Source organism: Dyella sp. (genome assembly GCF_035685885.1).
Taxonomy (GTDB): Bacteria; Pseudomonadota; Gammaproteobacteria; order Xanthomonadales; family Rhodanobacteraceae; genus Dyella.
Genome location: NZ_DASRZX010000050.1, coordinates 1 through 57,671, shown reverse-complemented (window position 1 = coordinate 57,671; position 57,671 = coordinate 1). Strand labels below are relative to the sequence as shown.

At 65.3% G+C, this 57,671-nt stretch carries 44 protein-coding genes and 2 pseudogenes (1 of these 46 running past the window's edge); 23 read left to right on the top strand and 23 right to left on the bottom strand.

The window, feature by feature from the left end; translation table 11 throughout:
- Positions 1 to 992 carry the 5' portion of an MFS transporter gene (locus VFG49_RS06420; RefSeq protein ID WP_324858688.1) on the bottom strand. The gene continues 331 nt to the left of window position 1, outside the view, so 992 of the gene's 1,323 nt are visible here — the first part of the coding sequence; the start codon lies at positions 990 to 992; the stop codon falls past the left edge of the window.
- A 457-nt stretch (positions 993 to 1,449) separates the two neighbouring features.
- Between VFG49_RS06420 and aqpZ the strand changes: the two genes are divergently transcribed.
- A complete protein-coding gene (aqpZ, locus tag VFG49_RS06415; RefSeq protein ID WP_324858687.1) occupies positions 1,450 to 2,151 on the top strand; it encodes an aquaporin Z in 702 nt (233 codons plus the stop codon).
- A gap of 83 nt (positions 2,152 to 2,234) precedes the next feature.
- On the opposite strand, the gene VFG49_RS06410 is transcribed toward aqpZ, so the two are convergent.
- Genes VFG49_RS06410 through ligA form a run of 3 tightly spaced genes read right to left on the bottom strand, consistent with a single transcriptional unit; the run spans position 2,235 to position 5,974 of the window.
- Positions 2,235 to 2,630 carry a VOC family protein gene (locus VFG49_RS06410; protein ID WP_324858686.1) on the bottom strand — a complete coding sequence of 132 codons (396 nt, stop codon included), beginning with the start codon at positions 2,628 to 2,630 and terminating at the stop codon, positions 2,235 to 2,237.
- Positions 2,631 to 3,587 (bottom strand): EF-P lysine aminoacylase EpmA, encoded by a 957-nt coding sequence (gene epmA, locus VFG49_RS06405; protein ID WP_324858685.1) that lies wholly within the window; start codon positions 3,585 to 3,587, stop codon positions 2,631 to 2,633.
- Complete coding sequence (ligA, locus tag VFG49_RS06400) at positions 3,584 to 5,974, bottom strand: NAD-dependent DNA ligase LigA (RefSeq protein ID WP_324858684.1); 2,391 nt, start codon at positions 5,972 to 5,974, stop codon at positions 3,584 to 3,586. Before ligA ends, epmA begins: the two co-directional genes overlap by 4 nt.
- A gap of 128 nt (positions 5,975 to 6,102) precedes the next feature.
- On the opposite strand from ligA, the gene VFG49_RS06395 reads away from it, so the two are divergent.
- Both VFG49_RS06395 and VFG49_RS06390 read left to right on the top strand, forming a co-directional pair.
- Positions 6,103 to 6,729, top strand: coding sequence for a phosphatase PAP2 family protein (locus VFG49_RS06395; RefSeq protein ID WP_324858683.1), 627 nt, complete (start codon positions 6,103 to 6,105; stop codon positions 6,727 to 6,729).
- A gap of 101 nt (positions 6,730 to 6,830) precedes the next feature.
- Complete coding sequence (locus VFG49_RS06390) at positions 6,831 to 7,442, top strand: phosphatase PAP2 family protein (RefSeq protein ID WP_324858682.1); 612 nt, start codon at positions 6,831 to 6,833, stop codon at positions 7,440 to 7,442.
- A 29-nt stretch (positions 7,443 to 7,471) separates the two neighbouring features.
- On the opposite strand, the gene rnk is transcribed toward VFG49_RS06390, so the two are convergent.
- Complete coding sequence (gene rnk / locus VFG49_RS06385; RefSeq protein ID WP_324858681.1) at positions 7,472 to 7,882, bottom strand: nucleoside diphosphate kinase regulator; 411 nt, start codon at positions 7,880 to 7,882, stop codon at positions 7,472 to 7,474.
- 228 nt (positions 7,883 to 8,110) lie between these two features.
- Here rnk and VFG49_RS06380 point away from each other — a divergent pair, with 228 nt between their 5' ends.
- Both VFG49_RS06380 and VFG49_RS06375 read left to right on the top strand, forming a co-directional pair.
- Positions 8,111 to 9,592, top strand: coding sequence for an MFS transporter (locus VFG49_RS06380; RefSeq protein ID WP_324858680.1), 1,482 nt, complete (start codon positions 8,111 to 8,113; stop codon positions 9,590 to 9,592).
- Positions 9,593 to 9,655: 63 nt separating this feature from the next.
- Positions 9,656 to 10,855 (top strand): cation:proton antiporter, encoded by a 1,200-nt coding sequence (locus VFG49_RS06375; protein WP_324858679.1) that lies wholly within the window; start codon positions 9,656 to 9,658, stop codon positions 10,853 to 10,855.
- A gap of 118 nt (positions 10,856 to 10,973) precedes the next feature.
- Here the strand turns inward: VFG49_RS06375 and VFG49_RS06370 are convergent, their stop codons facing one another.
- Both VFG49_RS06370 and fabV read right to left on the bottom strand, forming a co-directional pair.
- Positions 10,974 to 12,392 (bottom strand): deoxyribodipyrimidine photo-lyase, encoded by a 1,419-nt coding sequence (locus tag VFG49_RS06370; protein WP_324858678.1) that lies wholly within the window; start codon positions 12,390 to 12,392, stop codon positions 10,974 to 10,976.
- A gap of 90 nt (positions 12,393 to 12,482) precedes the next feature.
- Complete coding sequence (gene fabV, locus VFG49_RS06365; RefSeq protein ID WP_324858677.1) at positions 12,483 to 13,688, bottom strand: enoyl-ACP reductase FabV; 1,206 nt, start codon at positions 13,686 to 13,688, stop codon at positions 12,483 to 12,485.
- A 228-nt stretch (positions 13,689 to 13,916) separates the two neighbouring features.
- Here fabV and VFG49_RS06360 point away from each other — a divergent pair, with 228 nt between their 5' ends.
- The 4 genes from VFG49_RS06360 (at position 13,917) to VFG49_RS06345 (ending at position 17,396) form a co-directional block, all read left to right on the top strand.
- On the top strand, positions 13,917 to 15,209 hold the full coding sequence (locus VFG49_RS06360) for an OprO/OprP family phosphate-selective porin (protein WP_324858676.1): 1,293 nt from the start codon (positions 13,917 to 13,919) through the stop codon (positions 15,207 to 15,209).
- Positions 15,210 to 15,288: 79 nt separating this feature from the next.
- On the top strand, positions 15,289 to 15,555 hold the full coding sequence (locus VFG49_RS06355) for a hypothetical protein (RefSeq protein ID WP_324858675.1): 267 nt from the start codon (positions 15,289 to 15,291) through the stop codon (positions 15,553 to 15,555).
- A complete protein-coding gene (locus tag VFG49_RS06350; protein WP_324858674.1) occupies positions 15,552 to 15,809 on the top strand; it encodes a hypothetical protein in 258 nt (85 codons plus the stop codon). Before VFG49_RS06355 ends, VFG49_RS06350 begins: the two co-directional genes overlap by 4 nt.
- Positions 15,810 to 15,833: 24 nt before the next feature.
- Entirely contained in the window at positions 15,834 to 17,396 is a 1,563-nt protein-coding gene (locus VFG49_RS06345) for a PepSY-associated TM helix domain-containing protein (protein ID WP_324858673.1), read from the top strand.
- 12 nt (positions 17,397 to 17,408) lie between these two features.
- Here the strand turns inward: VFG49_RS06345 and VFG49_RS06340 are convergent, their stop codons facing one another.
- Complete coding sequence (locus VFG49_RS06340; RefSeq protein WP_324858672.1) at positions 17,409 to 17,717, bottom strand: DUF2384 domain-containing protein; 309 nt, start codon at positions 17,715 to 17,717, stop codon at positions 17,409 to 17,411.
- Positions 17,718 to 17,962: 245 nt separating this feature from the next.
- A complete protein-coding gene (locus VFG49_RS06335) occupies positions 17,963 to 19,396 on the bottom strand; it encodes a PLP-dependent aminotransferase family protein (RefSeq protein ID WP_324858671.1) in 1,434 nt (477 codons plus the stop codon).
- Positions 19,397 to 19,498: 102 nt separating this feature from the next.
- On the opposite strand from VFG49_RS06335, the gene VFG49_RS06330 reads away from it, so the two are divergent.
- Positions 19,499 to 19,936: a carboxymuconolactone decarboxylase family protein gene (locus tag VFG49_RS06330; protein ID WP_324858670.1), complete on the top strand. Its 438-nt coding sequence runs from the start codon at positions 19,499 to 19,501 to the stop codon at positions 19,934 to 19,936.
- An 11-nt stretch (positions 19,937 to 19,947) separates the two neighbouring features.
- On the top strand, positions 19,948 to 20,406 hold the full coding sequence (locus VFG49_RS06325; RefSeq protein ID WP_324858669.1) for a cupin domain-containing protein: 459 nt from the start codon (positions 19,948 to 19,950) through the stop codon (positions 20,404 to 20,406).
- A gap of 15 nt (positions 20,407 to 20,421) precedes the next feature.
- Here VFG49_RS06325 and VFG49_RS06320 read toward each other — a convergent pair whose 3' ends face one another.
- The 9 genes and pseudogenes from VFG49_RS06320 to VFG49_RS06285 all read right to left on the bottom strand — a co-directional run bounded on the left by VFG49_RS06320 (position 20,422) and on the right by VFG49_RS06285 (position 33,871).
- Complete coding sequence (locus VFG49_RS06320) at positions 20,422 to 21,564, bottom strand: hybrid sensor histidine kinase/response regulator (RefSeq protein ID WP_414649067.1); 1,143 nt, start codon at positions 21,562 to 21,564, stop codon at positions 20,422 to 20,424.
- Between the two features lie 44 nt (positions 21,565 to 21,608).
- Positions 21,609 to 21,993: pseudogene (locus VFG49_RS19230) on the bottom strand (response regulator); the annotation flags it as partial.
- A 15-nt stretch (positions 21,994 to 22,008) separates the two neighbouring features.
- Positions 22,009 to 22,578 carry a chemotaxis protein CheB gene (locus VFG49_RS06315; protein ID WP_324858667.1) on the bottom strand — a complete coding sequence of 190 codons (570 nt, stop codon included), beginning with the start codon at positions 22,576 to 22,578 and terminating at the stop codon, positions 22,009 to 22,011.
- Positions 22,575 to 23,399 carry a CheR family methyltransferase gene (locus VFG49_RS06310; RefSeq protein WP_324858666.1) on the bottom strand — a complete coding sequence of 275 codons (825 nt, stop codon included), beginning with the start codon at positions 23,397 to 23,399 and terminating at the stop codon, positions 22,575 to 22,577. The genes VFG49_RS06315 and VFG49_RS06310 overlap by 4 nt, the downstream gene beginning before the upstream one ends.
- Positions 23,400 to 23,412: 13 nt before the next feature.
- Complete coding sequence (locus VFG49_RS06305; RefSeq protein ID WP_324858665.1) at positions 23,413 to 26,847, bottom strand: response regulator; 3,435 nt, start codon at positions 26,845 to 26,847, stop codon at positions 23,413 to 23,415.
- Positions 26,848 to 27,262: 415 nt separating this feature from the next.
- Positions 27,263 to 29,797, bottom strand: a complete 2,535-nt coding sequence (locus VFG49_RS06300) for a TonB-dependent receptor (protein ID WP_414649066.1) — start codon at positions 29,795 to 29,797, stop codon at positions 27,263 to 27,265.
- Positions 29,798 to 29,836: 39 nt separating this feature from the next.
- Positions 29,837 to 31,873: a tetratricopeptide repeat-containing sulfotransferase family protein gene (locus VFG49_RS06295; RefSeq protein ID WP_324858664.1), complete on the bottom strand. Its 2,037-nt coding sequence runs from the start codon at positions 31,871 to 31,873 to the stop codon at positions 29,837 to 29,839.
- Entirely contained in the window at positions 31,870 to 33,072 is a 1,203-nt protein-coding gene (gene pcaF, locus VFG49_RS06290) for a 3-oxoadipyl-CoA thiolase (RefSeq protein ID WP_324858663.1), read from the bottom strand. The genes VFG49_RS06295 and pcaF overlap by 4 nt, the downstream gene beginning before the upstream one ends.
- Entirely contained in the window at positions 33,065 to 33,871 is an 807-nt protein-coding gene (locus VFG49_RS06285) for an IclR family transcriptional regulator domain-containing protein (protein ID WP_324858662.1), read from the bottom strand. Before VFG49_RS06285 ends, pcaF begins: the two co-directional genes overlap by 8 nt.
- A gap of 117 nt (positions 33,872 to 33,988) precedes the next feature.
- Here VFG49_RS06285 and VFG49_RS06280 point away from each other — a divergent pair, with 117 nt between their 5' ends.
- Genes VFG49_RS06280 through VFG49_RS06250 form a run of 7 tightly spaced genes read left to right on the top strand, consistent with a single transcriptional unit; the run spans position 33,989 to position 44,419 of the window.
- Positions 33,989 to 35,305: an aminotransferase class III-fold pyridoxal phosphate-dependent enzyme gene (locus tag VFG49_RS06280; RefSeq protein ID WP_324858661.1), complete on the top strand. Its 1,317-nt coding sequence runs from the start codon at positions 33,989 to 33,991 to the stop codon at positions 35,303 to 35,305.
- 9 nt (positions 35,306 to 35,314) lie between these two features.
- Positions 35,315 to 36,898: an aldehyde dehydrogenase family protein gene (locus VFG49_RS06275; protein ID WP_324858660.1), complete on the top strand. Its 1,584-nt coding sequence runs from the start codon at positions 35,315 to 35,317 to the stop codon at positions 36,896 to 36,898.
- A gap of 4 nt (positions 36,899 to 36,902) precedes the next feature.
- Entirely contained in the window at positions 36,903 to 37,748 is an 846-nt protein-coding gene (locus VFG49_RS06270) for a CoA transferase subunit A (protein ID WP_324858659.1), read from the top strand.
- Positions 37,745 to 38,530 carry a CoA-transferase subunit beta gene (locus tag VFG49_RS06265; protein ID WP_324858658.1) on the top strand — a complete coding sequence of 262 codons (786 nt, stop codon included), beginning with the start codon at positions 37,745 to 37,747 and terminating at the stop codon, positions 38,528 to 38,530. The genes VFG49_RS06270 and VFG49_RS06265 overlap by 4 nt, the downstream gene beginning before the upstream one ends.
- A gap of 20 nt (positions 38,531 to 38,550) precedes the next feature.
- Complete coding sequence (locus tag VFG49_RS06260) at positions 38,551 to 39,876, top strand: acetyl ornithine aminotransferase family protein (protein WP_324858657.1); 1,326 nt, start codon at positions 38,551 to 38,553, stop codon at positions 39,874 to 39,876.
- A 2-nt stretch (positions 39,877 to 39,878) separates the two neighbouring features.
- Positions 39,879 to 42,404 carry a CehA/McbA family metallohydrolase gene (locus VFG49_RS06255; protein WP_324858656.1) on the top strand — a complete coding sequence of 842 codons (2,526 nt, stop codon included), beginning with the start codon at positions 39,879 to 39,881 and terminating at the stop codon, positions 42,402 to 42,404.
- Complete coding sequence (locus VFG49_RS06250) at positions 42,401 to 44,419, top strand: S9 family peptidase (RefSeq protein WP_324858655.1); 2,019 nt, start codon at positions 42,401 to 42,403, stop codon at positions 44,417 to 44,419. Before VFG49_RS06255 ends, VFG49_RS06250 begins: the two co-directional genes overlap by 4 nt.
- Positions 44,420 to 44,430: 11 nt before the next feature.
- On the opposite strand, the gene VFG49_RS06245 is transcribed toward VFG49_RS06250, so the two are convergent.
- Positions 44,431 to 45,588: a P1 family peptidase gene (locus tag VFG49_RS06245; RefSeq protein WP_324858654.1), complete on the bottom strand. Its 1,158-nt coding sequence runs from the start codon at positions 45,586 to 45,588 to the stop codon at positions 44,431 to 44,433.
- 58 nt (positions 45,589 to 45,646) lie between these two features.
- Here VFG49_RS06245 and VFG49_RS06240 point away from each other — a divergent pair, with 58 nt between their 5' ends.
- The 4 genes from VFG49_RS06240 to VFG49_RS06225 are packed head-to-tail and all read left to right on the top strand — an operon-like array spanning position 45,647 to position 51,423.
- Positions 45,647 to 46,717 carry an aromatic ring-hydroxylating dioxygenase subunit alpha gene (locus VFG49_RS06240; RefSeq protein WP_324858653.1) on the top strand — a complete coding sequence of 357 codons (1,071 nt, stop codon included), beginning with the start codon at positions 45,647 to 45,649 and terminating at the stop codon, positions 46,715 to 46,717.
- The gene (locus VFG49_RS06235) at positions 46,714 to 48,012 is read left to right on the top strand and encodes an amidohydrolase family protein (protein ID WP_324858652.1); all 1,299 of its coding nucleotides are present in this window, start codon (positions 46,714 to 46,716) and stop codon (positions 48,010 to 48,012) included. Before VFG49_RS06240 ends, VFG49_RS06235 begins: the two co-directional genes overlap by 4 nt.
- Before the next feature lie 13 nt (positions 48,013 to 48,025).
- A complete protein-coding gene (locus tag VFG49_RS06230) occupies positions 48,026 to 49,339 on the top strand; it encodes an amino acid permease (RefSeq protein ID WP_324858651.1) in 1,314 nt (437 codons plus the stop codon).
- A gap of 5 nt (positions 49,340 to 49,344) precedes the next feature.
- Positions 49,345 to 51,423, top strand: a complete 2,079-nt coding sequence (locus tag VFG49_RS06225) for an FAD-dependent oxidoreductase (protein WP_324858650.1) — start codon at positions 49,345 to 49,347, stop codon at positions 51,421 to 51,423.
- 3 nt (positions 51,424 to 51,426) lie between these two features.
- Here the strand turns inward: VFG49_RS06225 and VFG49_RS06220 are convergent, their stop codons facing one another.
- Positions 51,427 to 52,296, bottom strand: coding sequence for a LysR substrate-binding domain-containing protein (locus VFG49_RS06220; RefSeq protein ID WP_324858649.1), 870 nt, complete (start codon positions 52,294 to 52,296; stop codon positions 51,427 to 51,429).
- A 186-nt stretch (positions 52,297 to 52,482) separates the two neighbouring features.
- Here VFG49_RS06220 and VFG49_RS06215 point away from each other — a divergent pair, with 186 nt between their 5' ends.
- Positions 52,483 to 53,427 (top strand): alpha/beta hydrolase, encoded by a 945-nt coding sequence (locus VFG49_RS06215; protein ID WP_324858648.1) that lies wholly within the window; start codon positions 52,483 to 52,485, stop codon positions 53,425 to 53,427.
- 45 nt (positions 53,428 to 53,472) lie between these two features.
- Here the strand turns inward: VFG49_RS06215 and VFG49_RS06210 are convergent, their stop codons facing one another.
- From VFG49_RS06210 to VFG49_RS06200, 3 genes and pseudogenes are all read right to left on the bottom strand, one after another.
- Positions 53,473 to 55,050: a phospholipase D family protein gene (locus VFG49_RS06210; protein ID WP_324858647.1), complete on the bottom strand. Its 1,578-nt coding sequence runs from the start codon at positions 55,048 to 55,050 to the stop codon at positions 53,473 to 53,475.
- Positions 55,051 to 55,206: 156 nt separating this feature from the next.
- Positions 55,207 to 56,223 carry a cell division protein ZipA gene (gene zipA / locus VFG49_RS06205; protein WP_324858646.1) on the bottom strand — a complete coding sequence of 339 codons (1,017 nt, stop codon included), beginning with the start codon at positions 56,221 to 56,223 and terminating at the stop codon, positions 55,207 to 55,209.
- 10 nt (positions 56,224 to 56,233) lie between these two features.
- A pseudogene (locus tag VFG49_RS06200) lies at positions 56,234 to 57,671 on the bottom strand (chromosome segregation protein SMC); the annotation flags it as partial.

Here is a 57,671-nt window from a genome sequence, read left to right as displayed (position 1 = left end):
GTGCCGGCGACCAGCGCCAAGGAACCCACCAGCAGCGCGCGCGGACCACCGATGCGGTCCGCCAGCCAGCCATAGGCCACGCAGCCCACGCCCAGGCAGAACGCTGCCAGGCTGTTGCCAAGGAATGCCACGTCCGCCGCGATGCCGAAGCCCTTTTGCACCAGCGTCGGCAGCATCAGGATCAGCACCAGGATGGCCGCCGTCAGCATCCAGGTAACCGCCATCGACAGCAGCACGCTGCTGCCGTGACCGGCAAGCACGGTGCGCAGGGGAAGTTCATCGCTCAAAGCCTTGCGCTCGCGCAGCTCGGCGAATACCGGCGTTTCGCTGAGCCAGCGGCGCAACCACACGGCAACGAAGCCGAACACGCCGCCCAGCAGGAATGGCGCGCGCCATCCCCAACGCAGCACGTCCTCTGCCGGCAGGTGGTGATTGATCCACGCGGCCGTCAACGAACCGATGAGGATGCCGACCGTGAGGCCCGAGGTCAGGCAGCCGCAGGCAAAGCCGACCCGTCCCGGCGGTGCGTGCTCGGCCACGAAGACCCACGCGCCGGGGACTTCCCCACCGATGGCCACGCCCTGCACCACGCGCATCAGCAGCAATAGCAGCGGCGCGAGCAGGCCCACTTGCGCATACACGGGCAGGAGGCCGATGGCGAGCGTCGGCAGCGCCATCAGGAACACGCTGAGCGTGAACACCCGCTTGCGACCCTGGCGGTCGCCAAAGTGCGCCATCACGATGCCACCCAACGGTCGCGCCAGGTAGCCGGCCGCGAAGATGCCGTAGACCTGCAACTGGGCGAGCCAGGGCGCGGTGTCGGGCGGAAAGAACAGGTGGCTCAGCGGCAGCGCGAAGAATACGAACACCACGAAGTCGTAGAACTCCAGGGCACCGCCCAGCGAAGCGAGCAGCAGCGTCCGGATATCGCCACCGGCCAGGGTTCGCCGGCCGGAAGCGATGGAAGAAGCGGTCGAGAGAACCTGCGCCATCGGTGATTCTGCACTCGTTGAGTAAGCGACGCGGCAGCATACACAAAGGGGGCCGCGATCCACTGGGTCGGGCTTCATCTAATCGCAATGTGGGGATTTGCTAGCCTATGGCCGCCCGGGACGGTACCGGGGTCAGGAGCGGTGCGGACGTCACGCAGGGATGCGCGAGCAGCTTTTCCCTAAAACCAAGGGGTGTCCTGTTCCATTTGACGGGGTGGTCGATGGCCGGAGCGTGCGCGGAGGGAGAGACCTGGCACGAGGCAGCGCGACGCGCTACCCGGTCAACACGCGCGCGCCTGCCCTCCACCCATGGCCTTGAGATCGCTTCCGCCGGGCGCCAGCCACCCGGCGCGAGATCGCCTGCCCGCGCCTGCATCAAAGACGCGAAGGCCGGCCAACGATCGTCGCAGCGCGACCGTCACATGGAACAGGGCATCCCACAGCAAGGAGAGTCCCCATGTCTATGGGCAAGCGTTTGGGAGCTGAGTTCTTCGGTACGTTCTGGTTGGTCTTTGGCGGTTGCGGCAGTGCCATCTTCGCCGCGGCCTTTCCCGAGCTGGGCATCGGCTTTGCCGGCGTCGCCCTCGCCTTCGGCCTTACCGTGGTGACCATGGCGTATGCCGTGGGTCATGTGTCCGGCGGTCATTTCAATCCTGCCGTAACCCTGGGCCTGTGTGCGGGCGGACGCTTTCCCGCCAAGGATGTCGTGCCTTACTGGATCGCCCAGGTCGTGGGCGGCATTGCTGCTGGCGCCGTGCTCTACCTGATTGCCAGCGGCAAGCCTGGCTTTGACGCCGCGGCCAGCGGATTCGCTTCCAATGGTTACGGCGACCATTCGCCTGGCGGCTACTCATTGCAGGCATGCATCGTGGCCGAGTTCGTACTGACGGCGTTCTTCCTGATCGTGATCAACGGCACCACCCACAAGCTGGCGCCCACCGGTTTCGCGCCGCTGGCCATCGGCCTCGCCCTCACCCTGATCCACCTGATCAGTATCCCGATCACCAACACCTCGGTGAACCCCGCGCGCAGCACCGGCGTGGCGATTTTCCAGGGCGGCTGGGCCCTCCAGCAGCTGTGGATGTTCTGGCTGGTGCCGCTGATCGGCGGCGCGGTGGGCGGACTGATTCACCGCCACCTGTTGGAATGGCGCGAGTGAAGTGACAAACGGGGCGTGGCGCCCAGATGGGCGTCGCGCCGCCTTGTGTCAAGGTCGCGCTCTCGCAGCCCCGCGTCGAGCGGTCACTGCTCGTAGAGCTCGATCGGCAGGTCATCCGGATCAGCGAAGAAGGTGAAGCGTCGGTTCGTGTATTCATCGACACGAACCGATTCGCACGCCACGCCGCGTGCGTACAACGTGGCGATCGCCGCGTCGATATCAGGCACGGCAAACGCCAGGTGACGCAGGCCCTGCGCTTCAGGTCGTGACGGGCGCGGCGGCGGGGCGGGAAACGAAAACAGCTCCAGGCTCACGCCGGGGCTTACTTCCAGGTCGAGCTTCCACGAATCGCGCTCCGCGCGGTAAACCTCGCGGATGATGCGAAAGCCCAGCGTCTCGCTGTAGAACGTCTTCGAACGCGCATAGTCCGAACAGATCAGCGCGACGTGATGGATGGCGGGCAGCAAGGGCGTCGTCACTCACGCCTCCGCGAACGGAAAGGCCAGCACATCGGCGATGGCATCGGTGCCTGCCAGGCACATCAACAGCCGTTCGATGCCGAGCGCCACGCCGGCACAATCGGGCATGGCATCGAGCGCGCGCAGCAGATGTTCGTCCATCGGAATCTCCTGCTGGCCGCGCCCGCGTCGCACTTCGTTGTCGCGTTCGAAGCGACGGCGCTGCTCGGCGGCATCGTTGAGCTCGTGATAACCGTTGGCCAGTTCGTAGCGGCCGAGGTAAAGCTCGAACCGTTCGGCAAGCGGCGGGTCGCCGGGACGTATCCTCGCCAGCGCGCATTGCGATGCCGGGTAATCGTGGATGACCGTGATGCGATCGCTGGGAAACATCGGCTGCAGGCGATGCGTGATCAACAGGTCGAGCCAGTCGTCACGGGTCAGCCCCACCGGATCAATGTTGTATTCGGCAAGCGGGGCGCGCAGCACGTCGATGGATGCGTGAATCGGGTCGATGCCCAGTTCGTCGATGAAAAGCTGCCGGTACCCTTCCACCCATACTTCGACCCGACGTCCCACCAGCGCCAGCGCGGCCTCGACCAAGGCAATGGTCTCCTCCATCAGTCGATGATGGTCCCAGCCGATGCGATACCACTCCAGCATGGTGAATTCGGGATTGTGCCTGCCACCTGCTTCGCCGTTGCGGAACACGCGCCCCAGTTCATAGCAATCGCCTGCGCCGGCGGCGAGCAGCCGTTTCAACGGGTACTCCGGCGAGGTGCGCATCCAGCGTTCGCGCGACCCGGCATCGACATGTCCGCGGAAGGTGGTGCTGAAGCTCTCGATGTTGGGATCGGTATTGCCGGCCGCCGACAGGATCGGCGTCTCCACCTCCAGCACCTGCCGCTCGGCAAAGAACTGGCGGATCAGCGCGTAGACGCGTGCGCGCAACTGGAGCCGGGCGCCGAGGGTGGTTGTCATGCGCTTCCCTCGTGCTTCGCAAGCAACGCGAGCAGCTGGTTCTCGTCCCACACTTCCACGCCCAGCTCCTGCGCCTTGTCGAGCTTGGAGCCAGCCGCTTCGCCGACAACGACGAAGCTGGTCTTCTTCGACACGGAGCCGGCGACCTTGGCACCAAGCGCCTCCAGCCGGTCTTTCGCATCGTCGCGACTGAGGGAAGCCAGCGTGCCCGTGAGCACGACGGTCTGCCCTTCCAGCGGCGCTTCGCCGGTGTTGGTGGAACGGGGAATCGCATCGAGCAGCTCGTGCATGGCCACATCGGCCTCGCGCAACGGCTGCACGTTGTGCTTGTCGGCGAGAAATGCTTCCAGGTTGCCGGCAGCAGCCGACGGCAGGCCCGCCGTGATCCAGTGCGATGCGCCGGCCGACACCAGCTTGTCCAGTGAGGGAAAATGCTCGGCGAGCAGCTTGGTGCTCTTGGGGCCGAGCTTGTTGATGCCCGCCGTATCCAGCAGCACGGCCAGGTTGAGGCGCTGGCGAAGCTTGGCTGACGGATGCGATTCATCAGCGAACACGATGCCCGACGCCAGCAACGCATCGACCACGCGCTGGTTGCCCTCCTGCGCAAAGAACCCCGCGATGGACGCGGCAACCTCGTGGCCGATATCCGGCAACACGCGCAGCACGGAAGCCGGCATGCGCCGGACCAAAGACAAACTACCCAGCCAGGTGGCCAGCGTCTTGGCCGTGCTCTCGCCCAGGTGCATGATGCCCAGCGCGAACAGGAAACGCGGCAGCGTCGTGTGCTTGCTGGCCTCGATCGCCTCGATCAGGTTTTCGGCCCACTTGGTGGCGACCTTGCCCTGCTTCACCGTATCGGGCGTCGTGCCATCCGCGGCGTCCGCCTTGCGCTTCATCTCCAGGAAATCGTCCAGCGTCAGCTTGTACAGGTCTGCCGGCGTGTGCACGTAGCCGAAGTCCACCAGCGCATCGACGAACCGTTCGCCGATGCCTTCGATATCCATCGCACGACGTGCCGCGAAGTGGATCAACGCTTCCTTGCGCTGCGCGGGGCAGACAAGGCCACCGGAGCAGCGCCAGACCGCCTCGCCTTCTTCGCGCAACAACGCCGAGCCGCAGACCGGGCAATGCGACGGCATGTGCCATGGTTTGGTGTGAGGCGGGCGCAGCTCCGGCATGACGCGCACGACCTCGGGAATGACGTCGCCGGCGCGGCGCACGATCACGGTGTCGCCCACGCGTACGTCAAGGCGCGCGATCTGGTCGGCATTGTGCAAGGTAGCATTGCTGACAACGACGCCAGCCACCTGCACGGGTTTCAGGCGCGCCAGCGGCGTGGCGGCGCCAGTGCGGCCGATGTTGATTTCGATCGCCTCGACCGTGGTGGTCTGCTCCTGCGCGGGGAACTTGTGCGCGATGGCCCAACGCGGCGCACGCGACACGAAACCCATCACGCGCTGGCCTTCGTAATCGTCCAGCTTGTAGACCACGCCGTCGATGTCGTACGGCAACGCATCGCGCTTCGCGCCGATGCGGCGGTAGTAGGCGATGAGGCCGTCGAAACCCTTGGCGGTCGATACCTCCGGCGACACCGGAAAGCCCCAGTCTCGCAGCCGCGCCAGCGTCCGCGAATGCGTCGGTGGCAACTCGCCGCCCTCGACATCACCGACGGCGTAGGCGAAGAAGCTCAGCTTGCGCTTGGCGGTAATGGCGGGATTGAGCTGGCGCAGCGAACCGGCGGCGCCGTTGCGTGGATTGGCCAGCGGCTTTTCGCCGCGCTCGCGGGCGTAGTCGTTGAACGCCTCGAAATCCTTGCGCAGCATAATGACTTCGCCGCGTACTTCCAGCACGCGCGGCCAGTCGTCACCACGCAGGCGCAACGGAATGGCACGCACGGTGCGCAGGTTGGCGGTTACGTCCTCGCCGGCTTCGCCGTCACCGCGCGTGGCACCCTGCACGAAAACACCCTTTTCGTAGCGCAGGCTGATGGCAAGCCCATCGAGCTTGGGTTCCACCGAGAACACCGGCTGCCGTCGATCCAGCGTCTGCTCGATGCGTCGCTCGAATTCGGCCACCTCGCGGAAGCGCTCGCGATCGCTGTCACCTTCCTGCTCGAACGCATTGCTCAGGGAGAGCATCGGAATGACGTGGCGGACTTCGGCAAAACCGCCGACGGCCCGCGCGCCCACGCGCCGGGTGGGTGAATCGAGCGTGGCGATCTCGGGATGCGCCTCTTCCAGCCCTTCGAGCTCGCGCATGGCATGGTCGTACTCGGCATCGGTGATCTCGGGATCGTCGAGCACGTGGTACTGGTGATTGGCGCGTTCGATCTTTTCGCGCAACTCGGCGACGCGATGGCGCCAGTCGGGGGCGTGGCTCTTGCTCATGCGGATGTCCTCATGGCGGCCGAGTTTACCGTCATGCGCACGTTTTCGGATTTGCCAACCACAACGAAAGCTGCAAAGAGTAACGTCGCGCGCACATCAACGCCGGTTCTCCACGAGGGAGCGGGCCTATGGCGATGTTTGCACTTCGATGGGCTGCGTGCCTGTTTGCCCTGCTTGCCAGCGAACCGGCCTGGGCCGGCAGCGGCATCCTCGGGCTGGACCGTACCGTCACCTACGACGATAGCGGCATCTGGAAACGCAGCAACCAGCAGATCCTGATCTACGGCAGCATCCTCACCGTAGCGGGCGGCGCCATCTGGCTGGGCAGCCAGGACGAACTCAGCGACACCTTCTGGCGCTCCGTGGATGCGATGGCGAGCGCGGCCAGCGCCCAGGTGCTGAAATGGACCTTCCAGCGCGAGCGTCCGTCCGACACGAACGACCCCAATCAGTGGTTCAAGGGCCTGCACGCGCAGAGCTTTCCCAGCAGAGAGGTGGCCACCATCTCGGCGGCAGTCACGCCTTTCATCGTGAAGTATGGCAGTGATCATCCGGCGGTCTACCTGCTTGCGCTGTTGCCTGCCTACGATGCCGTAGCCCGCGTGAAGACGCAGGGACACTGGCAAAGCGACGTGCTGGTGGGCGCTGCCATCGGCGTTGGCGTGGGTTACTGGGCCACTCGCCGCGATTCTCCCTGGATCGTCTCCTTGCTGCCCGGCGGTTTCCAGATCGGCTATCGGCACAACTTCGACTGAGATCTGCGCCGCGCCACCTAAGGCGGAGGAAAGCCCCTGCAGTCATAATGGCGGTTTACCGCGCCATGGCAGGTGCGGACAGGGGAAATCGGCAAGTGCGCATGAAGTTGGCTTTTCTGGCGCTGACGGTCGCAAGCGGTGCAGCCCATGCCGGCGGTGGTCCGCTGGGTATCGACCATACGGTTCACTACGACAACAGCGGCATCTGGAAACGAAGCAACCAGAACATCCTGTTCTACGGCACGGTGCTCACCATCGGTGGTGGCGCCCTGTGGCTGGGAGACCAGAATCGCCTGGGCGACACGTTCTGGCGTTCGACCGATGCCATGGTGATGACCGCCATCACCACGCAGAGCATGAAGTGGATCTTCCAGCGCGAACGTCCCTCGCAGACCAACGATCCGGACAAGTGCTTCCAGGGTTGGGGCGCGCACAGCTTTCCCAGCAATGAAGTCGCGGCCGTGTCGGCCGCGGTGACGCCGTTCATCGCCACCTACGGCGCAGAACATCCTTCCGTTTACCTGCTTGCGCTGCTGCCGGCCTACGACGCCGTGGCCCGCGTCAAGACGCATGGCCACTGGCAAAGTGATGTATTGGTGGGCGCGGCAATCGGCACCGGCATGGGCCTGTGGGCCACGCACCGCAAATCGCCGTGGACAATCAGCCTGCTGCCGGATGGTTTCCGCCTAGGCTACGCGCGTCATTTCGACTGACGGCGGTAACGACTGACGGCGGCCTGCCCTCAGCGATGCAGGTCGCCGGACGCTTCCGGCTGGTATGCAATATCCAGCACGCGCAGGCTGCGCTTGTAGCCATCGGGCATCGGCCACTCGATGTGCTGGCCCACGGCCAGGCCCAGCAAGGCGCTGCCCACGGGTGCAAGAATCGATACGGTACCTGGCGCGCCGGCTCCCGATGGATACACCAGACTCACGGTGAGTTCGTCATGGCTGTCTTCGTCTTCGAAAGTCACGACGGAATTCATGGTCACCACGTCGACCGGCATCGCCGACGGTTCCAGCACGTCAGCGCGATCCAGCTCGGCACGCAGCCCTGCATGCTGCACGGCCTGCACGGGCGGCATGCGTTCCAGCAGGGCCTCGATGCGCTCGAGGTCCAGGCGGGAAATGACGATGGGTGGCTTGGTGCTCATGCTTGACTCCTGTCCGGGGACACGCTTGCGTGCGCGTGCCGTTTACGCAAAAAAAGCAGCGCGCCGGAGCCACTGCCCCGGCGCGCCTGGTGGTTCGATCGATTTTGGCGTTGCGTGCATCGCGTTTGACGCCATGCGCACGCGCAAACCCTAAAGATGAAACGCCACTGACTTTGGACGCGACGCTTGCCGAAAGCAAGCTGTCACAGCAGGTATCATAGTAGGGCCATGCCCGAGAACATCCCCGCCACGGAGGCCGACCTCCCTGTTCCGCCTCCGGGCGAAGAGGCGCCTGCACCGGTGCCACTGGCGTCGCCGATCTCATCGCGCGAACGCTATCGCGGGCTGATCTGGCTGGTGGCCGCGGCGTTCTTCATGCAGGCGCTCGATTCCACCATCGTCAACACCGCGGTGCCGGCCATGGCCGAGGCACTCAACGTGACGCCGCTCGGCATGCGCACCGCGCTGACCAGTTACGTGCTGACGCTGGCGGTGTTCATTCCTGCAAGCCCCTGGCTGTGCGATCGCTTCGGCACGCGCCGCATCTTCGCTGCCGCCATCGCCACGTTCACGCTGGGATCGCTGCTCTGTGGCATCGCGCAGACGCTGCCGCAACTGGTGGCGGCGCGCGTGCTGCAGGGTCTCGGCGGCGCCGCGTTGATGCCGGTGGGGCGCTATGTACTCGTGCGCAGCATTGAAAAACGCGATTTCGTCCGCTCCATGAGCACGGTCGCCACGGTGGGCCTGATGGGTTCCGTGCTCGGGCCGCTGCTCGGTGGTGCGCTGGCTCAATACACATCGTGGCGCCTGATCTTCCTGATCAACGTACCGGTTGGCATTGTCGGTATGTGGATGAATCGGCGCGACATGCCCGATTACCGACTGGATGATCCCCACGCGTTCGATTTCATCGGATTCCTGCTGTTCGCGGCAGCCTCGGCGATGCTGCTGACTGCCTCGGAAGTGGCAAGCGGCGGCGGCGTGCAATGGCCGCGCATTGCCGCCTACGGTGTGCTCGCCATCGTGTTCGGCTGCATCTATGTGTGGCACAGCCGCCGCACGGCGCACCCGGTTGCCGACTTGAGTCTGTTGCGCGTTCGCAGTGTATGGGTGTCGCTGGCAGGCAACCTGTTCACGCGACTTGGTGTGTCGGGCATGTTCCTCCTGCTGGTGTTGTTCCTGCAGGTCGGCTGCGGCTGGTCACCGCTGATGGCGGGCCTGATGATGGTGCCGCAGGCCCTGGGTTCGATCACCGCCAAGTGGGTCATCAACCGCTTGCTCAACCGCTTCGGCTATCGCCGGCTGCTGTTCACCAACACACTGGTGGTGGCCGTGCTGCTCGCTTCGTTCGCGCTGCTCGGCAAGGGTTCGCCGATGTGGCTCATCGCGATCATGGTGTATGTCTACGGTGGCTTCATGGGCATGCAGTACACCGCCATGAACACCCTGATCTACAACGATCTCGATGTGAAATATGCCTCGCAGGCATCGTCCATGGCCTCCACGGCGCAGTACCTCTCGATGAGCTTCGGCATCGCGCTGGCCTCGCTGTTGATGGAAGCCTTGCTGCAGGGCGCCGCGCATGACGACTACATTCCCGCGTTCCGCTGGACGGTTTTGCTGCTTGGCGTGGTGACGGCAACGGCCAGCTGGGTCTTCAGTCGCCTGCAGTCGGATACATCGCCGCGCCCGGCGCGCGCAACCACATAGGCAGCGCGGCCGGGCGTCAGCATGTAGCATGCACGTCACTGCCTGGCTTATTCGTCCATCCGCATGCATCACGCAAGTGACATCCTGCTCACGCTCTTCATCGTCTTCGTCGCCGCCCAGATCGGCAGCGAGATCGCCCAACGCCTGAAGCTTCCCGGCGTGGTCGGCGAGATCGCGGCAGGCTGCGTGGTGGGGCCATCGCTGCTTGGGTGGATCACGCCCGAGCAGATCGTTTCCGGTTCCCCGCTCGACGTGATGGCCGAGATCGGCGTTGTCCTGCTGCTGTTTTCCGTCGGCCTGGAAACGCGGCTGGAGGATCTGAAGAAAGTCGGCAAGGTGGCGTTCCTCGTCGGGGTACTCGGCGTGCTGGTGCCGTTCGCCATGGGCGGCGTATGGGCACACGGCAATGGTTTCGACTGGAGCCGCTCGCTGTTCATCGCCGCGGCTTTCGTGGCCACGTCCGCCGGCATCACGGCGCGGGTGCTGCAGGAACTGGGAGCGCTGCAACGTACCGAAAGCAAGGTGATCCTCGGCGCCGCCGTGATCGACGACATCCTCGCCATGCTGTTGCTTGGCGTGGTGGTATCGCTGCAGGGCGGCAAAGGCGTCGACGTGGTGCATCTGCTGGCCGTGCTGGCCGGTGCCGCGGGTTTCATCGCGGTGATCGGTGTGGGCGGCGCACGCGTGATGCGCTGGAATTCCGCGTGGCTGGACAAACCACGCAGCCCGCACTCGGCCTTCGCCATAGTGCTCGCGCTGTGCCTGGGCCTGGCCTACGTGTCCACGCTGTTTGGCCTCGCGGCCATCATCGGCGCGTTCCTGGCCGGCATGATCGCTTCGGAGACACGCCAGCAGCACACGCTGGAAAAGCAGACGCAGCCGCTGCTGGCGCTGCTGACACCGTTCTTCTTCGTTGTTACCGGCAGCAAGATCGATCTGTCGCAGCTGGCCAGCGTGGAAGCGAACGTCATGCTGCTGGTGGTCACCATCATTGCCGTTGCATCCAAGTTGATTGGCGGTTTTCTCGGTGCGCTGCCGCTAGGCACGCGCAGTGCGACCCTGGTCGGTTTCGGCATGGTGCCGCGTGGCGAAGTGGGCGTGGTGATCGCCAGCCTCGGCTTGTCGGCGGGCGTGTTCACGCCCCAGATCTACGCCATCATCGTGGCGATGTCGCTGCTGACGGCGATGGTGACGCCACCGGTGCTGGCCTGGTTGTTGAAGCGTGCGGATGCTTCAGCGGGTCGCGCGAAAGCGCCGCATTAGCGAGCTGGCCCTATCGTGGGAGCGCGCACTGTGCGCGACGGCGGCGCAGCAGGCGTTGGGCAATTCTGAGACGGTGATCGCGCACTGGGTGCGCTCCTACAGGAGGGGCGCGCCTCGGTCAGGCGTGGCGCATGGCTTGGTAGGCAGCGAGTGCGTCTTCGCGTGTTTCACGCAGATTGACCATGGGCGCCGGGTAACCCGAGCGACGCAGCAACTCGGCATCTTTCCAGGGCTCGTGCAGCTGGGGCAGTGGCGCGTCGGCCAGCTCGGGTAGCCAGCGCCGGAGATAGTCGCCACGGGGATCGAATTTCTGCGCCTGCATCACCGGGTTGAATACGCGGAAATACGGGGCCGCATCCGCGCCGGTACCGGCCACCCATTGCCAGCCCAGCGTGTTGTTGGCGAGGTCGGCATCCACCAGCGTGTCCCAGAACCAGCGCGCGCCGTGTCGCCAGTGCTGGCGAAGGTTCTTGGTGAGAAAGCTGGCGACGACCATGCGCACGCGGTTGTGCATCCAGCCGCTGTGCCATAGCTCGCGCATGCCGGCGTCGACCAGCGGAATGCCGGTGCGGCCTTGTTGCCAGCGTTCGATCGCCGAGGCGGCGGCGTCGCTCCATCGCAGACGGTCGAATTGCGCGTTGAAGTTTTCGGTCGGTGTGCGGGGAAAGTGGTACAGCAGGTGATGCGCGAACTCTCGCCATCCCAGTTCGCGCAGATACGGTTCGATGTCCGGGCGTCGACGCGCGGAAGTGGCGGCTGCACGATCGAGCAGTTGTCGGTGGATCTGACGTGGCGAGATCTCGCCAAAGTGCAGATGCGGTGACAGCCGTGAGGTGCCATGCCGCCCTGGCAGGTCGCGCGCCTGCGCGTAATCGCCGATGGCGTCATCCATGAAGACGTCGAGCCACTCCTGCGCGCCCTGTTCGCCCGGCTGCCAGGCTTCGTGCAAACCCTGATCCCAGCGTATCGCCGGCAACAGCCCCAACGCGTCGAGGGGAAGACTTCCGTCGATCGGTACGCCACGCAGCGCCGTGGGCGCCGGCAACGGATGTGGCGCGTCCAATTGCGTACGAAGAGTGCGCCAGAACGGCGTGAAGACGCGATAGGGCTCGTGCAGCCTGGTTTGGACCTGCCAGGGTTCACGCAACAACGAAGCATTGAAGCTGCGTACCTCGATGCCCTGCTCGCGTAATGCAGCCTTCACTTCGCCATCCCGGGCGATCGCGGCCGGTTCGTAGAGGCGGTTCCAGTAGACGGCGGTGGCGCCGGTACGCTCGATCAGCGAGCGCAGCACGGCAAGGCTGTCGCCGCGTGCGATATGCAACGCGTTGCCAAGGTGACGCAGGCGACCGTCGAGCCGCGCCAGCGAGTGATGCAGCCACCAACGACTCGCCGCACCGGGTGCCCAGTCGCCCTCTTCGTGCGGTGCATGGATATGGAGCGGAAGAACGCGCCCGTGCCGGGCACAGGCCGCATCCAGCGCAGGATGATCGGCGAGGCGCAGGTCGCGGCGAAACCAGACGATGGCGGTGCTCATCGGCGCAGCTTAGTCAGCGCGCGGCGGCATGTATGCACCGCCTTTGGGCCGTAGCGGATGCCGCCATGCAGCGGCATCCGCCAGGTTGGATCAGAGCTCGACCACGTCGAAGCGACGATCGGAGTCGACGTCTTCCTCGTAGTTCACGTCTTCGCGACCAAAGCCGAACAGACGCAGGAAGTCATGCTTGTAACCGACGTAATCGGTCAACTGGTTGAGGTTCTCGGTGGTGATCGTGGACCACAACGCCTTGCACTCGCTCTGCACGTCTTCGCGCAGCTCCCAGTCGTCCAGGCGCACGCGTCCTTCGTCGTCGAGTTCCACCGGCTGGTGGTCCTTGCGATACAGGCGATCGCGGTACAGGCGGTTGATCTGCTCGATGGTGCCTTCGTGGATGCCCTTTTCCTTCATCACGCGGAAGGAAATGGCGATGTAGAGCGGCAGCACCGGAATGGCCGCGCTGGCCTGCGTCACCACCGACTTCATCACGCCCACGTAAGCATCGAGATGCTCGGCCTTGTGCTCGGCGACCAGTTGCTTGGCCGTATTGTCCAGATGCTGCTTGGCCTGGCCCAGCGTGCCGTGCCAGTACATCGGCCAGGTGATTTCCGTGCCGATGTAGCTATAGGCGATGGTCTTGGCATGGTCGGCCAGCACGCCGGCCTTGCTCAGCGCGTCGATCCAGAGCTTCCAGTCCTCGCCGCCCATGACGGTGACTGTGTCCTTGATTTCCTGCTCGTTCGCCGGCTCCACCGACGCCTGCACCACGGTGTCGCGGTTAGTATCGATCGAGTTGGCGGTAAAGGTTTCGCCGATGGTCTTGAGCGAGGAGCGCACCACTTCGCCGGTATCGGGCAGTTTGCGCACCGGGGAGGCCAGCGAGTAGACGACGAGGTCGATCTTGCCGCCCATCTCGTTCTTGATGATCTCGATGGCGCGCTCGCGCGTCTCGTTGGCAAACGCATCGCCGTTGATGGATCGGCTGAACAGCCCCGCCTGCTTGGCGAACTTGTCGAATGCGGCAGAGTTGTACCAGCCAGCGGTACCGGTCTTGGTCTCACTGCTGGGCTTCTCGAAGAACACGCCGAGCGTGGCCGCGCCGTAACCGAAGGCGGCGGTGATGCGCGACGCCAGGCCGTAGCCGGTGGAGGCGCCGATCACCAGTACGCGCTTGGGACCTTCGCCGAGGTTGCCCAGCGCCTTGGTGATCTCGATCTGCTCGAGCACGTTGCGCTCGCAGCCGACCGGATGGGCCGTCACACAGATAAAACCACGCACCTTGGGGTTGATGATCACTCGCGGGCTCCTGGCAAGACAGTGCAAACCATTATGTTAACCCGCGCATCAGCCCATGCGCTGCCGTAGGGTTTCCAGCGGCCAGCTACGGCAGGTTTGCGCGCTGTGACGGAAGCTTCACGAGCACCGCACTAGCACTATGGCGTTTGCCGGTGGGGTCGGGCTCGCGTCGCCCGATGCCGGGAGGAAGGCCGCCTGCGCGCAATGATCGGGGAATGATCGCGGACCATGGGTGAGTTCGGCCATATAACCACGCAGCGTTTGCCCACGCTGCTTGCGACCGCCCTCGCTTGCGCGATCACCGCCGGTTGCGTGGGCACGCCGTCAAAACCTGCGCCAGCCCAAGCGAAACCCGATACCGATGCCCAGGCAACGAACGCAGGCCACGACGGGATGGCGGTGGATGCCTTGCGGCGCCTGTCGCTGATGCGCCCGCTGGAAGGCGGCATCGATACGCCGCTGGTGCACTACCAGATCCATGGCTACCTGATGGTCGACGCGGCCGTCTATTCGACCCGTGGCATCGGGCAAACGAACTTCAGCGTGCGCCGCGCCGACATCAACTTCCAGCACCTCCTGTGGCGCGACTGGCTGTTCTACGCCGATGCCGAGCTGGTGAACTGGCACCTGGAGTTCAAGGACGTCTACATACGCAAGAACACCAAATGGCTCGGCGTACTGACCATCGGCAACCAGCAGGAACCGTTCGGTCTGGAGCAATACGGCAGCTTCCGCAACACCACCTTCCTGGAACGTTCCACCAGCAGCGCCATCGCGCCTAGTCGAAGCGTGGGCATTTCATCCAGCGATTTCCACGGACCGTGGATCTGGAGCTATGGCTTCTTCACGGCCGGCACCCACGACGAGGGCCGCCAGCAACGCGGCGTCGCGCTGACCGGACGGCTTGCCTATGTCCTGCAGTCGGAAAACGGCCCTTATCACCTGGCCGTGGACTACTCCACGCGCCATCTCAACGCCAGCGGGCAACGCTTCGAATCGGCGCCCGAAGTGGCACTCAGCAACAGCGATTATTTCCTGGACACCCACGGCATCGCCGACACTAAGCGCGTGCAACGCTATGGCCTGGAGTCGGCGCACGTCAGCGGCCCGTTCTCGTGGCAGGCCGAATGGATGCAAGCCCACGTGGGTCGCCAGGACGGCTTGCCCACCCTGGAATTTCGCGGCTGGTACGCCTATGCCAGTTTCATGCTCACTGGCGAAAGCCGGGATTACCGCGAGAGCAATGGCATCTTCGGCCCGGTGGTTCCACACGTGTCCTGGAACGGCCGTGGCGGCGGCGCGCTGGAGGTCGCCGTGCGCCTGAGCCAGACCGACCTCAACGACCGCGATGTCTTTGGCGGCAAGGAACGTAACCTCACCCTGGGCGTCAATTGGTACCTGGACAAATCGGTGCGGCTATCGGCCAACCTCGTCCACGCGCTTTACCTCGACAAGCCAGGGAACAGCTTCGACGGGAAACACCCTTCGGCCCTGGTCGGGCGCCTGCAGTACCAGTTCTGACGGTTGACAGAAAGGCGCCACGAAATAAGAATTGTTCTCAATAAAGCGGACCGGACGGTCCGTCACGGAAGGTTTTCGCGTGATCCTCTCATGTGCGCTGCTGCTGACGCTGGCGGGCGCGACGCTGATCTACCTCGCAAGCGCGCAGCAGCGCCTGCGGGCGGTGCCGCTCCACGTCGCGGCTCGATGGGCGGGATGGACGCTGGTCCTCGCCGGCACGGCCGGCTGGTGGTCGACGGAAGGCATGGGCGCGGGTATTGCGGCCGCTCTGACCACGCTCATGCTCGCCTGGGTCGCGCTTCCTTATGCGGCATGGTGGCGCACCAGCGACGAGGCCAGGCCGTGATCGCGCGCTGCCTCGCCGGCACCCTGCTCGGCTTCACACTGTCCGCCTTGCTGATCGCACTGGTGCTTCACCTGTTGCCGAACCACGGCGAGGCTTTCCTGATCCCGGGACTTATCCTGTTCTTCCCGCTATGGACGGCCATCATGGCGGGCGCCTATCTGTTCCGCAGCGGTATGCGCGCGTGGCTGGTGCTCGGCGGCGCCAATGCCCTTGCGTTCCTGGCCTTGTGGGCCGGACGCGCGCTCGGTGTCTGAGCATAGGGCTCTCAGGACGACATCATGAAATCCGCCACTCTCCGAACCTTCCAGACCGTGCATACGTGGACCGGCCTGCTTGCCGGCTTCGCGCTGTTCGTCGCCTTCTACGCAGGCGCGCTCACCGTTTTCCACGATGACATCGCGGCCTGGCAAAGCCCGCCGTGGCGCAGTGCCACCGATGCCCATGTCAGTGCCGATGCACTGATCGAGCGCCTGCTGGCCACGCACCCGGCGGCCAAGGACGATTTCGGCATCGTGCTTCCCAAGGACACGTCGCACGCGGCGTACGCCTATTGGATGGAGGGCGGCGAGGAACGCTTCGCTACCGCCAGCCAGATGGAGGCACCGACAGCGGAAGGATCGGAGAACGAGCTGGCCGATTTCGTCTACGCGCTGCACGACTCGCTTGGGCTGCCAGTGATTGGCCTGTACCTGATGGGCATCGTCAGCGTGATCTATGGCCTGGCCTTGCTCACGGGTATCCTCATCCACCTTCCGCAGCTGTTTGGTGACTTCTTCGCCATGCGCGTGGGCCGCAACCTCAAGCGGCTGTGGCAGGACGCGCATAACGCCATCGGCGTGCTCAGCCTGCCCTTCCATGTGATCTTCGCTGTCACTGGCGCGTTGTTCTGCCTGTTCACCATCACGCTGGCCGCACTGAACACGGTTGCCTTCGACGGCAAGTTGTTCGATGCGTTCGCCAAGGCCACGGCCACCACACCCACCGTGGTGGCAAGCGGCACGCCGGCGCGCATGCTTTCCGCCGACGAGTTGATCACGCGCGCACGCGCGCAGGCGCTTACCGCGGGCGTGACCAGCTTCGACCCGGATTACATGCACTTTGCGCACTACGGCGACCACAACGCGGTGGCCGAAGTACGCGGGCTGTCGCGCCACACGCTGGGCACGTATGGCACGGTGGCGATGTCCGCGCGCGATGGCAGCGTGCTGGCTACCTACGTGGGCGATCGCTACAGCTTTAACGGCATCAGCTACGCCGCCCTCTTCGGGCTGCATTTCGGCAGCTTCGGTGGACGTGCCGTGCAATGGCTGTACTTCATCCTCGGCCTGGCCGGCGCCTTCCTCTTTTATTCGGGCAACCTCCTCTACATCGAATCGCGACGCAGACGCCGCCACGCCGACCAGCCCATGCGCACGCAGGTGATGGCGCGCGCCACCATCGGCGTATGCATCGGCAGCTGCCTTGCCATATCGGGCGCGTTTGCGGCGACGTGGATCGCCGTGAGGGTCGGCGTCGAAGCGGGCACGCCGCAACGCGTCGCCTGCTATGGCCTGTTCCTTGCCGCCTGCGCCTATGCCTGCGCCAGGCCAGTGGCGCGCGCCACGGTGGAACTGCTGTGGGCCACGGCGCTGCTGACGATCCTCGTAGCCGTGGTCGACCTTATCGGTAACGCGGCGGACATCACGCGTGCCGCATCGCCGCTGGGCTGGAGCGTGGTGGGCGTCGACCTTACCGGCATCGCGCTCGGCCTGGTCTTCATCGCCTTTGCACGCGCGACCAAACGGCGGGCGCGCCGCGGCGACGCCAACAGCGTCTGGGCATGGCAGCCGGCGCGCGGCTGAGCGCGCCGGGAATCAGTAGGCCATGCGCGCGGAACTCATCCGCGCCGGCACCGGCGCATCGCCCATCAGCGATATCTCATCCCATACCGCGTCTTCTTCGCCATCCGAAAGAAGCTCGTAGGCGGTGCGGCCGCTGAAGGCATTCTGGTGGCGGCACATCCAGCGCACCGCGCGCTGTCGATCGCCAAGGCTCTGCACCAGCATCGCGGCGAGCGTGGCGTGACGCTGCTCGAGCGCGATGAAGGCGCGCTCCATCACGTCATCCCGCAAGGTGTTGATGTGTTCAAGCTCGGTGGCGACGTCCTGAAACCTGATGGTCATCTTGCGCATACGTTCGCTCCCTTGTCCCCCACGCCGTCAGCACACGCAGTCTCTGGTGGTGTCCATCCGAGGACTCCTGTCGCCCTTCCCGGGCCAGGCCGCCTGAGCGGGCGATTCCATGCGGCATGACGCCGATGGCCCGCGCAACCCGATCATGCGAAAGCAAATGCTGAAACTGCGTGAATTCGCTTGCGCACGGCGCTACGACTTTTGGCTGCCTCCTAAAGGCCATAAGCGCAGCAGCGCTAACCCCTCGACGCCTCGAGCAGGGTTTTCAGCCGATCCATGGACGCATCAATATCGCCCACCGGCATGTCCCCATAGCCGAACAGCAAACCTTGCCGTACCCGGCGGCCCGCGTGAAAGCCCGCGATGCCGTAAAGGCCGATGCCCGCCGGCCTGGCTCGCGCGATCACCGACGATTCGCCCAGCCCCTTGCGCAGGAAGGCCACCAGATGGATGCCGGCGACCGGGGCAATGGGTTCCAGCCACGGCGAAAGCGGCCCGCGCAGGTGCGCCAACAGCGCCTCCCGGCGCTCGGCGTAATGTTTTTGCACACGACGCACGTGGCGGCCGAACTCGCCATCCAGCATGAAACGCCCCAGCGCCGTCTGCGTCAGGCTGCAACCGTGCCAGTCGTTGATCTGCCTGGCCTTGAGGAAATCGGCGGCCAGCGCCGCCGGTGGCACCACGTAGCCGGTGCGCAGCTCGGGAAACAAGGTCTTGGAAAAGGTGCCCACGTAGGCAACCACGCCGCCACGATCCAGGCTCTTGAGCGACTCCACCGGCCGCCCTTCGAAGCGGAATTCGCCGTCATAGTCGTCCTCCACCACCAGCGCACCACGCCGGGACGCCCATTCCAGCAACGCCAGCCGGCGCTCCATGCTCATCGGCATGCCCAGCGGAAACTGGTGCGAGGGCGTCACATAGACCAGCCGTGCCTGCTCGGGCAGACGGTCGACCTGCAGGCCTTCGTTGTCGACGCGAACCGGCACGACACGCGCGCCCAGCGCGAGCAAGGCCGCGCGCACCGGCGGATAACCGGGCTCTTCCACGGCCACGGTGTCACCGGGATTGACCATCACGCGGGCCGCCAGGTCGATGGCCTGCTGTGCTCCCTGCGTCACGATCACGTCCTGCCAGTTGCAGGCGACGCCACGGTTGAAACCGATATAGCGGGCGATGGCCAGGCGCAGCTCCTGTTCGCCGGCAGGATCGCGGTAGATGCCACGCCCGCGCAACTGCGTACGCAGCGCGTGCCCCATGCATTTGCGCCAGGCCTCGGCGTGCAGCAATGACTTGTCGGTGACGCCGCCCAGGTAGTCGTAGCGAAGCCGCTCGCCCGGCTTGGGCATCGATAGTGCCTCGGGAACGCGCCGCCAGACCTTGGCCGCACGCAGCAGCGCGGCACTGCGCGATCGCGGCGACGGCATCGAAGACAGGCCCTGCGCCACGAAGGTGCCATCGCCGGTACGGCTGGCCAGGAAGCCCTCGGCGATAAGGCGCTCATAGACGTCCAGCGTGGTCTTGCGCGACACGCCCAGTTGCTGCGCCAGGTCGCGGGTCGAGGGAAGTCGTTCCCCGGCGGGCAGTCGCCCGTCGACGATGGCGCCGCGCAATTGCTGGTAGATCTGGCTGGCGAGGTCGCGCCGGCCGGCGACGGTGATTTGGATGTCCATCCAGTGGCTACCTCAAATCTCTCAAAAATGGACATTTAAGCAGGCCAGTGGGAAGTCTAACCTGTTCCCACGTTCCCGAGTGCCACCCTGGAGACTTCCCTCATGAACCAGCGTCTCGACTTCTACAAGTCCAGCCCCGATGCCATCAAGGCCATGATCGGCCTGGAACAGCGCATCGGCAAAAGCGGCCTGGAAAAATCCCTCATCGAACTCGTGCGCCTGCGCACCTCGCAGATCAACGGTTGTGCCTACTGCGTGGACCAGCACTCGACCGACGCGCGCAAGGCCGGCGAGAACGAGCGTCGCCTGGCGACCTTGAGCGTCTGGCGCGAAACGCCGTTCTTCACCGATCGCGAGCGCGCCGCGCTGGAATGGACCGAATCGCTCACCCTGATCGCCGGCAACCATGTGCCCGACGACGTGTGGGAGTCCGTGCAGCCGCATTTCACACCCGAAGAGCTGACCGACCTCACCCTGCTCATCGTGGCCATCAACGGCTGGAACCGCTTTGCGATTGCCTTCCGCAAACTGCCGGCCTGAGGACGCATGCCATGAATGCCACACTTGCTCGCCTTTCGGTCCTGCTGCTGGCCGGCGCAACAGTGCTGGCCGTTACGCCGCCGCTGCGAGCCCACGACAGCAGATCGGAATCCGTGCAGCCGTTGATGAAGCAGGCCATAAGCGATGCGCCAGGGAAGAACGTGCTGATCGCCACGGTCACACTGGCGCCAGGACAAAGCGCGGCGCCCCATCTGCATCCCGGATCGATCTTCGCCTACGTGCTCGAAGGCAGCGTGACCTCGCAGCTGGAAGGCCAGTCGCCGCATACCTACACGCAGGGCCAAACCTGGTACGAGGCGCCGCGCGTGCACCACCTGGTCACGCGCAATGCCAGCGCCACGCAGCCGGCAAAGTTGCTGGTGTGGGCCGTCGTGGGAGATGGCGACCCCATCAAGCTGCCGCTGCCGCAAGGGGACAAGGCCGGCGGGTCGAAGACGCCGTCGCCATGAACGACGGCAGGCAGCTCAGGGCACCGGATGGGCAATGCGTCGTGACTGGATCGCCAGCGTAAGCGCGCGCTCCAGGTCGTCGTAACCCACCGGCTTGACGATGTGATGATCAAAGCCGGCCTTGGCCGTCTTGTTCTTGTCCTGCTCCTGGCCCCAACCCGACTGCGCGATCACTGGCAGGTCGCGCAGCGCCGGATCCTCCCGAAACGCGCGGCATACCGCATAGCCGTCCATCTGCGGCATGCCGATATCAAGCAGCACCGCATCGGGCTTGAACTCGCGAGCCGCGTCGCATGCTTCGCGGCCATCGTGCACGAGACGAAACTCGTGCCCCATTTCGCTCAGCAGCCAACCGATGGTTTCTGCCACGTCTTCGTTGTCATCAACCACGAGGATGCGACGCGGCGGATGTTCGGGCCGCACGGGCTGCCCGGCATTCGCGCTCGCCCCTTCAGGGATCTCGGCCAGCAATGGCAGCCGGACCGTGAAGCGGCTGCCGGTATTTTCACCGTCGCTTTGCACGGCAATGGAGCCGTCGTGCATGGCCACGAACTGCTTGACCAGTGCGAGCCCGATGCCAAGGCCGCCCTGCGCCCGCGCGGTGTGCTCCCCCACCTGCGTGAACAGCTCGAAGATCTTCGACTGCATGGCCAGCGGAATGCCAAGGCCGTTGTCGATGACGACGATGCGCACATCCTGCCCTTCCCGATGGACTTCCAGCGACAGCTTGCCTCCGGGTGGCGTGTACTTGGCGGCATTGCTCAGCAGATTGCCCACTACCTGGGCCAGGCGAGTCCGGTCACCATTCACCCACATCGGCCGCACCGGCATGTCCACGCGCAGCGCATGCCTGCCGCTGTCCACCAGCGGTCGCGCCGCTTCCACGGCGGACTGGATGATGTCCGAAAGCGGGATGCGCTCCTTCTTCAGCACGATCTTTCCCTGGCTGACGCGGGAGACGTCGAGAAGATCGTCCACCAGTCGCACCAGGTGCACCAGCTGCCGGTCCATCACGGCGTGGATCTGCTGCGCGCGTTCGGGTGACGGCTGGCTGTTCAAGATGTCCAGACCCATGCGCAACGGCGTAAGCGGGTTGCGTAGTTCGTGCGCGAGGATGGCCAGGAACTGGTCCTTGTAGCGGTCCGAACGCGTGACCATGTCCGCGTACGCTTCCAGCCGGTCACGCTGCGCCGCGATCTGCTGCCGCTGGCGATGCAATTCGAAGAACACATTGGCCTTGCTGCGCAGGATGTCCCATTCGATCGGCTTCTGGATGAAGTCGACGGCGCCCGCGCCATAGCCGCGGAACGCACGTTGGTTGTCCGATGCGCTGGCGGTAAGAAAGATGATCGGTACATGTCGCGTGCGGTCATTGCCGCGCATGATTTCGGCCAGCTCGAAGCCGTCCATGCCAGGCATCTGCACGTCGAGCAGGCACAGCGCGATGTCGTGCGCCAGCATCAGTTCAAGCGCTTCCTCGCCCGAGTGTGCCTTGAGCAACACCAGGTCGTCGCGGCGCAGAAGCGCCTCCAGGGCCAGGAGGTTTTCCTCGAGATCGTCGACGAGAAGAAAGTAGACCGGATCCATGACTGTGTGGCGCCCTTACAGTTGCTTCAAGAATGATGCGAGTTGTCCGGGCGTGCCCACCTGGGCTTCCGGACAGGCATTCCATGCCGCCAGCGGCATGGTGGACGCGTAGGCGGCCGAAGGGTCCTCGATCATGACGATACCCCCTGCGGCCCGGATGGCCGACAGTCCGTGCGCGCCATCGCGATTGGCGCCGGAAAGCACGACGCCCACCAGTGCCGCGCCATAAGCGTCTGCCGCGCTTTCAAACAATACATCGATGGATGGCCGCGAAAAATGCACCGGCTCGTCCGTCGACAATGCCAACGCTCCCGTGTTCTCCACGAGAAGATGGTAATTGGGCGGCGCGATATAGGCCGTACCTTGCCGAATGGGCATCTTGTCCTCCGCTTCGCACACTTCGATCTGGCACTGCGCGCGCAGCACGTCCACCAGGACGCTCTTGCTGTCGGCGCGCAGGTGCACCGTGACGAACACCGTGGGCCGGTAATCCACCGGCAACTCTTTCAGGATCAAGGATAGCGACGCCACCGCGCCCGCCGAGCCCCCGATGGCCACCGCCATGATGCGCGCATTGCTGCTCATGGATCGCGCCTCTGGTAGATTCTTTCGCCCAGCATGAAATCCTGGAAGGCATCGGACTGGCTGGAGAAGCGCAGGCTTTCCTTCGAACCCAGGCCCAGGAAACCCTTGCGGATCAGCGAGTCGCTGAAGAGCTTGAGCGTGCGGTCCTGCAGGTCATTGTTGAAATAGATGAGCACGTTGCGGCACGAGATGAGGTGCATCTCGCCGAATACGGCATCGGTGACCAAGCTGTGATCGGAAAACACCACGCGTTCGCGCAGCGTGCGATCGAACGACGCGCGCCCATAGGCCGCCGTGTAGTAATCGGAAAGCGACGAGCGGCCGCCTGATTGCTGGTGGTTTTCCGTAAAGCCCTTGATGCGGTCCAGCTCGTAGACGCCCGCCGCGGCGATCTCCAGTGCGCGAGGATTGATGTCGGTGGCGTAGAACATGGTGCGCTTCTCCAGGCCCTCCTCGCGGAACAGGATGGCGAGCGAATAAAGCTCCTCGCCGCCACTGCAGCCGGCCACCCATACCTTCAGCGACGGGTACGTGCGCAGGTGCGGCACGACCTTCTCGCGCAGGGCGCGGAAATACGAGGGATCGCGGAACATCTCGCTGACCTGCACTGTCAGGTAGCCCACCATCTGCGGAAAAACGGCCGGATCGTGCAACAGGCCTTCCAGCATGGCTGAATAATTGCGATATCCCAAACGCTCCTTGAGCTGGCGCAGCCTGCGCGTGATGGATGCCTTGGAATAGTCGCGGAAGTCGTAATGGAACCGCTGGTAAAGCGCTTCCAGCAGCAGGTTGATCTCGAGCTCTTCGATGCGGTCGGTCATCCGTGCTTCCTGCTTACCTGGCCAGCCACACGCGCACCAGCGATACCAGTTTGTCTACGTCCAGCGGTTTGGCCATGTAGTCGTTGGCGCCCGCCTGCAGGCAGATTTCCTGATCGTCGGGCATGGCCTTGGCGGTCAGCGCGATGATGGGCAGCCGGCTCCAGCGCTCGTCGTCGCGAATCACCCGCGTGGCGGTCAGGCCGTCCATCACCGGCATCATCACGTCCATCAGCACCAGGTCGATGCCTTGTCCCTGGTCGCCCGAGGCCTTTTCCAGTGCGTCGATCGCTTCCTGGCCGTTGCGCGCGATCACCATGGTGCAGCCGCGCGGCTCGAGGATGTTGATCAACGCATAGACGTTGCGCACATCATCTTCCACCACCAGGATGCGGCGCCCCTCGAGCACGGCGTCGCGGTGCTGGGCCTCCTGGATCATCTTCTGCTGCTCGGCGGGCAGTTCGGTAACCACCTGGTGCAGGAACAGCGTCACTTCATCGAGCAGTCGCTCGGGCGACTTGGCGCCCTTGATGATGATCGACTTGGAGTAGTGGCGAAGCCGCTCTTCCTCGGCCGCCGAAATATCGTGGCCGGTATATACGATGACTGGCGGGAACGCATACACGCCTTCCTCACTGAGGGTTTCCAGCAGCGAGAAGCCGGACGCATCGGGCAAGGACAGGTCCAGCACCATGCAATCGAAGGTTTCATCCTTGAGATAGTCCAGGCATTCCGCGGCGGTGCCGGCGCCCACGGTCTGTACGCCCGCCGACGCCAGCAGCTTGCGCACGGCGTCACGCTGCACGTCGTCGTCTTCCACGACCAGCACGCGGCGCACGTCCTGCGAGAGCTTGGCCTCCAGCTTGTTCAACGCGTCGGTCAGCTGCTGTCGCTTCACCGGCTTGAGCAGGTAGCCCACGGCACCCATCGTCAACGCCGCATGCGAGTGGTCCGAGGCGGATACCACGTGGATGGGAATGTGGCGCGTGCGGATGTCGCGCTTGAGGATGTCGAGTACGGAAAGGCCCGACTGGTCTGGCAGCGCAATGTCCAGGACGATCGCCTGCGGCCGCTGCTCGCGCGCCAGCCGCAGTGCTTCCTGCGCGCTGGTGGCCACCAGGCAGCGGAAATGCATTTCGCGCGCGAGATCGCGCAGGATCTGCGCGAAGTTCTCATCGTCTTCGATCACCAGGATGGTGCGCCGCTGGTCAGCCTGTTCGCTGCGATCGTCGGCCACGCGAGGCTGCGGTGCGGGCACGTCCGCGGGCTTTTCGACCTTCTTCGGCGTCACCGTCAACGCCTCGGCGGCCACGGCGAGCGAAGGCGAGGACAGCGACAGCGCGCCCGCATGTACGGGGATGCTGAGCGTAAAGATGCTGCCCTGGCCTTCCTTGCTGTCCACCGCCACCGTGCCGCCCAGCAGTCGCGCCAGTTCCACCGAGATGGAAAGGCCCAGGCCGGTGCCGCCGAACTTGCGGCTGATGGTGCCATCGGCCTGCTGGAAGGCCTCGAAGATGCGCTGCTGCTGGTCGTCTGCAATGCCGATGCCGGTGTCCGTCACGGCAAACGCCACGCGGCCATGCGCATCCGGGTGCACCTGCAAGGTCACGCTGCCCTGCTCGGTGAACTTCAGCGCGTTCGACAGCAGGTTCTTGATGATCTGTTCCAGGCGCTGGCGATCGGTGTCGATGATCTCCGGGCATCCTGGCGCCACGCTCGCCTCGAACACCAGGCCCTTTTGCTCGGCGACCGGGTGGAACAGGCGCACGAGGTCCTTGACGAGCCGCTCGACCGACAGCGGCTCGGGACGGATATCGATGTGGCCGGCCTCGATCTTGGAAAGGTCGAGGATATCGTTGATCAGCGTCAGCAGATCGTTGCCGGAAGAATGGATGGTGCTGGCGAACTTCACCTGTTCCTCGGTGAGATTGCCATGCGGGTTGTCGGCCAGCAGCTTGGACAGGATCAGCGCTGAATTTAGCGGCGTGCGCAACTCGTGCGACATGTTGGCGAGGAAGTCGGACTTGTAGCGGCTGGCGCGCAGCACTTCGTGTGCCTTGGCCTCGATGGCCTGGTTGGCGCGGGCGAGGTCGTCGCGCTGCGATTCCAACTGCTGGGCCTGTTCCTCCAGGTGCGCGTTGGTCTGCTCCAGTTCCACCTGCTGCTGCTCGAGCTGGTACTGCGACTGCTTGAGCGCGCGGCTTTGCTCTTCCAGCTCCTCGTTGGAGACGCGCAACTCCTCTCCCTGCACCTGCAGCGAGTCGGACTGGCGGCGGGTTTCCTCAAGCAGGCGAGTGAGTTCGGCGCGGTAGGTGGCCGAACGCAATGCCACGCCGATCAATGGCGAAGCGCGTTCGAGCAAGGCCACCACGTCGTCGTCCACCGGGCGAAAGAAGCCCAGTTCGATGGCGCCATTGACGTCGCCGTCCACCGTGCTCGGGGCGATCACCAGGTGGCGCGGCTTCTCCTGGCCCAGCGCCGAGCCCACGATCAGGTAGGTGTCGGGAATGTCGTTCACCACCAACGTCCTGCCCTCCACCGCCGCCTGCCCCAGCAGGCCTTCGCCTGGCGCGAAGCGCGTAGCGATGTCGCGGTCAGGCGGCAAGCCATAGCCGCCGATGCGCTCATAGGCACCAGCGCTGCTGACGAACAGCGCACCCGCCTGTGCGTCGACGAAGCGCGCCAGGAAACCCAGGATATTGGCGCCGAGCTGTTCGGCGTGCTGCTCGCCGGCCATCACCGTGGCCAGCTCCAGCTGGCCTTTCTGCAGCCAGGCATCGCGCTGACGCGCACGCGTGGCGTTGCGGATCATCACGGCCACGAAGATGGTGAGCGCCACGCCGAGCAGGCCGCTCAGCAGGCCGCTGGTCAACGCGCCGTTATAGGCGGTGGCCATTTCGTCCATGCGCCGCTTGCGCAGGTCCGCTTCGTCATCCTGCATGGCCGCCAGCTGCGCGCGGATGGCATCCATGTCCGACTTGCCACGATCCGAACCCACTACCGAAAGCGCCGCATCAAGCCCCTGCCGGCGGCGCAGCTCGATGGTTTCCTTCAGTTCGGCGAGCTTGTCGTCGAGCCGGCCGGAGAGCACCTTGAGGCGTTCCTGCTGATTGCGGTTGTCGCGCGTCAGCACCCTGATCGTATCCAGCCGGGCCGGGATATCCGCCAGCGCCGCGCGGTAAGGCTCCAGGTAACGGTCATTGCCGGTGAGCAGGAAACCACGCTGCCCGGTTTCCGCATCCTGGACGCTGGAAAGAATGGCGTTGAGCGCCGCCACGGTTTCCTGTGACTGCAGGACTTTGCGGTTGTCGTCGCGAATGGTCTGGATGTTGAAGTAGGCGACCGCGCCGCTGACCACGAAAAAGACGATGACCGCGATGAGGGCAAACGAGGTTCGCCGTTCGGTGCCGTGGACGTACAGCGAGCTGGGACGCGAGGCTTTGGAGTTCATGGAATCCGGGACGATGGGATGTGGCAAAGGTTCGAAAAGATCGAGGGACTATGGCATGCCCGGGGCCGGCCATGGGGCGACTGCCTGACAGGCAGCGCTTGCCTGCGGAACGCGGAGCGAGCCCGTCGCAACCCGCGCCGGGCACGGCAAGTGGCACCCCTCGTGGGATGTGGAGCGCCGATGGGCGTGGCCAGTGACATGCTTTCCCCTGTGATGCTGCCGTTCGCGCGCCCGCCAGCCTCGACATGGTTCGCGGGGCCGCGAGCCTGTCGGTTGAAATGTCACGGCCGCGTCAAAATTTCGAAGGCCCTTTCACGTGAAGGGTTTACGTCGCGCGAACAGGGCGCGAGGCGGAAAAAAGGCCCCGGCTTGCGCCGGGGCCTCCCGTGGCCAATGACCACGGTCCCTCTCCCCGTTAGAACTCCTGCGAGAACCGGATACCGATGGTGCGCGGCGGCGTCATGACGGTATAGACCTGACCGTTCGGATACGCCGGCACCACGTCGTGCGCGGCGCAGACCGCTTCCGCGCATTCGGTGAAGCGGTTGAGCTGGCCTCGCGTGTCGAACACGTTGTTGATGTAGACGTCCAGCGACGTGCCGTGCTTCTTGATGCCGGCGGAAAGATCAAACGTGGTGTATGCCGGCATGTTGCCCAGCAGGCCACGTTCCACCGTTCGCAGGTCAGAAGTACGCTCGCCCACATGCACCACGGCACCTTGCACGAAGGCCTGGCGATCACCGATGTCCCACGTGTAACGCGCCGTGAGGTTGCCCTTGAAGCGCGGCGTGACCGGCAACTGGGTACCCTTGGGCGCCTGCGGTCCGTCGACGACATCGCCGGTCAACGGATTGATGGTGCCTGCGGGACAGTGGGTGATCGGGTTGCCATTGGGGTCGGTGAAGCCGCAGTAGTTCTCCGTGAGCTTCGCGTTGTACAACGCGATGCCCGCGCCGATCTGCAGGTTATAGGTTGCCGCCCAGTTGAGGTCGGATTCCAGGCCGTCGATCTGTGCCTGTCCTGCGTTCTTGATTTCCGTGAGGCCGTTGGCGCCGAGAATGCTGAACTGGAAGTCCTTCCACCTCTCGCGGAACACCGCACCGTTGAACGACAGGCGATTGTCGAACCAGGTGGTTTTCCAGCCCAGCTCGTAGTTGGTGAGGTAGTCGGACTTGTACGGCGGGAGGCTGCCACGACGGTTGATGCCGCCGGGACGGAACCCCTCGGACCACGTGCCGTAGATCATCTGCTCCGGCGTGATCTGCCATGACAGATTGGCCTTGCCGAGCGAACCGTTTTCCTTGGTGTCCTTGGCAAAGTCCTGACACGGCGCACCGCGATAAGGATCGGGCGTGATACATCCCGCTTCGCCGTACGAGGACGTGGGCGAGTAGCCCTTGCTGAAGCCGTAGAAGCCACCCAGGCTGTTGTCGGTGCGGAAGTAACGCCCACCGATGGTACCGGTGAGGGTTTCGGGGATGAAGTCATACGACAGTTCCCCGAACACCGCCTCGTCCTGGTCGATGCGCCGCTGCTCGGTGAGCCATAGCGTATTGGGCCAGCCGGTAATCGACAGGCTGTCGGCGAACCCGTTGATCATGTAGCGCTGTTCGATGTCGTGCAGCTGCTTTTCCCAGAACAGGCCGGCCACCACGCGCAGGCGATCGTCCGCCGGCGAGGCAATGCGCAGCTCGTGGCTGTCCTTCTTGTAGTGATCGCGCCCCTGGATGTACTGCGACGGGTTGATCAGGTTACCGCTGTTGTCGTAGATGTACGCGCCATAGCCCGCCAGCGTGTCGTACCAGAACGAATAGTCGCTGTAGTCGCTGTCTTCTTCCGTCACGCGCTTGAGGTGCGCATAGGCATAGGTGAGATCGAAGTTGCCGATCTTGCCCTGTACCGTCAGCGCGGCCTGGAACCAGCGATCGTTGGTGTATTCCTTGTAGAAATGCGTCAGCTCGAGGCTGCCCACCTGCGGATCGGAGAACGGGGTACCGTTGGCAATGGTCTGCTGCCCCATCACGGTCGGGCTGATCGTCCATTCGTCGTTGAGGTTGAGCTTCAGCGCGGCACGTCCGCCGGTGGTGTCGGCGTCGTTGTAATCCTTCTTTGCGGCGCCGGTGCACACAAAGTCGGCCGTCGACGAACACTTGGCATTGCTCACCGTGATGCCCGACGTCGGGAACGTGCGCTGCCCGACCACGTTGTCGATGTAACCGGCATCGTGCTCGTGCCAGCCAACGAGTCGGATCGCCGCGCTGCTCGACATCGGAATGTTCACCATGCCTTCGGCGGTGTAGCCAACGCCACCGTTGGTCAAGGCGTCCAGGCCGACGCTGTAACTCGCCGCAAACGCGCTTGGATCGGGCTTGTTGGTGATGATGCGCAAGGCACCGGCTTCCGCGCTGGCGCCATACAGCGTGCCTTGTGGGCCGGACAGCGATTCCACGCGTGCGATGTCGTACATGTGGATATCGAGCGGGCCCTGGATCGTGGTGACCGGCTCTTCATCCAGATAGACGCCGACGCTGGGCAGCGAGCCGGAATGGTTGCCGTCGCCACCGCTGGCCACGCCACGCATGTACACCAGCGCGAAGCCCGGACCAAGCGTCGTGTAGGACACGCTGGGCAGGTACTTCACGTAATCGTCGAACGTCTTGACGTGGAGTTCGTCCAGCCTGTCCTGCCCCAGTACATTGATGTTGATCGGTACCTTCTGCAGGTTTTCCTCACGCTTCTGCGCGGTAACGGTCACCGCCGCCAGCGTGGCGGCCTTCTTGGTCGACGGCTGATCCGCCGGCGGCTGGCTCGTTGCCGTCGGCAGTTGCTGTCCGCTGTCCTGCGCAAACACGGACGGCGCCATGGCCAGGCAGATCGCCGCGGCCAGCGGCACTCTGGCAAGCCCTTTTCGTTCTCTACCTGTTGGCCCTTTTGGCCTGCCCCTCTGCATCGACTACCCTCCCCGGTGACGACGAAAACGGCGACTGCACTAGCCCGCCTCCCCTGGCGGCACTGCGGGATAACTCCCGAGCACCGCCCCCAAAGCCTCCTGCAACGGCGCCAGCCACGGCGCGTAATGCCGCCAGTGATCCACCCCCTCCCGGTAGATCGGCTGGCGCACCTGTTCTGAACTGGCCGTGCGCACGGGCCGCGCGTTCTCGAAGAAGCGCAGGCATGACGATTCGAACGGCAGGCCGCAATAGTCGAGCAGCCGGCGCACTTCGCCTTCGGTGTCGTCGACCATGTTTTCGTAGATGACGCGATGGATGCGCCCCGGCAGCACTTCGTCGAAATGCGCCATCAGCGAGACGTAATCGCGGTAATAGCGCCCGAGATCGTCAAGGCTGTAACTGAAGCTCTGGCCGCGCGCGAAGTGCTGCTTGAAGCCGGAAAAGCAGCACGCCAGCGGATGGCGGCGCGCGTCGATGATCTTGGCGTTCGGCAGCATCAGATGGATAAGGCCGACATGCATGAAGTTGTTCGGCATCTTGTCGATGAACAACGGTGCCGACGTCTTGCGATGGATGCGCGTGTGGGCGAGATAACGTTCGCCCAGCTCGCGCAACGCAGGCCCATCGAGCGTGGCCAGCACGTCGTGATACGGCATGACGCTGTCTTCGTCGCCCTGCTCGCGCAACAGCCGCGTGATCGAGGTGATCTCGGGCAGCTCCATCGTGCCCTCCACCTGGCTGTGGCTGGAGAGGATCTGCTCGATGAGGGTGGAACCGGCGCGGGGCAATCCGACGATGAAGATGGGATCGCGCGCCTCGCAGCCGACGCCCTCGCGCGCTGCGAAAAACTCACGCGAATAGCGCCGCTGGACATGGCGCACGCGCGCGCTGGTTTCCTCGGCCCTGTAGTGCAATTGGCCGTGGCGGATGGCGTTGCCCTGCGCGTAATGCCGGAACGAGGCCTCGTAGGCTTCGATATCCTCCAGTGCCTTGCCCACCGCGAACTCCAGGTGCAGGCGGTCCTCGTCGCCGAGACCCGTGCGGGCCAGCTGCGCGCGCATGGTGGCGAGGTCGTCCTCGCTGAAACGGAAGGTCTTGAGATTGGCCAGGCTCCACCAGACTTCGCCGAACGACGGTTCCAGCGAGAGGCTCTGCCGGTAGGCCGCGATCGCCCGCTCCATGTGCCCGGCAGTCTTCAGCGCATGGCCGTAGCTCATCCATACCTTGGGATTGTCCGGATACTGGCGCAGCAGGTCGGCGTAGAGATGGATGGCCGGTTCGTAGTCGCCGATGCGGCACAGCACGACGGCCTTGAGGTTGCGATAGCCGGGGTGATCGGGCGATACGGCAAGCAGTTGCTCGATCTCGGCCAACGCCTGCTCGGGCTGGTTGCCACGATGCAGTGCCAGCGCGTAGTTCTGACGGGCTGCGTGAAAGCCGGGCGCCAGTTCGAGACAGCGGGCAAGCAGGTTCAGCGCATCGTCGTTGCGTCCCAGGCGCATGGCGACCTCGGCCAGCATGCGGATGGCGGCCACATCCGTGGGCGCCTCTCGCAGGTGCTGGCGCAACAACGCCTCCGCCTGCGGCACCTGGTTTTCCGCCAGCGCCGTGGCGGCAGCAAGCAGGCGCGGATCGCGAATGGAGTGGCGCACGTGCTGCGCATAAGCGACGTCGGCTGCTTCGGGCTCGCCCGCTGCCAGCAGGTGATCACCCAGCGCGCGCCAGGCCTGCGGCAGGTCGGGCTTCAACACGACGGCGCGACGCAAGGCGGTGATGGCGTCCTGGCCTCGGCCCGCACGGCCCAGCACGAGACCGAGATCAAGGTGCAACTGCGCCCAGTTCGGCTGCGCGTGCGCCAAGGGTTCAAGGATGGCCAGTGCCGCGTGCGGGTTGCCCTGCAAAGCCTTGGCCACGCCGAGCACGCGAAGCGCCGCAGGATGGCCGTCGACCACCTTGAGGATCTCGGTTGCCTGCTCGGCCGCCAGGCGCGGATCACGTTCGAGCAGGTGCGCACAATGCATCAGCGCCTGCTCCAGCGTGCCAGTGACTGCGTTGTCGGCCGGGCTTACGGTCATGGCTGCTCCATTGCCAGGGCAAGCCCCTGGCCAACGCCCACGCAAAGACTTACCAGCGCGCGTCGCTGGCGATGGCGGCGCATCGCGAACGCCGCCGTCATCGCCAGCCGCGCGCCGCTCGCACCCAGCGGATGGCCAAGCGCAAGGGCGCCGCCATTCGCATTGAGATGCTCCGCGTCGTCGGCAAGACCCAAGGCGCGCGAGCACGCCAGTACCTGCGCGGCGAACGCTTCGTTGATTTCCAGGCGATCGAAGTCCGAAAGCGACAACCCCCTGGCTGCAAGCAGCTTGCGGATGGCATGGACGGGACCGATGCCCATCACGCGCGGTGCCACGCCGGCCGCGGCCATGCCGGTGATGCGCGCCAAGGGCTGCAGGCCGTGTTTGGCGAGCGCATCTTTCGAAGCGAGCAACAACACGGCAGCGCCATCATTGAGACCCGATGCATTGCCGGCGGTGATGCTGCTGCCCTCGCCTAGCAGCGGCTTGAGCACGGCAAGCTGCTCGGCCGTGGTCTGCGGGCGCGGATGTTCGTCCGCATCGACGACGATGGCCTGCTTGCCGCACGGCGCATCGATGCTGCTGATCTCTTCGGCCAGCCAGCCGTTCTGGCGGGCCGAGGCGACACGCTGCTGGCTGCGCAGCGCATAGGCGTCCTGATCGCTTCTGGCGATGCCGTGTTCGCGCGCGAGGTTCTCCGCGGTCTGCGTCATCGAGTCGACGCCGTAGCGTTCGCGCATGCGTGGATTGATCATCCGCCAGCCGAGCGTGGTGTCTTCCAGTTGCTGCTCGCGGCCAAGTGCGCTCTCCGCCTTGGCCATCACATAGGGCGCGCGCGACATGCTTTCCACGCCGCCAGCAAGCACGAGGTGGGCTTCGCCGCAAACGATGGCGCGTGCCGCCTGACCCACCGCCTCCAGACCCGACGCGCACAGGCGATTGACCGTCACCGCGGGCACGGTTTCCGGCAGGCCCGACAGCAGCGCGGCCATGCGTGCAACGTTGCGGTTGTCTTCGCCCGCCTGGTTGGCGCAGCCAAGGATGACTTCGTCCAGCGCCGCCCAGTCCAGTGACGGATAGCGCTGCATCAAGGCGGTAATGGGCCATGCCGCGAGGTCGTCGGTGCGGACGCGGGCCAGCGCACCGCCATGGCGGCCGAAAGGCGTGCGCGTCGCGTCGACGATATAGGCGTCAGCCATAAAGGCTCGACAGCGCCAGGTGCGGTTGCCAGCCGCCGTGTTGAACGGCGTGTTCGACGGAACGCTGTGCATCGCGCAACGCCGGGAGAATCACCTTGATGGCGCGCGCGGCAGCATCTTCGCTATAGGGCATGCCGACATTGAGCGCGGCGACGGTGCGGCCCTCGGCGGTACGTATCGGCACGGCGATGGAAAGCAGGCCCACATCCAGTTCGCGGGACACCATGGCGTAGCCGAGGTCCCGCGCCTGGCGCACCTGCGCCTTGAACGCCGTGGCCGTGCGCACCGTGTAGGGCGTGAGTGCGCGCAGCTTCTGCCCACGCAGCCATGCGGTGAGTTCGGCATCGGAATGGCCGGCAAGCACGGCGCGCCCCATCGACGTGGCGTATGCCGGCAAGCGGGCACCCACGCCGAGCGCAACGCTCATCACGCGACGCACCGGCACGCGCAACACGTACACGATGTCCTGTCCGTCCAGTACCGCCATGGAGCACGACTCGCCCACGCGCTCGGCCAGCAGCGCCAGGCTCTGTTGCGCCAGGTCGGTGAGGTCCAGCGACGTGAGATAGCTGTAGCCCAGCTCCAACACGCGCGGGGTGAGATAGAAGCTTCTCCCCTGGCTGCCGACATAGCCCAGATGCTGCAGCGTCAGCAGCAATCGACGCGCCACCGCACGCGACAAACCCGTGCGTTCGGCCACCTGCGACAGGCTTGGACTGGCCATCTCCCGGTCGAACGCACGCAACACCTGCAAGCCGCGCGCAAGCGACTGCACGTAATCCGCACTGTCCTCAAACAATGTCGATTCCATAAAGCCGAAAAAGCCGATTGACAGACCGAGCGTAGAAGGATTCCAATGAGTTCGCAATACGAATTTCTGTTCGGTAATCGAACAAGCTCATCCGGGGGGAGAGGCTTGGCAAACGAAGGCGACAGCGTCCTGCACAGCTGGTGCGTGCAGGCTGATTGGCGGGCTCCGACGGTCGTGGGCGGTCGTGGCGCGCACCTGCAACTGGCCGATGGACGCCTCATCCTGGACATGAGCAGCCTGGCCGAATGCAGCAACCTCGGCCACCAGCATCCCGCCGTGGTGGAAGCCATCCGGCGACAGGCCGAACAGCTGTGCTTCGTGACATCCGCATGGGGCGCCGAGCCGCGCGCCCTGCTCGCCGAGGCATTGCTGGAGAAGGCTGGTTTCGAGGGCGGGCGCGTGTTCTTCACGCTCGCCGGCGCGGACGCCAACGAAAACGCGGTGAAATTCGCCCGCCAGGCGACGGGCAAGCCACGCGGCCTGGTCATCACGCGCGATCGCTCCTATCACGGCGCCAGCTACGCCTGCATGGCGCTTTCCGGCGATGCGCGCACGCGCGCCCAGGTCGACGATGACGCGTTCGGTGCGTTGCACGTGGCGCCGCCCTACGCGTATCGCCAGGCCTATGGCAGCGGTGACGAAACCCTCTGCGGCGAACGCGCCGTGGCGGCCGTCGCCGATGCCATCGACCAGCGCACCGGTGCGGTCACTGCAGTGATGATGGAACCCAACGCCGGCACTAACGGCATCGTGGCGCCAGACAACTATTGGCCCGGCCTGCGCGAAGCCACGCGAGCCCGGGGCGTATGCCTGATCGCCGATGAAGTGATGAGCGGCTTCGGCCGATGCGGCGAATGGTTTGCCTGGCAGCGCCATGGCGAGGCCGGCAAGCCCGACCTGATGACACTGGCCAAGGGCCTGACTGGTGCGCACATACCGCTGGGCGCCGTGGTGTTGTCGAACAGCATCGCCAGCCGCCTGCAGCACGAGATGCTCTACACCGGCCTGACGTATTGCGGCCATCCCTTGGCGTGCGCGGCCGGACTCGCGGCGTTGCGCGCGTATGAAGACGGCGGCCTGATCGAACGATCGCGCGCGCTGGGCGCCACGATGTTTCGCGCGCTGCAAATCATGCAGCAGCGCCATGCCGTGATCGGCGACGTGCGGGGCGGACATGGCCTGTTCGCGGTGATCGAACTTGTCACCGATCGCCAGACACGCGAGCCGCTGGCGCCGTGGCCGCAAATGCCACCGCAACTCTCCGCCCTGCTCGACGCCGCCATGGCCGAAGGCGTGTCGTTCGCCACGCGCGGCAACCTGATCCTGCTGGCACCGCCGCTGGTCATCGACGAGGACGCGCTGGCCGACGCGCTGGCCCTGCTCGATCGCCTGCTTGCCCGCTTTTTCCCCGCCCACGCTTGAGGAGCATCGATGAGCTTCCGCCTCACCTACGCCACCATGTACAACCCGCCCGAGGCCATGCACGAGCGCTTCGAGGAGGCCATGGCGCGGGTGGAGTCCACGCTGGGAGCACGCCATCCGCTGTTCATCGCCGGCAAGGATCGCGATGCCGCCGCGCACGCCGATCGTCGCGCACCCTTCGACCTCGACCTCAAGCTCGGCGATTTCGCACTGGCCTCGACGGACGACGCGAACGATGCCATGGAGGCCGCGCAGGCGGCGTTTCCCGCATGGCGCGCGCTGCCGGTCGCCGAACGCGCGCGACTGGTACGCCGCGCCGGCAAGTTGATGGAAGAGCGCGTATATGACATCGCCGCCGCACTCACGCTGGAGGTCGGCAAGAACCGCATGGAGGCGCTTGGCGAGGCGCAGGAAACCGTCGATTTCTTTCATCATTACGCGGGCGATTACGAAAGCCACGCCGGCTACGCGCGCAAGCTTCCCGACGATCCCATCGACGGGGTTGCCTCCCACAATGCGAGCGTGATGCGCCCGTACGGCGTGTGGGTGGTGATCGCACCGTTCAACTTTCCGCTGGCGCTCGCAGGTGGTCCGGCCGCAGCCGCGCTGGTCACCGGCAATACGGTAGTGCTCAAGGGCGCCAGCGACACGCCGTGGTCGGGACGCCTGCTCGCCGATTGCATCCGCGATGCGGGCTTTCCGCCGGGTGTCTTCAACTATGTGTCCGGCTCGGGCGCGGATATCGGCGAGGCGCTCGTCAAGCATCGCCACACGGCTGGCGTCACCTTCACCGGTTCCGTGCCGGTAGGCCGCGAGCTGATGCGACACATGGCCGGTGGCGCATATCCGCGTCCGTGCATCGCGGAGATGGGCGGCAAGAATCCGTGCATCGTCACCGCTCGCGCAGACATCGAACGCGCCGCCGCGGGCATCGTGCGCTCCGCCTATGGCATGGGCGGACAGAAATGTTCGGCGCTGTCGCGTTTGTATGTGCACGAGCGCGTGGCGGACGCCTTGATCGATGGCATCAAGGCCCAGATCGACGCCATCCGCATCGGCGATCCGCGTCGCCGCGAACATTGGCTGGGGCCGGCGGTGAATGCCAGCGCGTACGCCAGCTATGAACGCTATGCGGAGGCGTTGCGCGCCGGCGGTGCCAACGTGCTACGGGGTGGTCGGCGACTGGGCCTTGAACATGGCACGGCGCCAGCGCTGTCGCGTGGCTATTACGTGGAGCCCATGCTGGCCGAAGCGGCGCTGGACCATCCGCTGTGGCAGCAGGAGATGTTCCTGCCGATCCTGATGCTGCATCGCTACCGCGATCGCGAGGAAGCCATGCGGCTGGCCAACGATACGTCGATGGGACTTACGGCCGGTTTCTTCGGCGGCGAAGAGGAAGTCGCCTGGTTCCACGATCACATCGAAGCCGGCGTCACCTACGCCAACCGGCCGCAGGGCGCCACCACCGGCGCATGGCCGGGCTACCAGCCCTTCGGCGGATGGAAGGGCTCGGGTTCCACCGGCAAGGCCATCGCCTCTTTCTACTACCTGGCGCAATACCTTCGCGAGCAATCGCGCACGGTCGTGGAGTGAACGCATGCAGCTCACTCTTGCCGATGCCATAGAGAACTATGTCGCCCATGGCGCCAGCGTGGCGCTGGAAGGATTCACGCACCTGATTCCCTTCGCGGCGGCGCACGAGATCATCCGGCAGCGCAAGCGCGACCTGCACCTGATCCGCATGACGCCGGACCTTGTCTACGACCAGATGATCGGCATGGGCTGCGCGCGCAAACTCACCTTTTCCTGGGGCGGAAACCCGGGCGTGGGTTCGCTGCATCGCTTGCGTGATGCCGTGGAACACCACTGGCCGCTGCCGCTGGAGCTGGACGAGCACAGCCACGCCGGCATGGCGGCCGCGTTCTGCGCGGGTGCGGCGCGATTGCCGTTCGGCACGCTGCGCGGTTATGCCGGCACCGATCTGCCCGCACGCAACGCCAACATCCGCAGCGTCACGTGCCCTTTCACCGGCGAAACATTGGCCGCCGTTCCGGCCATCAATCCCGACATCACCATCCTGCATGCGCAGCGCGCGGATCGTGAAGGCAACGTGGCCATCGACGGCATCGTGGGCGCGGCGCGCGAGGCGGCGCTGGCGGCGCGGGTGCTGATCGTTACCGTGGAGGACATCGTCGACGAATTGCCGCCGGCGATGAACGCCATCGTGCTGCCGCACTGGATCGTCAGTGCCATCGTGCATTGCCCCGGCGGCGCTTATCCGTCCTACGCGCAGGGCCACTACACGCGTGACAACGCGTTCTACCGACAGTGGGATTCGGTGGCACGCGAACGCGACAGCTTCATGGCGTGGATGCACGAGCACGTGCTGCAGCAGCGCGACCATCGCGCCTTCATTGAAAGCCTGCCGGTGGCGCGCGCATGAGCGCTTGCACCCGCGACGAATGGATGACCGTGGCCGCCGCGCGCCTGCTGCAGGATGGCTGCGTATGCTTCGTGGGCATCGGCCTGCCGAGCGCCGCATGCAATCTCGCCCGGCTCACGCATGCGCCGCGCATCGTGCTCATCTACGAATCGGGCACCATCGGCACGCGCCCCGACGTGCTGCCGCTTTCCATCGGCGATGGCGAACTCGCCGAAACAGCGGCGTACGTGGTGCCGCTGCCCGACATCTTCAGTTATTACCTGCAGGCCGGCCGTGTGGACATCGGCTTTCTCGGCGCGGCGCAGATCGATCGCCACGGCAACCTCAACAGTACCGTCATCGGCCCCTACGATGCGCCCTCCACGCGCCTGCCCGGCGCCGGTGGTGCGCCCGAAATCGCCATGCATGCCAAGCAGGTGTTCGTGATGGCCAAGGCATCGCGGCGAAGCTTCGTGGAGCAGCTCGATTTCCGCACCAGCGCGGGATACCTCGATGGGCATGGCGCGCGCAGTCGATCCGGCGTACCCGGCGGAGGGCCGCGCGCGGTCATCACCGATTTCGGACGGCTTTCGCCGCACCCGGAAAGCGAAGAGCTGCAACTGGTCGCGCTGTTCGATGGCGTGAGCGTGGAAGAAGCGCGGGCGGCCGTCGGCTGGCCGCTCAGCGTCGCCGACCGCATCGAAACGATAGCGCCGCCCACGCCGCATGAACTGGAAATTCTCCGCGCACTGGACGCCCGCACGCGCGAAGCCCACGCCCGCCCTGTCCATCTTCCGTTGTGACCGCCGTCCGGAATCCCACCATGAACGCTTCCGTCCATATCAAGACGTCCCTGCCCGGTCCGAAGGCGCAGGCCATGATCGCCCGCGACGCGGAAGTCATCTCGCCGTCGTACCCGCGCGACTATCCCTTCGTGATGTCGCACGGCCGCGGCACCGAAGTGTGGGACGTCGACGGCAACCGCTTCCTCGATTTCGCAGCGGGCATCGCGGTATGCGCGACCGGACACGCGCATCCGGAGGTCGTCGACGCGGTCAAGGCGGCGGCCGACCGGTTCCTGCATATCTCCAGCGACTACTGGCACGAACAGATGACCGGCCTGGGCGAACGCATCGCACGCGTGGCGCCCATGGGCGAACCGGCCATGAGCTTCCTGTGCCAGTCCGGCACGGAGGCCGTGGAGGGCGCGCTGAAACTCGCTCGTTACGTCACGCGTCGGCCGCGCTATCTCGGTTTCCTCGGCGGCTTCCACGGCCGCACCATGGGTTCGCTGTCGTTTACGTCGAGCAAGTACACGCAACAGCTCGGCTTCGCGCCGACCATGCCGGGCGTGACGCATGTGCCGTTTCCCAACCCGTTCCGTCCGCTGTTCGCAGGCAGCGACCAGGGCCAGGCGGTGCTCAACTACATCCGCATGCTGTTCGAACGCAGCGTGCCGGCCTCCGAAGTGGCCGCGATCATGGTGGAACCCATCCAGGGCGAGGGTGGCTACCTGGTGCCACCGGAGGGTTTCCTCGCCGGCCTGCGCGCGCTGTGCGACGAGCACGGCATCCTGCTGATCTTCGATGAAGTGCAGTCGGGCGTGGGCCGCACCGGCAAGCTGTTCGCCAGCGAACACTGGGGCGTCAAGCCCGACATCATGACGCTTGCCAAGGGGCTCGGCTCCGGCCTGCCCATTGGTGCGGTGGTCGCCAAGCGCTCGCTGATGTCGCAATGGAAGCGTGGTGCGCACGGCAACACCTATGGCGGCAATCCGCTGGCCTGCGCCGCGGCCAACGCCACGCTGGACCTGGTGGTCGGCGGCCTCGCTGAAAACGCCTCGCGCACCGGCGCGCATTTCATGAAGCGGCTGCACGAACTGGCGAAGGACTATCCGTGCATCGGGGAGGTGCGCGGCAAGGGCCTGATGATCGGCATGGAGTTGATCGAGAACGACGAGCAACGCACGCCGGCCCGCGCGCTCTGCGACGCCGTGGTCACCCGCGCGTTCCACCACGGGCTGCTGCTGCTTTCCTGCGGCACCAGCACCGTGCGCTTCATGCCACCGCTCAACGTCAGCACGCAGGAGATCGACGAGGCCATGGTTCTGCTGCGCGCCGCGCTCGACGACGCGCTGGCGGCACACTGACCATGCGCCGCCGGCTCGTCTGCGCACTGGCGCTCCTCACTTGCATGGGCGACGCCCATGCCGCGCGTGAACCCGTGCTCAAGCAGGTCGATCTTCCGCACAGCTACTACTGGCGCGAGTTGTACCTGCCGCAACTTACGGCAGGACCGGATGCGGTGAGTTTTCTGCCGGACGGCCAGACACTGGTCTACAGCATGGATGGCTCGCTCTGGCGCCAGCGCATCGACGGCGACGCCGCCACCGAACTCACCCATGCCAGCCGCGCCTACGACAACCAGCCTGACGTATCGCGCGACGGCCGCAGCGTGGTGTTCACGCGCTACGACGGCAACGCGATCGAACTGTGGCGGCTCGATCTGGCCACCGGCCGCGAACAGCAACTGACCTCGGGCGGCGCCGTGAATGTGGAACCGCGCCTCTCACCCGATGGCACAAGGATCGCCTGGGTGTCCACGCAAGGCACCGGGCACTTCAACCTGTTCCTTGCCAACATGGATGCGTCGGGTCTGCATCATGCCCATCCGCTGCTTGGCGAACGACGCAGCACACTGGATCGCTACTACTACGCCGCGGTGGACCACGCGATCAATCCGTCGTGGTCGCCAGACGGCAGGACGATCTACTACATCGGCAACCCCGAGATCGCGTGGGGCACCGGCGATCTGTGGTCGGTGTCCGTCGACGATCCTTCGAAACGCACGAAGGTACTCGTTGAAGAAACCAGCTGGTCCGCGCATCCCGAACTGGCGCCGGATGGAAAGCGCCTGCTGTACGCGAGCTACCACGGCCGCCAATGGCAGCAGCTGTGGCTCACCACGCCCGCGGGCGCGCCACCGCTGCCGCTCACCTTCGGGGAGTTCGATCGTCGCAATGCACGCTGGTCGCCGGATGGGCAGCACCTTGCCTACGTCGACAACGAAGCCGGCACCACGACGCTGCGCATCATGGACATTCCCGGCGGCGCCACCCATGCGCTCGCCGCCGCGCAACGGCAGTACAAGCTGCCGATGGCACGACTCACGCTGGACATCGTGGATGAAACAGGCGCGCGCACTCCCGCGCGTGTCGCGATCATCGGCAACGATGGACGCGCCCACGCGCCACGCGATGCCTGGGTGCATGCGGACGACGGCTTCGACCGCGCAAGACAGACGTCCGAAACGCATTACTTCCATTGCGCCCCGCCCTGCACTCTCGACGTGCCTGCGGGTAGCACGCAGGTATGGATACAGCACGGCTTTGCCTATGCGCCCTGGCGCCAGCAGGTCAACCTGTCCAAGGGCAGTGAAAAGCAGCTGCGTGCCACCTTGCAGCCACAGCGCCTGCCCGCGACCTTCGGCCAGTGGATCAGCGCGGACCTGCACATCCACATGAACTACGGCGGGCACTACCGCAACACGCCGGCGCATCTCGCACAACAGGCACGCGCGGAAGACCTCGACCTGGCCTACGACCTGGTGGTGAACAAGGAGGAACGCGTGCCCGACATCGCCGCATTCCGCACCGATCCCGATCCTGCCAGCACGGCGCGGACGCTGGTGCTGCACGGACAGGAGTACCACACGAGTTTCTGGGGCCACCTGGGCCTGCTCGGCCTCAACGACCACTACCTCACGCCCGGCTACACGGCCTATCGGCACACCGCGATGGCGAGCCCCTATCCCACCAACGCCGCAGTCGCCGACCTCGCGCACGCGCAGGGCGCCCTTGTCGGTTACGTGCATCCGTTCGACACCCTGCCCGATCCCGCGCACGACGCCGTGCTCAGCAACGAGCTTCCCGCGGACGTCATCGAAGGCAAGGTCGACTACATCGAAGTGCTGGGCTTTTCCGACCACAAGGCGACGGCACAGGTGTGGTACCGGCTGCTCAACCTTGGTTTCCACCTGCCCACCGGCGCGGGAACCGATGCCATGGCCAACTACGCGGCGCTGCGCGGCCCGGTGGGACTCAACCGCGTGTTCCTCGACACGGGCGGCAAGCGTACCGCCGCGGACGCCATGGCCGCACTGAAGGCAGGCCATGGCTTTGCCAGCAATGGTCCGCTGCTGGGCCTGTTGCTGGACGACGCGCGGCCCGGCGACACACTTGCACCGGGCAAGCATCACTACCGCGTGGCGTTGCGCTCGCCGGTGTCCGTCGATCACCTCGAACTCGTGCACAACGGCGTCGTGGTGAAGAGCTTTACTCTGCAGGGCGACCATCGACAGCTCGATGCGTCGGGCGACATCACCCTCGACGGTGGCTGGCTGCTGCTGCGCGCATGGAACGAGGGCGCCGATCCCCTGGTGCTGGATCTTTACCCATACGCCACCACCAATCCCGTCTGGCTGGGCGACCACGTGCGCGCTGCCAGCGCGGCCGCCGATGCCGCCTGGTTTGCCGACTGGGTGGGACGCAACATCGAAGCGGCTTCCGCCCGCGACGACTACAACACCGAGCAGGAAAAACGCATGACGCTGGATTACCTCAAGCACGCACACGATGCCTACCGCGCGTTGGCGGGCGGTGCGCAGGCGCATCCATGAGGCGCTTGCTGCTGTTGCTCGCCCTGCTGGCCGGCCCGGCCTTTGCCGAAGATGGCACGCGTTTCGTGCCCGCCGACATCAACCGGCTGGCGGACGTGAGCGAGCCGGCAATCTCGCGCGATGGCCAGTTCGTCGTCTACACGGTGGCCACCGCCAACCTGGAACGCGACCAGCCCCAGTCCGACCTGTGGCGCGTACGCTTCGATGGCAGCGGACGCACCCAGCTTACGCACACGCCGGACAGCAGTGAGTGGCACGCGCAATGGACGAGCGACGGCAAGGCGATCGCCTTTCTCTCCGACCGCAAGCTCGACGGTGAAGCGGACGATGACGATACGCACACGCAGGTCTGGATGATGCCCGCCGATGGCGGCGAGGCGCATCGCGTCACCAATCTTCCCGATGGCGTGGACGACTTCGTGCTGTCGCCCGATGGCAAACGGCTGGCCGTCATTGCGTACGATCCGGATCGCGCGCCAGGCGCCAAGAAACCGAAGAACCCGCCGCCCGTCGTCACCGACCGCTTCCAGTTCAAGGACGACGACAAGGGCTGGCTCGATGGACGCCACAAGCACCTGTACATCGTGGACGTGGCCACAGGTCGCGCCGGGCAGCTGACGTCGGGTCGGCACGACGAACAGCTGCCGGCGTGGTCGCCCGACGGCAGCACGATCGCCTACGTCACCAAGCGCGGCGCTGATCCCGACCGTCACCTCAACTACGACATCTACCTCATCGCGCCCAAGGCGGGAGCGCCGGAACGCCAGCTCACCACCTTCCCCGGCAGCGACCTGGATCCCTACTGGGAAACACGCCCCGCATGGAGCCCCGACAGCCAACGCATCGCCTACCTGCAGAGCGGCGAAGACAAGTGGATCTACTACGCGCCGTGGCAGCTGGCTGTCATCGACGTGGCCACCGGCAAGGCCACGCTGCCGGCGCCCATCGACCGCTGCTTCACCAAGCCGCATTGGTCGCCCGATGGTCGCAGCGTCTATGCGTTGGTGGAACAGGCCGAGGTCACTCATCTGTCGCGCATCGACATCGCCAGCGGCAGGATCACCGCGCTGACCACGGGCAAGCGCTTTGACGCCGACCTCGACGTCTCCGCCAACGATCGCGTGGTGGTGCTGGGCGGCGACGACACCCACCCGTACGACGTATCGGCTGTAGAAAAGAGCACGCTGCGCGCGCTCAGCGAACACAACGCGTGGCTGACCGGCAAGCAGCTCGCGACCACCGAGGAACTGCAGTTCAACGACGCCGATGGCGTGAGTATCCACGCCCTGCTGGTGAAGCCGGTGGGCTACGTGGCCGGACGCCGCTACCCCACCATCGTGCGCGTGCATGGCGGCCCGGTATATCAGTTCAGCCACGAATTCATGGCGGACTGGCAGACCTATGCCGCGCACGGCTACGCGGTGCTTGCGGTGAATCCGCGCGGAAGCTCGGGCCGTGGTTTCGACTTCGCGCGTGCCATCTATGCCGACTGGGGCGCCAAGGACAGCCAGGACGTACTGGCCGGTGTTGATCAACTCGTGCAACGCGGCATAGCCGATCCCGATCGCCTGGGCGTGGGTGGCTGGAGCTACGGCGCCATCCTCACCGACGAGATCATCGCGCGTGACACCCGCTTCAAGGCGGCCATCAGCGGTGCGGGCACCGGCAACGCCTATGGCATGTATGGCGATGACGAATATGCGCGCGAGTACGAGCTCGAACTCGGCACGCCGTGGGCCAACCGCGCTGCGTGGGACCGCGCGAGCTATCCGTTCCTGCACGCCGACCGCATCCGTACGCCGACGCTGTTCCAGTGTGGCGAGCGCGATTTCAACGTGCCCTGCATCGGCGCGGAGCAGATGTACCAGGCCTTGCGCTCACTGGGCATCACCACCGGGCTGGTGATGTATCCGGGCCAGCACCACGGGCTCACCGTACCCAGCTATCTGCGCGATCGCCTGGAACGCAATCTCGCCTGGTACGACCGCTTCCTGCAGCGAGAGCCCACGCCGTGAAGCGCCCGCCATCAGTGCGGCGGCTGGTAGCGTCCGAAACGCTTGAGCAGGTCAATCAGTTGGCCGTGCGGAATGGCCATGGCGTAGTGGCCGCCCTCGCCCCGCATGTCGCGCGCGGCGACCATCGCGTTGACGATGGATTCCTCCGCCGCCTGCGCGGTCGCTTCGAACAGCGGATCGATGTGGTCGTTGCCGATGAAGCTGGCCTGTTGCAGTGGCTGGTCACGCAGCGCGGCCGGGTTGGCGGTGGAGAACGCGATGAAGATGTCGCCCGAGCCGTTGCCGGCAAAGCTGCCCATTCGCGCCAATCCCATGCCGGCGCGCTTGGCCAGCCGCTTGAGCTGGTGCGGCAGCAGGGGCGCGTCGGTAGCCACGACGATGATGATCGAACCCGTGTCGGTAGCGTGCGCGTTGTTGCCGCTGCGGATGCGATCGTCGATGAGGTACTGGCCCACCGGCACGCCAGCGATGCGCAGCGATTCGCGCAATCCATAATTGGCCTGCACCAGCACGCCCACGGTGTACGTTTGGCCGTCCATTGTCACGCGGCGCGAGGATGTACCAATGCCGCACTTGAACTCATGGCAGATCATCCCGGTGCCGCCGCCGACGTTGCCTTCGGCCACCGGGCCGCCCCTGGCATCATGCAAGGCCTTGGCGGCATGCTCGGCACGGACGTGGAAGCCGTTGATGTCGTTGAGGTCACCGTCCCAGGTCTCCGCCACCACCGGCAGCGACCACCAGTAACCCGAGGCATCCGCGCCACCCGCATGCACGCGTTCGGCGATCACCGCATCGCGCACCACACCCACGCTGTGCGTATTGGTGAGCATGATGGGGCCTTCCAGCTGGCCCGATTCGTCCAGCCATGCGGTGCCGGTCATCTCGCCGTTGCCATTGAGCGCGAACCAGCCGCCAAAAGCCGGCGTGTCGTAGCTGCCACGGCCCCGAGGGAGGATGGCGGTGACGCCCGTACGCACCTTGTGGCCGTCCTGCAGATCCTCGATCAGGGTGACCTGGCCCACGGTGACGCCGGCCACGTCGGTGATCGCGTTCAACGGGCCGGGGCTGCCGTCGAACGGAATGCCCAGACCCCTTGCGCGAGGCTCGGCTGCCAAGGCCATACTGCACAGCAGGTACAACGCAAGCGCGTAGCGAAAGCGGGGCATGGCATCTCCGTCGTGCAACCCTTCGTCGCGCCAGTCTATCCCGAGATCGGAGTTTCACATGCAAGCTGACACGGCCATCCTGGAACTCGACCACGCGCGCGCGCTGTCGCCGCGTTACTACTTTGGCGAAGAGATGCTGGCGATGGAGCAACGTGCGGTATTCGCACGCAGCTGGCAGCTGGTCGCCCACCAGGGGCAGCTCGCCGAACCCGGCGACCACGTGGTGGAACACATCGGCGGCGTGCCCGTGCTGCTGGTGCGCGGACACGATGGCGTGCTTCGCGCCTTTCCCAATGTCTGCCGCCACCGCGCCGGCCCCCTCGCGCTTTGCAATGGCAAGGGCATCCGCTCGCTGCACTGCAAGTACCACGGCTGGACCTACACTTTGGAAGGCCAACTGCGCAGCGCGCCGGAGATGACCAGCGCCGCGGGCTTCCGCGTGGATGACATTCGCCTGCCGCCGTTGCGCGTGCACGAATGGCGGGGACTGGTATTCGTCGCGCTGGACGAGCACACGGCGCCGTTCGAGGACGTCTATGGTGGCATCGTCGACCGCATCGCGCCCATCGACCTTGCGTCCATGCGTTACCTGCGTCGCGACAGCTACGACATCGACTGCAACTGGAAGGTGTACATCGACAACTTCCTGGAGGGCTACCACCTGCCGCACGTGCATCCGGGCCTTTCGAAGGTGCTCGACTACCGCGCGTACGACACGGAACTGTTTCCCTGGTATTCGCTGCAATCCTCACCGCTGCGCAACAGCGCGGACATCTACGGCGACGGCGAGGCCTTCTATTACTTCATCTATCCCAACGTGATGCTCAACATCATGCCGGGACGCATGCAGACCAACCGCATCCTGCCACTGGGGCCAGGGCGCTGCCGCGTGGAGTTCGACTACTACTACGCACAGGACGAAGCCGCGCAGGCACGCATCGCGGCGGACCAGAGCTTCAGCGACGAAGTGCAGCACGAAGACATCGACATCTGCGTGGCCGTACAGAAGGGCCTCGCCTCCGGCTATTACGAGCCGGGCCGACTTTGCCCCAGGCGCGAAAGCGGCGTCTGGCATTTCCACAATCTGTTGCGCACCGCTTATGCCGGTGACGCGGGAGCATCTGCATGAGGGTGAGGCTTTCGGGGCTGTTCTGTGCCATGGCGGTCATGGCGTCCGCATCCGCTGCGGGTGCCGAAACACCGCGGACCGTGGTGCACGCGGGTCATCTGCTCGACGTCGACAGCGGCAAGATGCTGGCGGACCAGGCGGTGACCATCGAGCAGGGTCGCGTGGTGAGCGTGAACCCCTGGTCGGCATCCGCCGCTTCGGGGGCCACGGTGCTTGACTGGACAGGCTTCACCGTCGTGCCCGGCCTGATGGACATGCACACCCATATCGCTGATGAAACGGAAACCGCCGATGCTGGCGCCCCATTGAAGAGCTCACCAGCGCGCGACGCCTTCATCGGCGCCAAGAACGCGCGCGATACGTTGCGCGCCGGCTTCACCACGGTGCGCGACGTGGGCGTCTATCGCGGCTTCGCCGACGTCGCGCTGCGCGACGCCATCAACGAAGGCTATGTACCCGGACCGCGCATGTTCGTGGCGGGCGCGTACATCACCGTGCCGGGCGGCGGCGGCGAAATCACCGGGCTTGCGCCGGGCACCGTGGTGCCGGAGGAATTCCGCCGCGGCGTGTCCAAGGGTGTCGACGACGTGCGCAAGCACGTGGATTTCATCCTCGACCACGGCGCCGACCTCATCAAGGTCATCGCCACCGGTGCCGTGCTCGCCGACGGCACCGAACCGGGCCAGTCCGAATACACCGAAGAGGAGATCCACGCCGCCGTGACCGAGGCCGCCAAGCGCGGCAAGTTCGTCGCGGCGCATGCGCATGGCGCCGAGGGCATCAAGCGCGCCGTGCGTGCCGGCGTGCGCTCGATCGAGCATGGTTCGCTGATCGACGACGAAGGCATCGCGCTGATGGTCAAGCACGGCACCTGGCTGGTCGCGGACATCTACAACGGCGACTACATCGACACGGTCGGCCGCGCCGAAGGCTGGTCCGCGGAAAAGATCCGCAAGAACGTGGAAACCACCCAGACGCAGCGTGACGGTTTCCGCAAGGCGGTGAAGGCTGGCGTGCATATCGCCTTCGGCACCGATGCGGGCGTCTATCCGCACGGCGACAACGCCCGCCAGTTCGCCTACATGGTGAAGTACGGCATGACGCCGTTGCAGGCCATCCGCGCCGCCACCATCGACGCCGCGCGCCTGCTGGGCAAGGAGAAGGAGCTGGGCTCGATCGCTCCCAGCAAGTCCGCCGACATGGTGGCCGTCGCCTGCGATCCGCTGAAGGACGTCGAGTGCCTGCGCCAGGTGCGCGGGGTGATGAAGGCAGGCGCAGCGGTTTCACTGGACTGACGGGGCGCCACGCATGAGCCAAGGCAACAAGATCGGTTTCTGGACATGTACCGCGCTGGTCGTGGGCAACGTGATCGGGCTGGGCATCTTCATCCTGCCCGCCTCGCTCGCGCCCTACGGCTTCAACACGATGATCGGTTGGGTGGTGACCCTCATCGGCTGCCTCGCGCTTGCACGGGTGTTTGCGCACCTCTCGCACGCGATGCCGGAATCCGACGGTCCCTACGGCTATATCCGCAACACGTTGGGTGACCTGCCGGCCTACATGGCGCTGTGGGCGTACTGGGTGTCGGTATGGCTCACCAACGCGGCACTCGCAACGGGTGCGGTCGGCTACCTCACCGTGGTGCTGCCACAGCTAAACCAAGTGCCGCCGGTGCTGTTCGCGCTTGGTCTGTTGTGGACTTTCGTCGCGGTGAATCTGCTGGGTGTGCGCACAGGCGGCGGCGTGCAGATCGTCACCACCGCGCTGAAGCTGTTGCCCATGCTTGCCATTGGCGTGCTGGGCGCATGGATCCTGCTCACTTCGCCCGCCACCTTCACCGCGCACGCCCCCACCACCCCGCTGGCCATGCCCGACGTGATGGCCGCTTCCACCATTGCCTTGTTCGCCATGCTGGGCATCGAGTCGGCCAGCGTGCCGGCGTGCCGCGTGAACAACCCCGGGCGCACCATTCCGCGCGCCACCATGGCGGGCACCATCCTTGCCGCGGCGGTCTACATCATCGTCTCGGCGGTGCCCATGCTGCTGATTCCGCAGAACGAACTGGCCAACGCCAATGCACCGTTCGCCCTGCTGATGGATCGCTACGTGGGCGCAGGCGTGGGTCGTTGGCTGTCGCTGTTCGTGGTGATCAGCGGGCTCGGCGCACTGAATGGCTGGACGCTGCTGATCGGCGAACTCACCCGCACCATGGCCAACAATGGCGTGCTGCCACCCGTGCTCGCGCGCAACAATCGACAAGGCGCGCCTGCGGTCGCGCTCATCGTGACCGGCCTGCTCGGTTCGCTGATGATCTGGATGAGCTACAGCAAGTCGCTGGTGGCGGCATTCACCTTCCTCACCCGCGTGGTCACGGCGGCCAACCTGCCGCTGTATCTGTGCTGCTCGCTCGCCCTCGGCGTGCTGTGGCGGCGTCGCGCCGCGCCGGATGCAGGTCGCCGCGCACTCGTCTTCGCGGTGCTCGGTACGTGCTACGTGATCTTTGCCTTCATCGGCAGCGGCCACGAACCGTTTCTGCTTGCGCTGGGACTCATGGCGGTCGGCCTGCCCCTGTATGCCTTCATGCGCCTGCGCCGTCCCGCCGTCGCGCCGGCCAAGGTCTGAACCCGATGCGCGATCCCCGCTACGACATCCTCTTCACCCCCGTCCGGATCGGCCCGGTCACCACGCGCAACCGCTTCTTCCAGGTACCGCATTGCAACGGCATGGGCCACTCCCAGCCGTTGGCGCACGCCGCGATGCGCGAAGTGAAGGCCGAAGGCGGCTGGGGCGTGGTGTCAACCGAGGAATGCGAGATCCACCCCAGCAGCGATCTTTCGCCATACATCGAAGCGCGCCTGTGGGACGACCGCGACATACCTGCGCTGGCGCTGATGTGCGACAAGGTGCACGCGCATGGCGCCTTGGCGGCGGTGGAGCTTTCCCACAACGGCCCGACGGCGTCCAACCTGTATTCGCGCGAAGTGCTGATCGCCCCGTCGCATCAGCCGTCCAAATACGGATACCCCTCGCAGGCGCGCGCCATGACGCGCGAAGACATCCGCCAATACCGGCGCTGGCACCGCGATGCCGCGTTGCGCGCCAAACGCGCGGGCATGGACATCATCTACGTCTATGCCGCGCACGATCTCTCGCTGGCCATGCACTTCCTGCAGCGCCGCCGCAACCAGCGCAGCGACGAGTACGGCGGATCGCTCGAGAACCGCGTGCGCCTGCTGCGCGAGGTGCTGGAAGACACGCGCGACGCGGTCGGCGATACCTGCGCGGTCGCGCTGCGCTTTGCGACCGAGGAATTGCTGGGCCCGGGTGGCGTGGAGCTGGCCGAAGCGCAGGACATCGTGGGCATGCTGGCCGAACTGCCCGACCTGTGGGACGTGAATGTCGCCGCCTGGTACAACGACTCCGTGCCTTCGCGCTTCGCACCCGAGGGCGCGCAGGAACCGTTCATCAGCTTCGTGAAGAAGACCACCACCAAGCCCGTGGTCGGCGTCGGGCGATTCACGTCGCCCGACAGCATGGTTTCCCAGATCCGCCGCGGCGTGCTCGACCTCATCGGCGCCGCACGCCCCTCCATCGCCGATCCGTATCTGCCGCGCAAGATCGATGAAGGCCGCGTCGAGGACATCCGCGAATGCATCGGCTGCAACATCTGCGTTTCCGGCGACATGACCATCACGCCGATCCGTTGCACGCAGAACCCCACCATGGGCGAGGAATGGCGCAAGGGCTGGCATCCGGAACGCATGCCAGCCAAGCGCAGCTCTGCGCGCGTGCTGGTGGTGGGTGGCGGCCCCGCCGGGCTCGAAGCGGCACGTGCCCTGGGCCAGCGTGGCTATGAAGTGAGCCTGGCCGAAGCACGCCGCGAACTGGGCGGCCGCGTCACGCGCGAAGCGCGCCTGCCCGGCCTTGCCGAATGGGGCCGCGTGCGTGACTGGCGACTGGGCCAGTTGAACAAGCTCACCGATGTCTCGCTTTACCTTGATTCCGAACTCACCGCGCAGGACGTGCTGGACTTCGGCGCCGAGCACGTCGTGCTCGCCACCGGCTGCCACTGGCGGCGCGACGGCTTTGGCCGCAGCAACGGCCTGGGCATCGACGGACTCAAGGACAGCCCGCACGTCTACACGCTCGACGACCTGATGGATGGGCGCATGCCCAGCGGGCGCGTGGCCGTGTTCGATGACGATGGCTTCTACTACGCCAGCATCGCCACCGACCTGCTGCGCCTGAACAACTGCGAGGTGTCCTACGTCACCACCGAAGACAGCGTCGCGCCGTGGAGCGTCAACACGCTCGACTACCGGCATATCCGCAAACGGATGGCCAAACAGGGCGTGTGGGTGATGGTGTCGCACAACATCGTGTCTTTCGACGGCGCCACCCTCGTGCTGGAAAACACCTGGGACGGGCAACTGACCGAACAGCGCTGCGATGCACTGGTCACCGTTACTTCGCGCCTGCCCCACGATGCGCTCTACCAGCAACTGCGCGAACGCGAAACGGCATGGGCCGACTCCGGCATCCGCTCGCTACGCTGCATTGGCGATGCCGAAGCGCCCGGCCTCATTGCACACGCGATCTACGCCGGGCATCGCTACGCCCGCGAGCTGGAAGAACCCGTCACCGACGAGGTGCCTTTCAAGCGCCACTTCCACACCGCGCGCGAAAACGATCTACGGCGCGAGTAGCCGTCATGCGCTCGCAGGATCCAACAGCCATTGCCGGAACGCCTGCGCCGGAGCGGTATCGGTCCGGCGCGAAGAAGCGATCAGGTAATAGGCGTGCTGAGACATCGTCTCGCCTTTGCCGACACGAACCAGGCACCCTGACGCGAGCGCGCCTTCGGCCAGGGTGCTTCGGCCCAGCGCGACGCCGTGCCCCTCCTCAGCGGCTTGCAGCAATAGCGCTGAATCGCTGAATGTTGCCCCGTGTATCGAACCGTCCAAGGACTGGCCGGTGGCCGCGGACCACGGCTCCCATCCGTGGAAATCGTCGCGCAGCAAGGTAAGTCCCCGCAGGCCGCTGCGCTTGGCTACACGGGACAGATAGCGCGGCGACGCCACGGGAAACAGCCGTTCCTCCAGGATTTTTTCGCTGCGCGTATCCGGCCACGCGCCCGCGCCATAACGAATGGCGAAATCCGCCTGCCCGGCATCGAGGTCCAGCAACTGCGTCGTGGCGTGCAATCGAAAATCGATGTCCGGATGACGACCAAGGAAGCCGCCCAGCCTTGGCATCAGCCAACGACTGACCAGCGACGGCGGCGCCGTGATGGATAGGCGTCGCGTATCGCGCCGGCGTAGCGATTCACCCACTTCAGAAAGTCGCTGGAGGAGTTCCTGCACGACACCCAGCAGCTGTTCCCCTGCCGGCGTCATCGTCACGTCATGGTGATTGCGCTGAAGCAGCTTGCTGCCATAGAACGATTCGAGAGCACGAATCTGGTGACTCACCGCGCTGGCGGTGAGGTGCAGTTCATCGGCCGCCGAAGCGAAGCTGCGCCATCGGCTCACCGCCTCCAGAGCCCGCAAGGTGTGCATGGGTGGCAGCACGTATCGCATGGTTCCGTCCCGACTGAAGGAAATTCATCCTGGCGTGAGAAATCATCACTTCACGCGCCCGCGCCTCCCGCGAATACTCCGGCACCAGGACCGGCAGAGCGCTTGCTGGATCATCTTGCATTCGGCTGCATCGAGAAAGGGGACGACGTACCGCTTTCGCTCGCCGCACTGGGCCACGGAGACATCATGAAACAATTTTCGGCAATGCTCGCCTCGTGCGTGCTGGCTTTCGCCTCCCTCGCCACTCACGCGGATGGCTTGCGCGAGGGATGGCAAGAAGTGGATGGACTGCATCTGTTCTACCGGGAAGGCGGCTCTGCCACGGACCCGACGGTGGTGTTCCTGCACGGCAATCCACTGTCATCGTTGATGTATGCCGACGTAATGGCTGATCTGGTTGCGCATCGCCACCTCCACGTGATCGCCATGGACTATCCCTCCTTCGGCTATTCGGACGCGCCATCGCGGGAAAGCTATCGCTACACCTTCGATCACGTGGCCCAGACGGTGGCAGCCTTTCTCCAGGCGCGGGGCATTACACGCTACGGGCTCTACATGCAGGACTACGGCGTTCCCGTGGGATTCCGGCTGATGAGTGCGGACCCCGAAGCCATCACCTCGATCATCGTGCAGAACGGCGTCATCCATCTGGACGGCTTTCCCTCCGCGCAGGATCCGCACGGCGAACTGCGCCGCCACTGGTCCTCCCGCAATGCTGCCGTCGATGCGCGCCGTGCCGGTTACGCCCGTTCACTAGCCTACCCGCGCGCCGAAGGCTGGGAAGACGAGGATCACATGGGCGCGGATGCCATGCTGCAGATGATAACCGCCGAGCAAAGGCCTGGCGTGATCGATGCGCGCAACGACCTGTGGTTCGACTACGGCACCAACGTGCAGCGCTATCCCGAGTGGCAAGCACTGCTCCGCCGCATGCACGTGCCGGTGCTCGTGCTATGGGGCAAGCAGGACCTTTTCTTCACCGTGCGGGGAGCCGAAGCGTATCGGCGCGACGCGCCCCAGGCCCAAGTGCACATCCTCGATTCCACGCATTTCGCCACCCTCGACCGTCCCGATGAAGTCGCGCGCCTGGTTGGCGATTTCCTGGACCGGCAGCAGATGGCAGCTCACTGAGTAATGAGTTCGCAAACCGCCGGCAGTGGACGACCGCCGGCGGGGCTACAGCAACCCTTCGATCGGCAGCAGGCTGCCCATGTTCACCTTGAAGCGCCGCCACCAGCTGGTTTCCGGCGCGTGGTCATAGCGGACGGTTTCGCCACCGGGCTGCTTGCCGGACCAATACACGGCGCCGCGATCGTCCAGCATCACCTGGTAGCTGTGGATGGGCTTGGTAGCGTCGGCGAAGATCAGCAGCAGCGCCTTGGCAAGCGCAGGCGAGTCGATGATCACGCCATCTTCGGTATTGATGGCGATCGAGCGCGGATCGAGGTTCATCGATCCCACGAAGGCATGCTGGTCATCCACCACGAAGGCCTTGGCATGCAGGCTGTTGCTGCCGCTGGACGAACCGAAGAAATGGCTGCCGCCTCGCCCGCGACCGCCGCTCGGGTCTGGCTTCAGCTCGAACAGTTGCACGCCGGCTTTCAGCAACGGCACGCGATAGGGCGCGTAAGCCGCATACACATCGCCCGCATCGGTGGAAGCCAGCGAGTTGGTGAGTATCTCCACGGCCACGCCACGTTCGCGCATGCCTTGCAGGTACGCGACGCCTTTCTTGCCCGGCACGAAATACGGAGAGATGAGCGTGATCCGGTGCTGCGCGGTATCCATCCATCCGCGGATGGCGGGGGCCATGTGCAGATCGCGGTTGTTCGCCTCCGGATCGCCCTTCTCGGGATCATCCGCCAGATAGGTCGCCTGCCCCCATCCCCAATCCGACTCCGGTGCCTCATGGGCCAGGTCGCCGACGCGGGCGACGAGGTTCTGCGCGTAGGCACTCTTGCTGAAGGTGCGCGCATGCTCGGACATCGACTTGCGCAATGCGTCCAGTTCCCCGGGGCCAGGCACGCGATGATGGAAGGCACCGATGGGGAACGATTGCTGGCTGTTCCAGTAACGGTCGAACACCTGCCCTACTTCCGCCACTACCGGGCCGAGCGCCAACACGTCCAGGTCACGGAAATTGACGTCCTCTTTCGCGTCGAAATATTCGTCGCCGATATTGCGTCCACCCACGATGGCCATGGCGCCATCGGCAATGAACGCCTTGTTGTGCATGCGCCGATTGAGCCGCGAGAAATCCCCCACGAACTGCTTGCCCATGCCCCACAGCGACGAATTGCGCTCCAGGAACGGATTGAACAGGCGGATCTCGATGTTGCGATGGCCGTCGAGCACGCGCAGCACCTTGTCGTTGCCGGCCACGTGCAGGTCATCCAGCAGCAAGCGCACGCGCACGCCCCGATCGGCGGCGGCCAGCAGGCGCTGGGCCAGCAGTTCGCCCGTCGCGTCGCTGTGGAACATGTAGTACTGCAGGTCAAGCGAATGCTTGGCGCGATCGGCCAGCGCAATGCGAGCCAGCAAGGCATCGCCGGAGTCACTGATCAGGCGCAAGCCCGAATGGCCGTCATGCGATGCAGTGACACGCGAAGCGTACGCCACCAGTGGTGCGTCGGCCTGCACCGGCAACACGGTGCTGGGCGTTCGCGGATAGTCGGGTCGAAGGTCCGAATGGGTGCAGGCGGCGAGCGCAAGAAAGCCAAGCCACACCAGGTGACGCAGCGATGTCCGGGCCATGGTCCCCTCCTTGGCGGCCACTCTACCCTGTAGGACCGCGCCTTGGACGCACCCCGCACGCAGGGCCAGCAAGCTCCCGCTCCAGAACGTGAGGAAATCGTGTTGGCGCACGGGCGGTGTCGTCGCGCGCCGGCATGGCTATCGAAAGCCTGCAGCTCAACGGCCGAAGGTGATTTCCTTGCCTTCGTGGTCACGGTCCCAGCCGCGCAGTTCATCGCGGATATGGGCGATGCGCTGGCGACCGAGGGCGTTGCGCTCTTCGTCCAGCACCTGTCCGTCCAGCAGCTCGGCCAGTCGCTGCGCGGTGGGCAGCATGGCGTCCCAGGCATCCAGCGCCGGGATCGGTGCCGGCAGGGTCATGAAGAAACTCAGGCCCGGCGTGCGCAGGGCTTCGAGGCGCGACAGGTCGAAGTTGCCGGGCTTGAGCATGTTGGCGACGCTGAAGATCGGCCCGAGTTCGCGCTTGCCGTCCACCAGACGGTGGTAAATGCCCATGTCGCCAAATTCGAGGCCAGCCTTTTCGGTGGCGATGACAAGCTCGGCGCCCTGGAACACATTGCCTTCGCGCGCCACCACGAACAGCGTGACGATGCGCTCGACAGGCATGCGCTCGGGGCGGCGGCCCAGGTCCGAACGCGGCGGAATGCGCGGTGAAACCGGTGGCTGTGCCGGTGCTGCCGCCACCGGCGCAACGGCCGATTCGGCCATCGGGGCATGCGGAAGCGGGGCCGGTTCCGTGGCCTGCGCCAGACTCTGTTCGAATTGCTCGGGCGGTGCACGCAGCGCGTCCACGATGGACGCGGCAATACCCTGGGGCTTGCCCAGCGGCGCCGGTTCCACCTTGTCCTTGCCATGCGAAAGCGTGGCGCCGAGGCGCTCAAGCTCCTCGCGCAGCTCTACATCCAGTTCGCCCTGGCGTGGTGCCCGGTCATGCAGCGAGTCGAAATCGAAATCATCGCGCGCGCTGAAATGCGGTTCGTCGCCCGCAGCGCCTTCGCCGCCAAACGTCGGTTCGCGACGGCTGCCGACAGGCGTGGAAACGCGTCGTGCGCCCGGTTCCTTCTTGGGCCGGTCGAACAGCCACAGGACCACCAGCCCGATCACGCCGACGATTGCCAGTGGAATGCCCACGGCAGGATTCCAGGCAAAAGCGAGTACGGGTTCTACGGTCATGTCGAATTCCTCAGGCTGCGCCCGCAAGTTTAGCGGCTTCTGCCAGATCCACCTGCACCAGTCGCGATACGCCAGCCTCGCGCATGGTCACGCCACACAGCTGCGTGGCAGCTTCCATGGTGGCCTTGTTGTGGCTCACGAAGATGAACTGCACCTTCTCGCTCATCTCCCTCACCATGTTGGAGAAGCGGCCCACGTTGGCTTCGTCGAGCGGCGCGTCCACCTCGTCCAGCAGGCAGAACGGAGCGGGATTGAGGCCGAAGATGGCGAACACCAGCGACACGGCGGTAAGTGCCTTTTCACCACCGGACAGCAAGGTGATGTTGGACACGCGCTTGCCCGGCGGCCGCGCCATGATCGCCACGCCGGTGTCGAGCAGGTCGTCGCCGGTAAGTTCCAGATACGCGTGACCACCGCCGAACAGGCGCGGGAACAGCTCCTGCACGCCGGCATTCACGCGGTCGAAGGTTTCCTTGAAGCGTTGACGCGTCTCGCGGTCGATCTTCTTGATCGCCGCTTCCAGCGTTTCCATCGCACTGACCAGATCGGCGAGCTGGTTGTCGAGATAAGTCTTGCGCTCGCTCTGCTCGGCATGCTCCTGGATCGCAGCGAGGTTCACCGGTTCCAGGCGGATGATCTTCTGGCCAAGGTCGGTGAGCTGGCTTCGCCACTGGCTGGCATCGGCGTCTTCGGCCAGCTCGGCCAGCAGCGGTTCAAGTTCGAGACCCGACGCGACGATCGCCTCAGCCAGCTGTTCGGCCCGCAATTGCAGTGCCTGGGCGGCGAGTCGCTTCTGCGAAAGGCTTTCGCGCAGGCCGTTGAGCACCTGCTCGATGCGCTGACGCTCCTGCTCCAGGCGGCGGAACTCCGCATCGCAATCTTCCAGCGCGCGTCGTGCTTCCACCAGTTGCTTGTCCACGAGCAGGCGCTGGTCGAGATAGGTCTGGCGCTCGGCTTCCAGTTCGGCGATGGGATCGGAGCCGGCGGCGAGTTGCTCGGCGATCTCGCTGCGGCGCGCTTCGATCTGGCGAAGCTGCGCTTCCATGCGCGCCAGCGACTGCTCCAGCGAGCTGAGCGAGGAACGCTTGGACTCCATCGACAGCGCCAGTGCGTGCGCCTGGTCCGCGGCCTCGCGTGCATTCATGCGCGCTTCTTCGCGCGCTTCCAGCAGGGCGCGGCGTTCGTTTTCCAATTCGCGGCGCTGGTCTTCCAGGTCGCCCATGTGGCCGACCGACTCGTCCAGGCGCGCGCGCGCCTCGCGCGTCTGCGTCTGCAACTCGTCCAGCTGGCTGATCAGGTCGTTGAGTTCGCCGGCGACCTTCTCGGCACGGGCGCGGGCCGTTTCCATCTTGCCGCGATGGCTCTGCAGCTGGCCGGCCAGTTCGGACTGGCGGCGATGCGCGTTGTACAGCTCGCGCTGCGCGTCGTCGCGCGCACGCTCGGCCTCG

Coding starts and splice junctions, on each gene's coding strand:
- VFG49_RS06230 (WP_324858651.1), top strand. CDS start 48,026: ATGAGCCAAGGCAACAAGATCGGTTTCTGGACATGTACCGCGCTGGTC.
- rnk (WP_324858681.1), bottom strand. CDS start 7,882: ATGAGCACCAAGCCACCCATCGTCATTTCCCGCCTGGACCTCGAGCGC.
- VFG49_RS06270 (WP_324858659.1), top strand. CDS start 36,903: ATGCAGCTCACTCTTGCCGATGCCATAGAGAACTATGTCGCCCATGGC.
- VFG49_RS06395 (WP_324858683.1), top strand. CDS start 6,103: ATGGCGATGTTTGCACTTCGATGGGCTGCGTGCCTGTTTGCCCTGCTT.
- VFG49_RS06295 (WP_324858664.1), bottom strand. CDS start 31,873: ATGACCGTAAGCCCGGCCGACAACGCAGTCACTGGCACGCTGGAGCAG.
- VFG49_RS06255 (WP_324858656.1), top strand. CDS start 39,879: ATGCGCCGCCGGCTCGTCTGCGCACTGGCGCTCCTCACTTGCATGGGC.
- VFG49_RS06310 (WP_324858666.1), bottom strand. CDS start 23,399: ATGACCGACCGCATCGAAGAGCTCGAGATCAACCTGCTGCTGGAAGCG.
- VFG49_RS06210 (WP_324858647.1), bottom strand. CDS start 55,050: ATGGCCCGGACATCGCTGCGTCACCTGGTGTGGCTTGGCTTTCTTGCG.
- pcaF (WP_324858663.1), bottom strand. CDS start 33,072: ATGGCTGACGCCTATATCGTCGACGCGACGCGCACGCCTTTCGGCCGC.
- VFG49_RS06215 (WP_324858648.1), top strand. CDS start 52,483: ATGAAACAATTTTCGGCAATGCTCGCCTCGTGCGTGCTGGCTTTCGCC.
- VFG49_RS06220 (WP_324858649.1), bottom strand. CDS start 52,296: ATGCGATACGTGCTGCCACCCATGCACACCTTGCGGGCTCTGGAGGCG.
- VFG49_RS06300 (WP_414649066.1), bottom strand. CDS start 29,797: ATGCAGAGGGGCAGGCCAAAAGGGCCAACAGGTAGAGAACGAAAAGGG.
- VFG49_RS06235 (WP_324858652.1), top strand. CDS start 46,714: ATGAGGGTGAGGCTTTCGGGGCTGTTCTGTGCCATGGCGGTCATGGCG.
- VFG49_RS06340 (WP_324858672.1), bottom strand. CDS start 17,717: ATGACCATCAGGTTTCAGGACGTCGCCACCGAGCTTGAACACATCAAC.
- VFG49_RS06380 (WP_324858680.1), top strand. CDS start 8,111: ATGCCCGAGAACATCCCCGCCACGGAGGCCGACCTCCCTGTTCCGCCT.
- VFG49_RS06315 (WP_324858667.1), bottom strand. CDS start 22,578: ATGAGCAGCAATGCGCGCATCATGGCGGTGGCCATCGGGGGCTCGGCG.
- VFG49_RS06225 (WP_324858650.1), top strand. CDS start 49,345: ATGCGCGATCCCCGCTACGACATCCTCTTCACCCCCGTCCGGATCGGC.
- VFG49_RS06260 (WP_324858657.1), top strand. CDS start 38,551: ATGAACGCTTCCGTCCATATCAAGACGTCCCTGCCCGGTCCGAAGGCG.
- ligA (WP_324858684.1), bottom strand. CDS start 5,974: ATGAGCAAGAGCCACGCCCCCGACTGGCGCCATCGCGTCGCCGAGTTG.
- VFG49_RS06370 (WP_324858678.1), bottom strand. CDS start 12,392: ATGAGCACCGCCATCGTCTGGTTTCGCCGCGACCTGCGCCTCGCCGAT.
- VFG49_RS06265 (WP_324858658.1), top strand. CDS start 37,745: ATGAGCGCTTGCACCCGCGACGAATGGATGACCGTGGCCGCCGCGCGC.
- VFG49_RS06390 (WP_324858682.1), top strand. CDS start 6,831: ATGAAGTTGGCTTTTCTGGCGCTGACGGTCGCAAGCGGTGCAGCCCAT.
- VFG49_RS06335 (WP_324858671.1), bottom strand. CDS start 19,396: ATGGACATCCAAATCACCGTCGCCGGCCGGCGCGACCTCGCCAGCCAG.
- VFG49_RS06330 (WP_324858670.1), top strand. CDS start 19,499: ATGAACCAGCGTCTCGACTTCTACAAGTCCAGCCCCGATGCCATCAAG.
- VFG49_RS06360 (WP_324858676.1), top strand. CDS start 13,917: ATGGGTGAGTTCGGCCATATAACCACGCAGCGTTTGCCCACGCTGCTT.
- VFG49_RS06240 (WP_324858653.1), top strand. CDS start 45,647: ATGCAAGCTGACACGGCCATCCTGGAACTCGACCACGCGCGCGCGCTG.
- zipA (WP_324858646.1), bottom strand. CDS start 56,223: ATGACCGTAGAACCCGTACTCGCTTTTGCCTGGAATCCTGCCGTGGGC.
- VFG49_RS06275 (WP_324858660.1), top strand. CDS start 35,315: ATGAGCTTCCGCCTCACCTACGCCACCATGTACAACCCGCCCGAGGCC.
- aqpZ (WP_324858687.1), top strand. CDS start 1,450: ATGTCTATGGGCAAGCGTTTGGGAGCTGAGTTCTTCGGTACGTTCTGG.
- VFG49_RS06305 (WP_324858665.1), bottom strand. CDS start 26,847: ATGAACTCCAAAGCCTCGCGTCCCAGCTCGCTGTACGTCCACGGCACC.
- epmA (WP_324858685.1), bottom strand. CDS start 3,587: ATGACAACCACCCTCGGCGCCCGGCTCCAGTTGCGCGCACGCGTCTAC.
- VFG49_RS06245 (WP_324858654.1), bottom strand. CDS start 45,588: ATGCCCCGCTTTCGCTACGCGCTTGCGTTGTACCTGCTGTGCAGTATG.
- VFG49_RS06375 (WP_324858679.1), top strand. CDS start 9,656: ATGCATCACGCAAGTGACATCCTGCTCACGCTCTTCATCGTCTTCGTC.
- VFG49_RS06325 (WP_324858669.1), top strand. CDS start 19,948: ATGAATGCCACACTTGCTCGCCTTTCGGTCCTGCTGCTGGCCGGCGCA.
- VFG49_RS06320 (WP_414649067.1), bottom strand. CDS start 21,564: ATGGTCACGCGTTCGGACCGCTACAAGGACCAGTTCCTGGCCATCCTC.
- VFG49_RS06250 (WP_324858655.1), top strand. CDS start 42,401: ATGAGGCGCTTGCTGCTGTTGCTCGCCCTGCTGGCCGGCCCGGCCTTT.
- VFG49_RS06345 (WP_324858673.1), top strand. CDS start 15,834: ATGAAATCCGCCACTCTCCGAACCTTCCAGACCGTGCATACGTGGACC.